This window comes from Pseudomonas citrullilanati (assembly GCF_030580855.1).
Lineage (GTDB): Bacteria > Pseudomonadota > Gammaproteobacteria > Pseudomonadales > Pseudomonadaceae > Aquipseudomonas > Aquipseudomonas citrulli.
This window is the reverse complement of sequence record NZ_JAUQOP010000002.1, coordinates 224,688-278,514: the sequence shown is the minus strand read 5'-3', so window position 1 is coordinate 278,514 and position 53,827 is coordinate 224,688. Positions and strand designations below refer to the sequence as shown.

Here is a 53,827-nt window from a genome sequence, read left to right as displayed (position 1 = left end):
CAGCGTCGAGTTCCAGGTGGAAAGCTACCTGCGTTACCAGGGCGAGGAGTTTTCCGGGCGCTTCGACGCCAACACCTACCTGCTGATGACCAAGGCCCTGGACTACTTCGATCCGGCGGCAAACTTCGACGATGACCTGGCGAAGACCTTCGCCGGCGCCACCGCCAAGTTCTGCGTGATGTCATTCACCACCGACTGGCGCTTTTCCCCGGCGCGCTCCCGTGAACTGGTGGACGCACTGATGGCCGCGCGCAAGGACGTCTGCTACCTGGAAATCGACGCCCCCCAGGGCCACGACGCCTTTTTGATCCCGATCCCGCGCTACCTGCAGGCGTTCGGCAACTACATGAACCGTATAACGCTGTGAGGACGCCATGAGAGCCGATCTGGAAATCATCCAGGAATGGATCCCCGCCGGCAGCCGCGTGCTCGACCTGGGCTGTGGCGACGGCGAACTGCTGACCTGGCTGCGTGACAACAAACAAGTCAGCGGCTATGGCCTGGAAAACGACCCGGACAACATCGCCGAATGCGTCGCCAAGGGCATCAACGTCATCGAGCAGGACCTGGACAAGGGCCTGGGCAACTTCGCCAGCAACAGCTTCGACATCGTGGTCATGACCCAGGCCCTGCAAGCGGTGCATTACCCGGACAAGATCCTCGACGAAATGCTCCGGGTCGGGCGCCAGTGCATCATCACCTTCCCCAACTTCGGTCACTGGCGCTGCCGCTGGTACCTGGCGAGCAAGGGCCGCATGCCGGTGTCGGAGTTCCTGCCGTACACGTGGTACAACACGCCGAACATCCACTTTTGCACCTTCGCGGATTTCGAGGCGTTGTGCCGCGAACGTGAAGCCAAGGTCATCGATCGCCTGGCCGTGGACCAGCAGCACCGCCACGGGTGGGCCAGCAAGCTATGGCCTAATCTGTTAGGTGAGATCGGCATCTATCGGGTCAGCAGCCCAGGCCTCTCCGACTACCAGGTCGCGGTGTGAACCCCGGCCCTGACAGGAGCACGACATGAAACGTCTCGCGTTGTTTCTCATCACCGCCTGCCTGAGCGCCGGCGTCATGGCCACCGACGTCATCAAGGCCGAGCGCAAGGAAGCGTTCGGTGACGTCACCGTGCACTACAACACCTTCAACTCCACCTTCCTGACGCCGGACATCGCCAAGGCCGCCGAGCTGGTGCGCAGCAAGAACCAGGGGGTGATCAATGTCTCGGTGATCAAGGACGGCAAGCCCTTGATGGCCCAGGTCAGCGGCACGATCAAGGACCTGACCGGCAAGACGGTCCCGCTGGCGTTCCGCCAGGTCATCGAGCAGCAAAGTGCGATCTACTACATCGCCCAATACCCGGTGGAGCAGCAGGAAACCCGCACCTTCGAGATCAAGGTGCAGACCGGCGACAAGATCAACACCCTCAACTTCAACCAGGAACTGTTCCCCGGCGAATGATGAACCTCACCCAACTCGTACTCGCCAGCCACAACGCCGGCAAACTCAAGGAACTCCAGGCCATGCTCGGCGGGTCGGTGCAATTGCGCTCGATCGGCGAGTTCAGCCAGGTGGAGCCTGAAGAAACCGGCCTGTCGTTCGTCGAGAACGCCATCCTCAAGGCCCGCAACGCCGCGCGCCTGTCCGGCCTGCCGGCCCTGGCCGACGACTCCGGGCTGGCGGTGGACTTCCTGGGCGGCGCGCCGGGCATCTATTCGGCCCGTTATGCCGACGGCCAGGGCGACGCGGCGAACAATGCCAAGCTGCTCGAGGCCCTCAGGGATGTGCCCGAAGCCCAGCGCGGCGCGCAGTTCGTCTGCGTCCTGGCCCTGGTGCGGCACGCCGACGACCCGCTGCCGATCCTCTGCGAAGGCCTGTGGCATGGGCGCATCCTCACCGAGGCCCGCGGCGCGCACGGCTTTGGCTACGACCCGCTGTTCTGGGTGCCGGAACGCAGTTGCTCCAGCGCCGAACTGGGCCCGCAGGAAAAGAACCAACTGAGCCACCGCGCCCGCGCCATGGTCCTGCTGCGCCAGCGCCTGGGCCTGCAATGAGCAATGACGTCCCCGCGCCGCTGATCCACGGCGGCGCACACACGCCCCGGGCGCCACTGCCGGTGTTGCCGCCCCTGGCGTTGTACATCCACATCCCGTGGTGCGTACGCAAATGCCCCTACTGCGACTTCAACTCCCACACCGCCAGCCCGCAGCTGCCGGAAGAGGAATACGTCGACGCCTTGCTGGCCGACCTCGACCAGGACCTGCACGGGGTGCATGGCCGGGCCCTGAGCTCGATCTTCTTCGGTGGCGGCACGCCCAGCCTGTTCAGCGCCCAGGCCCTGGGCCGGCTGCTCAAGGGCGTCGAGGCGCGCATTGCGTTCGCCCCCGACATCGAAATCACCCTGGAAGCCAACCCCGGCACGTTCGAGCAAGCCAAGTTCGTCGCCTACCGGGCGCTGGGCATCAATCGCCTGTCCATCGGCATCCAGAGCTTCCAGCAGGCCAAGCTCGAGGCCCTGGGACGTATCCACAACGGTGACGAAGCCGTGCGCGCCGCCGACATGGCCCGCCAGGCCGGGTTCGACAACTTCAACCTGGACCTGATGCACGGCCTGCCCGACCAGTCCCTGGAGGATGCCCTGGGCGACCTGCGCCAGGCCATCGCCTTGAAGCCGACGCATATCTCCTGGTACCAACTGACGCTGGAACCCAATACGGTGTTCTGGAACCAGCCGCCGACGCTGCCGGAAGACGACACCCTGTGGGACATCCAGGAAGCCGGCCAGGCCCTGCTCGCCGAACACGGCTACGCCCAGTACGAAGTCTCGGCCTACGCCCAGCCCGGCCGGGCGGCACGGCACAACCTCAATTACTGGAGCTTCGGCGACTTCATCGGCATCGGCGCCGGTGCCCACGGCAAGCTCAGCCATCCGGACGGGCGCATCGTGCGCACCTGGAAGACGCGCCTGCCCAAGGACTACCTCAACCCGGCCAAACGCTTCCTGGCCGGCGAGAAGGCTCTGGCCAACGAAGAATTGCCGTTCGAGTTCCTGATGAACGCCCTGCGCCTGACCCAGGGTGTGGATGCCCGGCTGTACCCGGAACGCACCGGCCTGCCCCTGCAAAGCCTGGCAGATGGCCGCCGCGAAGCCGAACAAAGCGGGTTGTTGCAGGTCGAACCGTCACGCCTGGCGGCCACCGCGCGCGGGCAACTGTTTCTCAATGACTTGCTGCAGACCTTTCTGAGCTGATCAACACTAAGGAAATCGAATGGATCTGGTACTCGACCTGCTGGCCACCGTGTCCCGCTGGAGCCGCAGCAACCTGTCGGACATCTCCCTGGCGCTGGTTGGCTGCTTGCTGGTGCTGTTCGGTGCGGACATCAAGGCCTGGGTCGAACAACGCCTGGGCAGCATCGCCGGCGCGTTGCGCGTGCCATTGATCGCCCTGCTGTGCATGATCGGCAGTGGCGCCGCCCTGATCTACGCCACGCCGTGGGTGGTGCGCGGGCTGAGCCAGTTCAACAACTACAGCCTGGCGCCGGTGTTGTTGGTGGTATTGGTGTTGATTGGGGTGGTGGCGGATCGGCGCTGAGCCGACAGGCACCCCAGAACACATGTGGGAGCGGGCTTTGTGGGAGCAAAGCTTGCTCGCGATGCAGGCAAACCCGGGGTTCAATTGGGTACCGAGGCGCTGCTATCGCGGGCAAGCCTTGCTCCCACAGTAGCTCTGCTCCCACAGTGGTATTGCGTATGGCCTACGCCAGCTTCTCGAACTTCAAATCCCAGACCCCATGCCCCAGCCGCTCGCCGCGGCGCTCGAACTTGGTGATCGGTCGTTCGGCCGGACGCGGGACGTACCGGCCGTCTTCGGCGAGGTTGCGGTAGCCCGGCGCGACGTTCATCACTTCCAGCATGTATTCGGCGTAGGGCTCCCAGTCGGTGGCCATGTGCAGCACGCCACCGACCTTCAACTTGCTGCGCACCAGCTCGGCGAACGAAGCCTGGACGATGCGGCGCTTGTGATGGCGGCTCTTGTGCCAAGGGTCCGGGAAGAACAGCATCAGCCGGTCGAGGCTGTTGTCGGCCACGCAACGGTTGAGCACTTCGATGGCGTCGCAATCGTAGACCCGCAGGTTGGTCAGCCCCTGGGTCAGCACGCCGTTGAGCAGCGCACCGACACCGGGACGGTGCACTTCCACGCCGATGAAATCCTGTTCCGGGGCCGCGGCGGCCATCTCCAGCAACGAGTGGCCCATGCCAAAACCGATTTCCAGCGAGCGCGGGGCCGAGCGGCCGAACACTTGGTCGAAGTCCACCGGCGCATCGGCAAGCGGCAGGACAAATAGCGGCGCGCCCTGCTCCAGGCCGCGTTGCTGGCCTTCAGTCATGCGCCCGGCGCGCATCACGAAACTCTTGATGCGGCGGTGTTGGCGCTCTTCGCCTTCGTCCGGCTGGACAGGCGTGTCGTTCGATTCAGTCATCAATGGCTCTTACTTGATCAGACCATCCAGCGGCGAGGAGGCGCTGGCGTAAAGTTTTTTCGGCATGCGGCCGGCCAGGTACGCCAGGCGCCCGGCCACGATGGCGTGCTTCATCGCTTCGGCCATCAGCACCGGTTGCTGGGCGTGGGCGATGGCCGAGTTCATCAGCACCGCTTCGCAACCCAGCTCCATGGCGATGGTGGCGTCGGAGGCGGTACCGACGCCGGCATCCACCAGCACCGGGATCTTGGCTTCTTCGAGGATGATCTGCAGGTTGTACGGGTTGCAGATTCCCAGGCCCGTACCGATCAGGCCGGCCAGCGGCATGACCGCGATGCAGCCGATTTCTGCCAGTTGACGGGCGATGATCGGGTCGTCGCTGGTGTAGACCATCACGTCGAAGCCTTCCTTGACCAGGGTTTCAGCGGCCTTGAGGGTTTCGATCACGTTGGGGAACAGGGTCTTCTGGTCGGCCAGCACTTCCAGCTTCACCAGGTTGTGTCCATCGAGCAGCTCACGGGCCAGGCGGCAGGTGCGCACGGCTTCGGTGGCGTCGAAGCAGCCAGCGGTGTTCGGCAGGATGGTGTAGCGATCCGGCGGCAGGATATCCAGCAGGTTCGGTTCGCCCGGGTTCTGGCCGATGTTGGTCCGGCGTACGGCGACGGTCACGATTTCGGCGCCCGAGGCTTCGATGGCCAGGCGGGTCTCTTCCATGTCGCGGTACTTGCCGGTGCCTACCAGCAAGCGCGACTGGTAGGTACGACCGGCCAGGACGAAGGGCTTGTCGCTACGAACGATGCTCATGGGAAATCCTCTGTTGGGGTGAGGTTCTTGCGAAAAACGATGGAACCGGAGCGACTAGCCGCCACCAATGGCGTGCACGACTTCAACCTGGTCACCCTCGTTGAGGGTGGTGTCGGCGTGCTGGCTGCGCGGGACGATATCCAGGTTGAGCTCCACCGCGACACGTCGCCCGGCGAGTTCCAGGCGGGTCAGCAGGGCCGCGACGGTTTCACCGTCGGGCAGGTCAAGGGGTTCGCCGTTCAACTGAATGCGCATGCCGGATGCCGCCATCATTTTTAGGGGCAGGCATTCTAGCCCGATCAGTCCGGGGGACCCAAGTCCCTTGGTCAGCTACAAGCTACAAGCTTCAAGCCGCAAGTTGCAGGCGCCAGGCGGCGATGCCCAGGCACAGCCAGCCGACCAGGAACGCCACGCCACCCAACGGGGTGATGATGCCCAGCTTGCTGATGCCTGTGAGCGTCAGCAGGTACAGGCTGCCGGAGAACAGCAGGATGCCGATGACGAAGGAAATCCCGGCCCAAGTGACGATGCGCCCGGGAATGTGCGTGGCCAGCAACGCAACGCCCAGCAATGCCAGGGTGTGCACCAGTTGGTAGGTGACGCCGGTATGGAAAATCGCCAAGTAATCGGCGCTCAGGCGGTTTTTCAGGCCGTGGGCGGCGAAGGCCCCGAGCGCCACGCCGGTGAAACCGAAAAAAGCGGCCAGCATCAGAAAGCTACGCAGCATGAGAACTCCAATCAGACGCGGGGGACAGGGTCTGTATAATGGCCCGCTCGACCGGTTCGGCCAAGCCATCTCTATGCTGCGTTCATTGTTTCGACGATTCCTCAAAGCCCTGCTCTGGTTCGCCGTCGGCAGCGTTGTCCTGGTGCTGCTGTTGCGCGTCGTGCCGCCACCGTTCACGGCGCTGATGATCGAGCGCAAGGTCCAATCCTGGTTCAACGGCGAGCCCATCGACCTGCAACGCACCTGGCAGCCCTGGGACCAGATCTCCGACAGCCTCAAGGTCGCCGTGATGGCCGGCGAAGACCAGAAGTTTCCCGAACACTGGGGCTTCGACATTGGCGCGATCCAGGCCGCGCTCGCCCACAATGAACGCGGCGGTTCGATTCGCGGTGCCAGCACCCTCAGCCAGCAAGTGTCCAAGAACCTGTTTTTGTGGTCGGGCCGCAGTTGGCTGCGCAAGGGCCTGGAAGCCTGGTTCACCGGGCTGATCGAAGTGTTCTGGCCCAAGCAGCGGATTCTCGAGGTGTACCTCAACAGCGTCGAATGGGACGACGGCGTGTTCGGGGCGGAGGCCGCTGCGCGCCATCACTTTCACACCGGCGCCAGCGCCTTGTCCCGGCAACAAGCCAGCCTGCTGGCGGCCGTCCTGCCAAACCCGCGCAAGTGGAGCGCCAGCCGGCCGAGCCCCTACGTGCTGCGACGGGCCAGTTGGATTCGCCAACAGATGAGCCAGCTGGGGGGCGACAGCTACCTGCTGGAACTCGATCATGCGCGGCGGGCGCCTTGGGCTCAGTAGGCGCTCGCTCCCCTGTGGGAGCGAGCTTGCTCGCGATGACGGTGGAACAGTCAGCCTCTCTGTTGAATGCTCAATTGCCATCGCGAGCAAGCTCGCTCCCACAGGAGCTGTGCCGGCTCTGACATTGAGTACAAACAAAAACGCCCCGATCATCACTGATCGAGGCGTTTTCTCATTGCGTTGCGCCGGTCAAGCCGCAATCGACATCTTGAGCTTGTTCATCGCGCTTTTCTCAAGCTGGCGAATCCGCTCGGCTGACACGTTGTACTTCTGCGCCAGGTCGTGCAGCGTGGCTTTTTCCTCGGCCAGCCAGCGCTGGTAGAGGATGTCGCGGCTGCGCTCGTCCAGCACTTCCAGCGCTTCGTGCAGGTTGGTGTTGGAGTTGTCGCTCCAGTCGGCGTCTTCCAGTTGCCGGGCCGGGTCGTACCGGTGGTCTTCCAGGTAGTTGGCCGGCGATTGGAAGGCGCTGTCGTCGTCCGCTTCGGCGGCCGGGTCGAAGGCCATGTCGTGGCCGGTCAGGCGGCTTTCCATCTCGCGGACTTCCCGCGGCTCCACGCCCAGGCTTTCGGCCACGCGGTGGACTTCTTCGTTGTTCAGCCAGGCCAGGCGTTTCTTCTGGCTGCGCAGGTTGAAGAACAGCTTGCGCTGGGCCTTGGTGGTGGCGACCTTCACGATGCGCCAGTTGCGCAGGATGAACTCGTGGATTTCTGCCTTGATCCAGTGCACCGCAAACGACACCAGGCGCACGCCCATTTCCGGGTTGAAACGCTTGACCGCCTTCATCAGGCCTACGTTGCCTTCCTGGATCAGGTCGGCCTGGGCCAGCCCGTAGCCGGAATAGCTGCGGGCGATATGTACGACAAAACGCAGGTGGGCGAGCACCATCTGCCGAGCCGCCTCAAGATCCTGCTCATAATAGAGACTCTCGGCCAGTTCACGCTCCTGCTCGGGCGTCAGCAAGGGAATGCTGTTCACCGTGTGCACATACGCCTCCAGGTTCGCACCTGGGACCAAGGCATAAGCAGGTTGCAAAGAAGTGGTCATACGAAAAAACCTCCGACTCACATAACTCGTGCAGTTCAGCACTGCGAAAATTGACCGGGAACCGTAGGACAAGTTCCCACAAAAACTGAAAGGTCAATACGCGCAAAATCACTATTTTGGTGCAAGCTCACGCAAGTGGCGTGCTACCGCAATCCATGCACCGATATAACCCAACAGCACGGCGCCAAGCAAGAGCGACAGACCGTCGGCGACTGGCACGCCGGCCAGTGCGAAGTCGCTGCCGTACAAGCCGGCCAGCCCCACCACCGCATCGTTCAGCCAATCCAGGCCGAACGCCAATACACCCCAGGACAGGATCCCGGCACCGAAGCCATACAGCGCGCCCATGTAGAGGAAGGGCCTGCGCACATAACTGTCCGTGCCGCCGACGAGTTTAATCACTTCTATCTCGGTGCGGCGGTTTTCAATATGAAGACGAATGGTATTGCCTATCACCAAAAGTAATGCAGAAACCAGCAGCACCGTCAGGCCGAAGACGAACCGGTCGCCGAGCTTGAGGATCGCCGCCAGACGCTCGACCCAGACTAGATCAAGCTGGGCCTGTTGTACCTTGGGCAATTCGGAAAGTTTTTGTCTCAATGCTTCAAGGGTCGGCTTGTCGACCTCCTTCGGCGTCACCAGCACCACGCCCGGCAGCGGGTTCTGCGGCAACTCCTTGAGGGCTTCGCCCAGGCCGGACTGTTGCTGGAACTCCTCGAGCGCCTGCTCGCGGCTGATGTATTCGGCATCGGCCACACCCGGCATGGCCATGATCTGCTCGCGCAGCGCCTGGCCTTCGCCCGGTGTCGCTTCCAGTTGCAGGTACAGGGAGATCTGCGCCGCACGCTGCCAGGAGCCACCGAGGCGCTCCACGTTGTTGAGCAGCAACGACAGCCCCATCGGCAAGCTCAAGGCGACCGCCATCACCATGCAGGTGAAGAAGCTGCCGATGGGCTGCTTGCCCAGGCGCCGCAGGCTGTCCAGCAGGCTGGCACGATGGCTTTCGATCCAGGCACGCAGCAGCGTCGGGAAGTCCGGGCCGTCATCATCGTCGCGCTTCTTCTTTTGCGGCTGCGGGTCGGAGGCCTTTGGCGCCACGCGCTCGGCCACTTTCGGGCTACGGGTTGCACTCATACACCAGCCTCCCCGTCACCGATCAGTCGGCCACGTTGCAAGGTGAGCATGCGGTGACGCATGCGGGCGATCAAGGCCAGGTCGTGACTGGCGATCAGCACGCTGGTACCCAGGCGGTTGATGTCTTCGAACACGCCCATGATTTCCGCCGCCAGGCGCGGGTCGAGGTTACCGGTGGGTTCGTCCGCCAGCAGCAAGGCCGGGCGATGGACGATGGCGCGGGCAATGCCGACGCGCTGTTGCTGGCCGGTGGACAGGTCGCCGGGGTACAGGTCGGTCTTGTCCGACAGGGCCACGCGCTCGAGGGCCGAATCGACGCGCTTGTTGATCTCGGCCTTGGACAGCCCGAGGATCTGCAGCGGCAGGGCCACGTTGTTGAACACGGTGCGATCGAACAGCAGCTGGTGATTCTGGAACACCACGCCGATCTGCCGGCGCAGGTAGGGAATCTGGGCGTTGCTGATGGTGCTCAGGTCCTGGCCGGCCAGCAGCAGCTTGCCGGTGGTGGGCCGCTCCATTGCCAGCAGCAGGCGCAACAAGGTGCTCTTACCGGCGCCGGAATGGCCGGTGACAAACAGAAACTCGCCGCGGCGGACCCGAAAGCTCAGCTCATGCAGGCCGACGTGCCCGTTCGGATAGCGCTTACCGACCTGTTCGAAACGAATCATGAATGCTCCCGCTCGGCAAACAGCGCCTGGACAAAGGGCTCGGCTTCAAAGGTGCGCAGGTCGTCGATGCCTTCACCCACGCCGATGTAGCGAATAGGCAGGCCGAACTGCTTGGCCAGGGCGAAGATCACCCCGCCCTTGGCGGTGCCATCGAGCTTGGTCAGGGCCAGCCCGGTCAATTCGACGGTCTGGTTGAATTGCTTGGCCTGGCTGATGGCGTTCTGGCCGGTGCCGGCGTCCAGCACCAGCAGCACTTCGTGAGGTGCCTCGGCGTCGAGCTTGCCGATGACCCGGCGGACCTTTTTCAGCTCCTCCATCAGGTTGTCCTTGGTGTGCAGGCGACCGGCGGTGTCGGCGATCAACACGTCGATGCCGCGGGCCTTGGCGGCCTGCACGGCGTCGAAGATCACCGAGGCCGAATCGGCACCGGTGTGCTGGGCGATCACCGCGATCTTGTTGCGCTCACCCCACACTTGCAGTTGCTCCACGGCGGCTGCGCGGAAGGTGTCGCCCGCGGCGAGCATGACTTTCTTGCCCTCCAGCTGCAGTTTCTTCGCCAACTTGCCGATGGTGGTGGTCTTGCCGGCGCCGTTGACGCCCACCACCAGGATCACGTACGGCTTGTCCCGGGACGCGATCACCAGGGGTTGTTCCACCGGCTTGAGCAGGTTGGTCAGCTCGTCCTGCAGGGACTTGTACAACGCGTCGGCGTCGGTCAACTGCTTGCGCGCGACTTTCTGGGTCAGGCTCTTGATGATCACCGACGTTGCCTCGACGCCAACATCGGCGGTCAACAGGCGGGTCTCGATGTCTTCCAGCAATTCGTCATCGATGACCTTCTTGCCCAGGAACAGGCTGGCCATGCCCTCGCCGATGCTGGCGCTGGTCTTCGACAGGCCTTGCTTGAGGCGGGCAAAGAAGCCGACCTTGGTCTCTTCGCTGGCGCGCACCGGTTGCGCCGGGGCCTCGGGCTCTGCGGGCACTGGCACGGGCCCGGCGGCAGGCACCGGGACGGCCGGCGTGGCGACCGCCGCCGGCACATCGGCAACTGGTGGTACCACCGGCGCGACGACAGGCTCGGTAGCTGCCGGGATCGGCGGGGCGACCTGCGAGGCCTGCGCCTCGTCGACCAGCGCCACCGGTTCTTCCGCCACCGGCAAGGTCAGCCAGGGCGCTTGCCCGGCGGGCGGGGCCAGCGGCTGTTCTACCAGCGGCTCGGCGGCGGGCTCGGGTTCGGCCTCGACCGGTTGCAGCACCGGCTCGGCAATCGGCAGGACGATGGGCGCGGCTTCCTCGGCCACCGGCTCGGCGGCGGGCTCAAGCGGCGCTTGCGGCTGCTCGACGACGGTTTCCTGCGGCTTCTTGCGCAGCCATCCGAACAGGCCTTTCTTCTCGCCAGCCGCAGCTGGGGTCTTCTTGTCGTCGTTGGAACCAAACATGGAGGACGGCTATCTCACGGTAGCGAAGCGCCACGAGGGCACCTCGGTGATAAATATTCGATGCTGAACAGACTGCGTTTCACCCAGCTTGTTCACGGGCAACAGATTGTCGAAATGTCCCGGGGACACCTCATGGCTGATTTTTTCAAAGGACTGGTACGGCATCATCGGCGAAAACGTCGGGATCGACACGCTAACCCGGTGTTTCTGCGCAGAACCCAAACAGCCCTGGACCGATAAAAGGCCCGATAGGCGTGGCCGCCAGTAAAACGGACCGTTATCCTAGCACCCTCTCGCCCGCCGACGCTAAGACCTAGCGGGCAGCCCAACAGGTTTAAACACGAATGAATGCCCTTGCCCGCCGCGTTGCAGGCCTGCTGTTCAGCACGGTTTGTCTGCCCCTTTCAGCCCTGGCCGCCGACCCACAACCCACCCACGAATTCACCCTCGACAATGGCCTGAAGGTCGTGGTGCGCGAAGACCATCGTGCGCCGGTGGTGGTCTCGCAGGTCTGGTACAAGGTCGGCTCCAGCTATGAGACCCCGGGCCAGACCGGCCTGTCCCACGCCCTGGAACACATGATGTTCAAGGGCAGTGAAAAGGTCGGCCCCGGCGAAGCCTCGCTGATCCTGCGCGACCTGGGCGCCGAAGAGAACGCCTTCACCAGCGACGACTTCACCGCCTATTACCAGGTACTGGCCCGCGATCGCTTGGCCGTGGCCTTCGAACTGGAAGCCGACCGCATGGCCAGCCTGCGCCTGCCGCCGGACGAGTTCAGCCGCGAGATCGAGGTCATCAAGGAAGAGCGCCGCATGCGCACTGACGACAAGCCCATGTCCAAGGCCTACGAACGCTTCAAGGCCATGGCCTATCCGGCCAGCGGCTACCACACGCCGACCATCGGCTGGATGGCCGACCTCGACCGCATGACCGTCGAGGAGCTGCGGCACTGGTACGAATCCTGGTACACCCCGAACAACGCGACCCTCGTGGTGGTGGGCGACGTGACGCCGGACGAGGTCAAGGCCCTGGCCCAGCGCTACTTCGGCCCGATTGCCCGGCGCGCCGTGCCGTCGGCGAAGATACCCCTGGAACTGGCCGAGCCCGGCGAACGCCAGATCACCCTGCATGTGCAGACCCAATTGCCCAGCGTGATGATGGCCTTCAACGTACCGAGCATCGCCACCGCGACGGACAAGCGTTCGGTCAACGCCTTGCGGCTGATCTCGGCGCTGCTGGACGGCGGCTACAGCGGGCGCATCCCGACCCAGCTGGAACGCGGCGAGGAGCTGGTCTCCGGCGGCTCGTCGAACTACGACGCCTACACCCGGGGCGACTCGCTGTTCACCTTGTCGGCGACGCCCAACACCCAGAAGAACAAGACCATCGCCGAGGCCGAAGCCGGGCTGTGGCGGTTGCTCGAACAATTGAAGACCACGGCCCCGACGGCGGACGAACTGGAGCGCGTGCGCGCCCAGGTCATTGCCGGCCTGGTCTACGAGCGCGATTCGATCACCAGCCAGGCCACCGCCATCGGCCAACTGGAAACCGTCGGCCTGACCTGGAGGCTGATGGACACGGAGCTCGCCGACCTGCAAAGCGTGACCCCGCAAGATATCCAGAAGGCAGCCCAGCTGTATTTCACCCGCGCACGCCTGAGCGTCGCGCATGTCCTGCCCGAGGAGAAAGCGCATGAGTGAGCGCACATCGTCGCGCCGGCTGTTGATCGGCCTGGTGTTCGTCGCCCTGGCCGGCGCCCTGGCGTTCTACCTGCTGCCCACCACGGGCGTCACCGCGAGCCAGGCCCTGGACAGCGCCAAGTCCGGCAACAAGCTGCAATCATTGGCGGAACTGGACGGCAAGGCGCCCAGCCATCGCCAGCTCGACGTGCAAACCTGGAAAACCGCCGAGGGCGCCAAGGTGCTGTTCGTCGAAGCCCGGGAATTACCCATGTTCGACCTGCGCCTGACCTTCGCCGCCGGCAGCAGCCAGGACGGCGATGCCCCCGGCGTCGCGATGCTGACCAACGCCATGCTCAACGAGGGCGTGGCCGGCAAGGACGTCGGCGCCATTGCCGAAGGCTTCGAAAGCCTCGGCGCGGACTTCGGCAACGGCGCCTACCGGGACATGGCCGTGGCGTCCCTGCGCAGCCTCAGCGCCGTGGACAAGCGCGAGCCGGCGCTGAAGTTGTTCGCCGACGTGGTCGGCAAGCCGACCTTTCCCGCCGACTCCTTCAGCCGCATCAAGAACCAGATGCTGGCCGGTTTCGAGTACCAGAAACAGAACCCCGGCAAACTCGCCGGGCTGGAATTGATGAAGCGCCTGTACGGCGATCATCCTTACGGTCACTCCAGCGATGGCACCGCCGAAAGTATCCCACCGATCACGCTGGCCCAACTGCGGGCTTTCCACGCCAAGGCCTATACCGCTGGCAACGCGGTGATCGCGCTGGTGGGCGACCTGTCCCGGGCCGAAGCCGAAGCGATGGCCAGCCAGGTGTCCGCGGCGCTGCCCAAAGGGCCGGCCCTGCCCAAGACCCCGGCACCCGTGGAGCCGAAGGCCAGCGTCAGCCACATCGAGTTTCCATCCAAGCAGACCAACCTGATGCTTGCGCAACTGGGCATCGACCGGGACGACCCGGACTTCGCCGCCGTGTCCCTGGGCAACCAGATCCTCGGCGGCGGCGGTTTCGGCACGCGCCTGATGACCGAGGTTCGGGAAAAACGCGGCCTGACCTACGGCGTGTACTCCGGCTTCACGCCGATGCAGGCCCGCGGCCCATTCATGATCAACCTGCAGACCCGCGCCGAAATGAGCGAAGGCACGCTGAAACTGGTGCAGGACGTGTTCGCAGAGTACCTGAAGAATGGCCCGACCCAGAAAGAACTGGACGACGCCAAGCGCGAACTGGCCGGCAGCTTCCCGCTGTCCACCGCCAGCAACGCCGACATCGTCGGCCAGCTCGGCGCCATGGGCTTCTATGACTTGCCGCTGAGCTACCTGGAAGACTTCATGCGCCAGTCCCAGGCGCTGACCGTCGACCAGGTCCGGGCCGCGCTGGGCAAACACCTGAGCACCGACAAGATGGTCATCGTCACCGCCGGCCCGACCGTGCCGCAGAAGCCGCTACCGGCCCCCACCGACAAACCTGCCGAGCAACCGCTCGGGGTCCCGGAGCACTAATGGCCCGTCCATCGAATTCCAGCAAGAAACCCGTCCATAACGGGGTGAACCAACTGCGCATCATCGGCGGCGAATGGCGCAGCCGGCGCTTGAGCTTCCCCGACGCGCCGGGCCTGCGCCCGACGCCGGACCGCGTGCGGGAAACCCTGTTCAACTGGTTGGCGCCGTATGTCGCCGGGGCACGGGTGCTCGACCCGTTCGCCGGCAGTGGCGCGTTGTTTCTCGAAGCGTTGTCCCGGGGCGCCGCCATGGGCCAGGCCCTGGACGCCAACAACGTGGCGGTGTCCCAGTTGAAAGAGCACCTGGGCACCCTGCGTTGCACGGTCGGCCAGGTGCAGACGGCCGACGCGCTGCGCTACCTCGACAGCCAGCCGGCGGTGGCCTTCGACTTGGTGTTCCTCGACCCACCGTTCCACCAGAACCTGCTGCCGACGGTGTGCGCCCTGCTGGAGGCGCGCCAGTGGTTGGCCGAGGACGCCTGGGTCTACACTGAAAGCGAGACCGCTCCATCGACCCTGGGCTTGCCGGGCAATTGGCGTTTGCATCGCGAGCAGAAATCCGGGCAGGTGTACTACGCGTTGTGGCAACGAATGGCGCAAGCCGTTGATTGAACGGCCTGCCGGTGCATCGAGAACAATAACAATGGCCGCTGCATCTGAACGATTCATCCCCGCCCGGGGCCTTGGCAACCCGCACTTGCAGACCTTGTGGGGGCCGCTGTGGCGCAAGACCACCCATATCGCCCGCCAACGCGAGCGCCTGTGGCTGGATGATGGCGATTTCCTCGACCTCGACTGGCATGGCCCGCACAACGCCGAGGCGCCGCTGGTGCTGGTGCTTCACGGGCTGACCGGCTCTTCCAATTCGCCCTACGTGGCCGGGCTGCAACACGCCCTCGATCGCCAGGGTTGGGCCAGCGTGGCGCTGAACTGGCGCGGCTGTTCGGGGGAGCCGAACCTGTTGGCCCGCAGCTATCACTCCGGGGTCAGCGAAGACCTGGCCGCCACCATTGCCCACCTGCGCGTCCGGCGACCGTTGGCGCCGCTGTTCGCGGTGGGCTATTCACTGGGCGGCAATGTGTTGCTCAAGCACCTGGGTGAAACCGGCAGCCAGAGCCAGTTGCAGGGCGCCGTGGCGGTTTCGGTGCCGTTTCGCCTCGACCAGTGCGCCGATCGCATCGGGCAGGGTTTCTCCCGGTTCTACCAGGCCCATTTCATGCGCCAGCTGGTGGCCTATGTGCGCAACAAGCAACGCCAATTCCAGCACGATGGACGCCACGAGGGGCTGGCGACCCTGGCGGCACTTGGCCCGCTGGAAAACATGCGCACCTTCTGGGACTTCGATGGCCGGGTAACCGCGCCGCTGCATGGTTTCTCGGACGCGGCGGACTACTACCGGCGCGCTTCCAGCCGCTATTTCATGGGCGAGATCAACACGCCCACCCTGCTGATCCAGGCGGCCGACGATCCTTTCGTGTTTCCCCACAGCTTGCCCGAGCCCGGCGAACTGTCCGCCTCGACCCAGCTTGAGCTGCACGCCCAGGGCGGGCATGTGGGGTTCGTCGAGGGGACCTTGCGCCACCCGAGTTATTACCTGGAGCGGCGCATTCCCCAATGGCTGGCCAGCCTGGGACGCGACTAGCCCCGGTAGGAGCCTGCTCGCGAAAGCGGTGGGTCAGCTTGCCTCGATATCGCTTGTGCCGACGCCTTCGCGGGCAGGCCCGCTCCCACAAGGGATTTGTGGTGGGCCGCAGTTTTGTGAGCTACCGAGATCCAGTGTGGGAGCGAGCCTGCTCGCGAAAGCGGTGGGTCAGCTTGCCTCGATGTCGCCTGTGCCGACACCTTCGCGGGCAAGCCCGCTCCCACAAGGGATTAGCGGTGGGCCGCAGGTTTGTGAGCAACCGAGATCCAGTGTGGGAGCGGGCTTGCTCGCGAAAGCGGTGGGTCAGCTTGCCTCGATATCGCTTGTGCCGACGCCTTCGCGGGCAGGCCCGCTCCCACAAGGGATTTGTGCTGGGCCGCAGGTTTGTGAGCCACCGGGAACCAGTGTGGGAGCGAGCCTGCTCGCGATGGCGGTGGGTCAGCTTGCATTGATGTCGTCTGTGCCGACGCCTTCGCGGGCAGGCCCGCTCCCACAGGGGATTGGCGGTGGGCCGCAGGTTTGTGAGCAACCGGGAACCAAGGTGGGAGCGAGCCTGCTCGCGAAAGCGGTGGGTCAGCTTGCGTCGATATCGCTTGCGCCGACGCCTTCGCGGGCAGGCCCGCTCCCACAAGGGATTAGCGGTGGGCCGCAGGTTTGTGAGCCACCGGGAACCAAGGTGGGAGCGAGCCTGCTCGCGAAGACGCTGCTCAGTCCAACCTCCCTGCGAGGGGGCACCCCCTTCACAAAGCGTTCCCCCCAGTGTGGTTGACGGCTACTCGCCAGTCGCCACGCCCCGTTGCGGATCCGTGATCCATTCACTCCACGAACCCGCGTACAACTGACCCAGTGGGTACCCGGCCAGGCACAAGGCAAACAGGTTATGGCACGCGGTCACGCCGGAGCCGCAATAGGCCACCAACCCGGCGGGTGAACGTTCGCCCAGTTGCTCGGCGAAGCGCTGCCTGAGCCGAGCGGCCGGCAAGAAACGTCCATCGCTGTCCAGGTTGTCCGTGAACGCGGCGCACTGGGCCCCGGGAATATGCCCGGCCACCGGGTCGATCGGCTCGACCTCGCCCTTGAAACGCGGTAACGCACGGGCATCCAGCAACGTCATGTCCGGTTGGCCGAGGCGCTGCTGCAAGGCCTGTGCAGTGAGCACCAGGGTGGCGTCCGGCGCGCCCTCGAAGGTCCCACGACGTGTCGCCGGTGGGTCCAGGCTCAAGGGCAAGCCGGCCGCATGCCAGGCCTTGAGCCCACCGTCGAGCAGGTACACGCCTTCTCGCTTGCCCAGCCAGGCCAGCAACCACCAGGCCCGCGCGGCATAGGCACCTGGGCCGTCGTCGTAGAGCACGATGTCGCTGTCCTGGTCGACCCCCCAGGCCCTGAACCGCTCCGCCAGCTCCTCGGGCTGCGGCAGCGGGTGGCGCCCGGTCACGCCCTTGGTCACCGGGCCACTGAGGTCGCGCTCAAGGTCCGCGAACGCCGCACCGGCGATATGTCCCTCGGCATAGCTGCGCTGGCCGTAATCCGGGTCGTCCAGGGCAAAGCGGCAATCGAGGATGACCAGCCCGGGCAGCACTCGTCGCTGTTCGAGGGCCTGGGGACTGATGAGTTGCGCAATGGGCATGGTGAGCTCCTGTGGCGGAAATCGTGGGGGCTGGTCCTACTGCCCTTCCTCCAGGGTCTGGGCCAGGGGGACATAAAACTCTTTGAACAACGCATCCACCGCTTCGCGGGCCTGATCGGTGACGAAACCGGCCTCCAGCACCAGGACCTGATACACGCCGCGCTTGATCGCCTGCTCACTCAAGTGGCTGAAGTTTTCCCGCGTGGTGCACAGGAACCGCACCCACGACGTGAGGATGATCCAGGCATTGAGGGTCAGGGATTCGATCTGCACCCGGTCCATCTTCAGGATGCCGGCCTCGACGAACCCCTCGTAGATGGCGGTGCCGTGGATCAGGCTACGCTGGGAAAAACGCCGGTAGCGCGCCGCGAGGTCCGGGTCGCTGTCGAGCAGATGCTCCAGGTCCCGATGCAGGAAGCGGTATCGCCACATGGCCGCCAGCAGTTCTTGCAGGTAGAAACGCTTGTCCTCCACGGTCGCCGCCCGGCCCTGGGGCGGACGCAGGAAACTGTCCACCAGGTTCTCGTACTCACTGAACAGCACGGCGATGATCGCCTGCTTGTTGGGGAAGTGGTAATAGAGATTGCCTGGCGACATGTCCATATGGGCGGCAATGTGGTTGGTGCTGACGCTGCGCTCGCCCTGCTGGTTGAACAGCTCCAGGCTGTTTTGCACGATGCGCTCGCTGGTTTTGATTCGTGGGGCCATGGTTTGGGCTTTAATTCGACGAAGGCATTGGGGGACATCTTACGACCTATTGGTCACTGGAAAAAACCCAAAGCCGTTTGCGGAGGCCATTGACTTTCTAGAGTATAAGCTCTAGAAAACACCCATTCTAATAATATCCGGTGCCCGACCATGCCTGCCGACGTTGCCTACCTGCATGAATCCCAACAGCAACTGGACGCGTTGCGGTCGCTCTTCGATGCCCAGCGCCAGGCCTATGCCGCCCACCCGATGCCACCGGCCGAACAGCGTCGGCAATGGCTCAAGGCGCTGGGCGAGGTATTGAACAACGAGCGTCAGGCCTTGATCGAGGCGATCAGCCAGGACTTCAGCCACCGCAGCGCCGACGAGACGCTGCTGGCCGAGTTGATGCCCAGCCTGCACGGCATCCATTACGCCCGCCGGCACCTGGCGGGCTGGATGAAGCCGTCCCGGCGCAAGGTGGGCGTGGCGTTCCAACCGGCGTCGGCCAAGGTCATCTACCAACCGCTGGGGGTGGTCGGGGTCATCGTGCCCTGGAACTACCCACTGTTCCTGGCCATCGGGCCCCTGGTGGGCGCCCTGGCGGCAGGCAACCGGGTGATGCTCAAGCTCAGCGAAGCGACCCCGGCGACTGGCCTGTTGCTCAAGCAACTGCTGGCCCGGGTATTCCCCCAGGACCTGGTCTGCGTGGTGCTTGGCGAAGCCGAGGTCGGCATGGCGTTTTCCAGGCTGCCTTTCGATCACCTGCTGTTCACCGGTGCCACCAGCGTCGGCCGGCATGTCATGCGGGCCGCCGCCGAGAACCTGACCCCGGTAACCCTTGAACTGGGTGGAAAATCACCGGCCATCGTTTCCGCCGACGTGCCCCTGCGCGACGCCGCCGAACGCATTGCCTTCGGCAAGACCTTGAACGCCGGGCAAACCTGTGTCGCCCCGGACTACGTGTTGGTGCCGCAGAGTCGCGTCGGCGAATTCGTCGAAGCCTATCGCGAAGCGGTTCGCCGGTTTTATCCGACCCTGGTGAACAACCCGGACTACACAGCGATCATCAACGAACGACACCTGGCCCGCCTCAACGGCTACATCAGTGACGCCACCAGCAAGGGCGCCTTGCTCATCGAGCTGTTCGACCAGGGCCAGGGGCGCCGCATGGCCCACAGCCTGTTGCTCAACGTCAGCGATGACATGACGGTCATGCAGGACGAAATCTTCGGCCCGCTGCTGCCCATCGTGCCGTACGAGCACCTCGACCAGGCATTCGCCTACATCAATCAGCGCCCGCGTCCGCTGGCGCTCTACTACTTCGGCTACAACAAGGCCGAACAGCAGCGTGTCCTGCACGAAACCCATTCCGGTGGCGCCTGCCTGAACGACACGCTGCTGCACGTCGCCCAGGACGACTTGCCTTTTGGCGGCGTCGGCCCTTCGGGCATGGGGCACTACCACGGGCACGAAGGCTTCCTGACGTTCAGCAAGGCCAAGGGCGTGCTGGCCAAGCAACGCTTCAACGCTGCCAGATTGATCTACCCGCCCTACGGCAAGCCGCTGCAGAAATTGATCCAGAAGCTGTTCGTCCGCTAGCTCTGCTTGAACAGTCTTGAGACGAAGGTGAGACAAGGCGAAAACCGGCAAAGAAGCGGAGTTTACTGGAGTAAACGAGCATGGCGAGCCGGTTTTCAACGCAGCATAACCGAGTATCAAGGCTTTTCAGACAGAGCCTAACGCAGGTCTACCCCGGGTAATAACAACATGAACCCCAGCCTCATCGATGCACCCGCCCTGTCGCGGCGCGGCCTGCTGAAATTCAGCCTCGGCGCCAGCGCCTTCCTGGCCACGGTCGGGTTGGGCACCAGCCTCAGCGGTTGCGCGCCCAGCCTGCCGGCCCAAGGCTTCGCTGCGCTGCGTGACAGCGACCTGCCTTTTTTGCGCGCCGTCATTGCGGTGATGCTGGATGGGGCGGTGACGGTCGGACGGATCCCCGCCGCCACCGACGCGACCCTGCAAAGCCTGGACGCAGAACTGGCACACCTGTCCCCAGCCATGCTCAAGCTCACGCGCCAGCTGTTCGACGTGCTCACCCTGGGCATCACCCGCGGGCCGCTGGCCGGCATCTGGGGCGCGTGGGAAAACGCCAGTGCCGATGACATCCGCCAGTTCCTCCACCGCTGGGAAAACAGCTCGCTGGACCTCCTGCGACAAGGCCATCACTCGTTGCTGCAAATGGTGATGATGGCCTGGTACAGCCGCGCCGAGGCCTGGGCGCATTGCGGGTATCCGGGGCCACCTTCCGTTTGACACCCCAGTCGAATCCCTTGGCGAGCCCCACACAAAGAGGGGCTCGCCCTCGGGGCCCGCCGTTAATCCAAGACAAACAGAGCATCCGACATGCCCGTACCCGATCTCTTCCGCGAAGGCCTGGCCCGTGGCTGGACCACCCACAACGGCGCGCGACTGGCCCAGGACCTGAGCCTGGAGGCCGACGTGGCGATCATCGGCAGCGGCGCGGGCGGTGGGACCACGGCGGAAATCCTCAGCGCCGCCGGCTACCGCGTGTTGCTGATCGAGGAAGGGCCACTCAAGACCAGCGACGACTTCAAGTTGCTCGAAGACCAGGCCTATTCCAGCCTGTACCAGGAAGGCCTGGGGCGCATGAGCAAGGACGGCGCCATCACCATTCTCCAGGGCCGGGCCGTGGGCGGGACGACGCTGATCAACTGGACGTCGAGCTTCCGCACCCCGGAGCAGACCCTTGATCATTGGGCCGCCGAACATGGCGTCAAGGGACACAGCCCGGCGGAGATGGCGCCCTGGTTCGAAAAAATGGAGCAACGCCTGGGCGTGACGCCCTGGTTGATTCCGCCCAATGCCAACAACGATGTGATCCGCAAGGGTTGCGAGCAGTTGGGCTACAGCTGGCACGTGATCCCGCGCAACGTCCGCGGCTGCTGGAACCTGGGCTATTGCGGCATGGGCTGTCCGACCAACGCCAAGCAATCGATGCTGGTCACCACCATTCCCGCGGCCCTGGACAAGGGCGGCGCACTGCTTTACCTGGCCCGGGCCGAACGCCTGGTGATCAGGCATGACGCGGTCGTCGGCCTGGAATGCGTGGGCATGGATGAGCGCTGCGTGGCCCCGACCGGGCGGCGCATCACGGTCAAGGCGCGGCACTACGTGCTGGCCGGCGGCGGCATCAACAGCCCGGGCCTGCTGCTGCGCTCCGCGGCGCCGGATCCCCATGACCGCCTGGGCAAGCGCACCTTCCTGCACCTGGTGAACATGTCCGCCGGGCAATTCGACGAGGTCATCAACCCGTTCTACGGCGCGCCGCAATCGATCTACTCGGACCATTTCCAATGGCAGGACGGTGCCACCGGCAAAATGTCCTACAAACTCGAAGTGCCGCCCCTGCACCCGGCGCTCGCCGCCACCTTGCTGGGCGGCTTCGGCGCCGAGAACGCCGCGCACATGGGCAACCTGCCCCACACCCACGCGATGCTGGCCCTGCTGCGCGACGGTTTTCATCCGGACAGCCCCGGCGGGCGTGTCGAGCTACGTGGCGACGGCACGCCGGTGCTCGACTACGCGGTGTCGCCGTATACCTGGGAAGGTTTGCGCCGTGCCTTCCACAGCATGGCCGAGATCCAGTTCGCTGGCGGCGCCAAGGCCGTGATGCCGGTGCACGGCGATGCCCGCTACGTGAGCACCCTGGCCGAAGCCCGGACGCAGATCGACGGCCTGGCGCTGGAGCTGTACCGCACGCGCCTGGGCAGCGCCCACGTGATGGGTGGCTGCGCCATGGGCGAAGACCCGAAAACCGCCGTCGCCGATAGCCTCGGCCGCCATCACCAACTGGCCAACCTGTCGATCCACGACGGCTCATTGTTCCCTACCAGCATTGGCGCCAACCCGCAGCTGTCGGTGTACGGGCTGACGGCGCAATTGGCGACGGCCCTGGCCGAGCGCTTGAAAAAACCATGAATATCCGGATTATTCGCACCGTCTATAGTGCTTTCTTATCCCACGGCCGACTTGGCCGACCGGGTCGGCTGCGATACCATCCGACTCCCCAACGGACTCCCGCCAGGACGACGCGATGAACCGAGTGTTGTACCCAGGTACCTTCGACCCTATTACCAAGGGCCATGGCGATCTGGTCGAACGCGCCGCGCGCCTGTTCGACCACGTGATCATTGCCGTCGCCGCCAGCCCGAAGAAAAACCCGCTGTTCCCGCTGGAACAACGCGTGGAGCTGGCCCGTGAAGTCACCAAGCACCTGCCCAATGTGGAAGTGGTCGGCTTCTCCACACTGCTGGCGCACTTTGCCAAGGAAAAGAACGCCAATGTGTTCCTGCGCGGCCTGCGTGCGGTCTCGGACTTCGAATACGAGTTCCAGCTGGCCAACATGAATCGCCAGTTGGCCCCGGACGTCGAGAGCCTGTTCCTGACGCCGTCGGAACGCTACTCCTTCATCTCCTCGACCCTGGTGCGGGAAATCGCGGCCCTGGGCGGTGATATCACCAAGTTCGTCCACCCGGCCGTGGCCGATGCGCTGACCCTGCGCTTCAAGAAGTAGCCCTGGCCGGCTGCGCTCCGCTCACGCTCCCACCCGTGCGGCCGAGCGCAGTCCATCGCACCCGCGTGCACTGCGCGCGCCAATGCGGCACAATTGCGCGCATACGTTTTCAGATGCCCGGGCCCGACGCCCCGGCAGGAGCCTGCATGTCCCTGATCATCACCGACGACTGCATCAATTGCGACGTCTGCGAACCTGAGTGCCCGAACGAAGCCATTTCCCAGGGCGAAGAAATCTACGTCATCGATCCGAACCTGTGCACCCAGTGCGTCGGCCATTACGACGAGCCCCAGTGCCAGCAGGTTTGCCCGGTGGACTGCATCCCCCTGGACGAAGCCCATCCGGAAACTGAAGAGCAGTTGATGGCGAAGTATCGCAGGATTACCGGCAAGGCTTGAGTTTCCGGGCGGCCTTGCACGCCCCATCGCGAGCAGGCTCGCTCCCACAAGGTTTCAGCGGCAGACACGGCACGCTCTGTGGGAGCGAGCCTGCTCGCGAAAGGGACCCGCCTCACTCCCCCTGCTCGAACCCCTCGCCGATACACCCCAGGCAACGCACGAACGTGGCTTTCGCCGGGTCCACCACCAGCGCTTTCCCTGCATCGCCCACCCCGCCGCCCAGTGCGGTGAAGGGCAACGACACCACGAACGCCCCCGTGCCGATCACGGTGGCGGCGAGCAGCAATGGCCGGGCAATCAACAGGTCGCCAAGCATGGCGTAGGCGGGTGGGTTCTGGATGGTGTAGCGCGGGTCACCGCTGCCGCCGTTCGCCAGGACGGGCGCAGCGAGACTCAACAGCAGCGTTGGAACGACAAGACGAAGCAGATTCATGGGGTGGTCCTTCGGCTAAGCAGTATGACAACTGACTATAGACCGTAGGACGGATCAGCCCAGGTCAGCGCTGGCAGCGTGGACACCAGACACTGGCACGCTGGCCGAGGCGGATTTCCCGCAGCCCCGTGCCACAGACCTTGCACAATTCGCCCCCGCGCCCGTAGACGAACAGCTCCTGCTGGAAATACCCCGGCTGGCCGTCGCCGCCGATGAAATCCCGCAGGGTGGTGCCGCCGCGCTCGATGGCATGGGCGAGGATGCGCTTGATCTCGATGGCCAGCTTCAGGTAACGCGCCCGGGAAATCCCCCCGGCCGGCCGGCGCGGGTCGATGCCGGCGGCAAACAGGGCCTCGGTCGCATAGATATTGCCCACGCCCACCACCACGGCGTTGTCCATGATGAACGGCTTGACCGCCATGGAGCGGCCCCGGGACAGCTGGAACAGGCGCTCGCCGTCAAACAGGTCGGTCAACGGCTCCGGCCCGAGTCGAACCAGCAACTCATGATTGAGCGGGTCGAGGCTCCAGAGCATCGCGCCGAAGCGGCGTGGATCGGTGTAGCGCAAGGCCAGGCCGGACTCCAGCTCGATGTCCACATGCTCGTGCTTGCCCGCCGGCATGCCGATCTCCACCAGCCGCAGGTTGCCGGACATGCCCAAGTGACTGATCAACGTGCCGACCTCGGCATTGATCAACAGGTACTTGGCCCGCCGCTCCACCTGCATGATGCGCTGGCCGGAGAGCCGCACATCGAGGTCTTCGGGGATCGGCCAGCGCAGGCGGTGATCGCGCACCAGTACGCGGCTGACCCGCTGTCCTTCGAGGTGCGGGGCAATGCCGCGACGGGTGGTTTCGACTTCAGGCAATTCTGGCATGGGGCTCTCGAGTCAGGCGAACCGGCACTCAGCGGCTGGAAAGGTCGCGGATTTCCTGTTTCTGGGTCTGGAAGTCGTATTCCGACAAACCGATGTAGTCGAGCACCAGCGCCCCGACGCTGTCCCACTCGTGGTCTTCGGGCTGGTTGCCCAGCACCCGGTGGGAAGCACAGATGTTCTCGGACATCTTCAGGATCGCCAGCAGGTTCTTCAACGCGGTGTTGTTGCGCGAGGACTCGTCGCTGAACACCGCCAGGGCATTGTGGTGGTTGGCGATGGCCTGGCTGACGTGATCCGGCAGGCGCCAGGACTTGGAAGTGTAGTAGCCGACCACCGCATGGTTGGTGTTGAACTCGCGGTTCTCGGTGTCCACCACCCGGCATTCGGCGCTGGCATTGGCGTAGGCCTGTTCCAGCACGCTCATGTAGTTGGGGAACTGCTTGAGCATCAACGGCACGCCGCAATCGTGGAACAGCCCCAGTGCGTAGGCTTCGTCGCCGTTCTCCAGGCCGACGCGCTTGGCCAGGGTCAGGCAGGTCATCGCCACGTCCTGGGCGGTGTCCCAGAAACGGTTCAGGGTGACGATGGCGTCATCGTGCAGCTCGCCCTTGATCGACTGCGCATTGATCAGGTTGATGATCGACCGACTGCCCAGCAGGTTCACCGCGCGCTGGATCGAGGTGATCTTGTTGCGCAAGCCGTAGTACGGCGAGTTGACGATCTTGAGCAAGGCCCCCGAAAGGCCCGGGTCCTGGGAGATCAGCTTGGCGATGGTGTCCAGGTCCGGGTCGGGCATGTACTGCTCCATTTGCAGATCCACCATGATCTGCGGCTGGGGCGGCACACTGATGCCTTGCAAGGATTGTTGGATCTGTTCGGCGGAAAGCTCTTGGGACATGAGTACACACTCTGGGTCGAGCGGGGATTCTAACCCCTAAAGATGGATCCGATACACCGTCGGGTAGATGCGCGGAACTTTCCGTCGGGCATCGGCTTCGGACTCTGTAGGGCCGACAGCAAGCCTGCGTCAAGGCTTAGGTCGGCAGCCCACCCACTCAGCTTGAGGAGATTTTCCATGCCCGGTTCGCTGAACAACAAGCGTGTCGCCATCCTGGTGACCGACGGTTTCGAACAGGCCGAACTGACCGGCCCGAAACAGGCGCTGGAACAGGCCGGCGCCAAGGTGGACATCATTTCCGCCGATGAAGGCCAGGTCAAAGGCTGGAACCATGACAAACCCGCCGACGACTTCAAGATCGACCTGACCTTCAAGGCCGCCAACGTCGAACAGTACGACGCCGTGGTGCTGCCCGGCGGCGTGCAGAACTCCGACACCATCCGCATCGACCCCGACGCGCAGGCACTGGTGAAGGGCTTCGAGGCCGCCAGCAAGCCCATCGCGGTGATCTGCCACGGTGGCTGGCTGCTGGTGTCGTCCGGGCTGGTCAAGGGCAAGACCATGACCAGCTACAAGACCCTCAAGGACGACCTGGTCAACGCCGGGGCGAACTGGGTCGACAAGGAAGTGGTCAAGGACGGGACGCTGATCAGCAGTCGCCAGCCGGATGACATCCCGGCGTTCAATCGCGAGCTGATCGGCGCGCTGTCCGCCTGACCGATCGGTAAGCCGGACACAAACCCGTGGCGAGGGGATTTATCCCCGCTGGAGCGCGAAGCGGTCCCAAAAACAGCTACCTCGGCCAGGCTGATGCACCGCGGGCTCAGGTTTCAGGGCTGCTTCGCACCCCAGCGGGGATAAATCCCCTCGCCACGGATTCCTCGTCCAGCTTATCCCCTGCGTTTCATCGCGCTTCAAACCCGCCAACACTGCAACACGCTATACTCCCGCTCTTTTTTCCGGAGCGACGTCATGTCCCTGCCTAGCCTGCGCCTCAAAGCCAACGCCGACCGTCGCCTGCGCGCCGGTCACTTGTGGGTCTACAGTAACGAAATCGATGTGGCCGCCACGCCACTGCACGGTTTCCAGGCCGGCGACCAGGCGGTCCTCGAAGCGGCCGGCGGCAAGCCGCTGGGCATCGTCGCGATGAGCCCCAACAACCTGATCTGCGCGCGCCTGCTGTCCCGTGACGTGAAGCTGCCGCTGGACAAATCCCTGCTGGTGCATCGCCTCAACGTGGCGCTGTCGCTGCGCGAGCGGTTGTTCGACAAGCCGTTCTATCGCCTGGTCTACGGTGACTCCGACCTGTTGCCGGGCCTGGTGGTCGACCGTTTCGGCGACATTCTGGTGGTGCAGATCGCCTCCGCCACCATGGAAGCCCACAAGGACAACGTGATCGCGGCCCTGACCCAGGTGCTCAAGCCCAGCGGCATCCTGTTCAAGAACGACTCCGCCGCCCGCGACGCCGAAGGCCTGAACCGCTACGTCGAGACCGTGTTCGGCCTCGTGCCGGAGTGGGTCGCCCTGGAAGAGAACGGCGTGAAGTTCGAAGCGCCGGTCATGGAAGGCCAGAAGACCGGCTGGTTCTACGACCACCGCATGAACCGCGCACGCCTGGCCCCTTACGCCAAGGGCAAGCGCGTGCTGGACCTGTTCAGCTACATCGGTGGCTGGGGCGTGCAAGCGGCGGCGTTCGGGGCCAGCGAAGTGTTCTGCGTCGACGCCTCGGCCTTCGCCCTCGACGGCGTCGAGCGCAACGCCGCGTTGAACGGCTTCGCCGAGAAACTGACCTGCATCGAAGGCGACGTCTTCGAAGCCCTGAAGGAGCTCAAGGCCAGCGAAGAGCGCTTCGACGTGATCGTCGCCGACCCACCGGCCTTCATCAAGCGCAAGAAAGACCTCAAGAACGGCGAAGGCGCCTACCGCCGCCTCAACGAACAAGCCATGCGCCTGCTCAGCAAGGACGGCATCCTGGTCAGCGCCTCGTGCTCGATGCACCTGCCCGAGGACGACCTGCAAAACATCCTGCTGACCAGCGCCCGCCACCTGGACCGCAACATCCAACTGCTCGAACGCGGCGGCCAGGGCCCCGACCACCCGGTACACCCGGCCATCGCCGAAACCCGCTATATCAAAAGCATCACTTGCCGGTTGTTGCCTAACAGCTGAGTGCCGTTGGCGGGGCCGGCGCCAAGCTCTGGGCCCCGCCTACCACCCTGTCGCTATGCCTGATCGCGCTCAGTCTCCTGGGATTGGCGCTCAATGGGCTGGTGCGGCATCGTCACAGGACGCTTCTCGTCGGTTGAAGCCGCCCGGTCATCGCCCCAAGCGCGACATTCGCGCCCGATCAGCGCTTTGCGTCATTTCATCCTGACGCCAGCGGTGTAGAATCGCGACATTCATCGCCATTCATCCCCGGCGGGTTTATGAGCCCATGCCCTGGCGCGCAGCGATCCTGCGCAGTCATCGGCCACTTCCGGACACTGCGCCATTCCCGGGTGTTCCAGAGGTCAACAGACGCTCACTTCCCCTTGATACCTGATTAGTACCTGATTAGCCGCCCGGAGTGTTCCATGCCCGATTACCGCTCGAAAACATCCACCCATGGCCGCAACATGGCCGGCGCCCGTGCCTTGTGGCGCGCCACGGGGATGAAGGATGACGACTTCAAGAAGCCGATCATCGCCGTCGCCAACTCCTTCACCCAGTTCGTACCGGGGCACGTGCACCTCAAGGACCTGGGTCAACTGGTTGCCCGGGAAATCGAACGCGCTGGCGGCGTGGCGAAGGAATTCAACACCATCGCCGTGGATGACGGCATCGCCATGGGCCACGACGGCATGCTCTATTCGCTGCCGAGCCGCGAGATCATCGCCGACTCCGTCGAGTACATGGTCAACGCCCATTGCGCCGACGCCATCGTGTGCATTTCCAACTGCGACAAGATCACCCCTGGCATGCTGATGGCCGCCCTGCGCCTGAATATCCCGGTGATCTTCGTCTCCGGTGGCCCGATGGAAGCCGGCAAGACCAAGCTGGCCAGCCACGGCCTCGACCTGGTGGATGCCATGGTGATCGCCGCCGACTCCAGCGCTTCCGACGAGAAGGTCGCCGAGTACGAGCGTAGCGCCTGTCCGACCTGCGGTTCGTGCTCCGGCATGTTCACCGCCAACTCGATGAACTGCCTCACCGAGGCGCTGGGCCTGGCCCTGCCGGGCAACGGTTCGACCCTGGCCACCCACAGCGACCGCGAACAGCTGTTCCTGCAGGCCGGCCGGACCATCGTCGAGCTGTGCAAGCGCTACTACGGCGAGAACGACGAGTCGGTGTTGCCGCGCAACATCGCCAACTTCAAGGCGTTCGAGAACGCCATGACCCTGGACATCGCCATGGGCGGTTCCACCAACACCATCCTGCACCTGCTGGCCGCCGCCCAGGAAGCCGAGATCGATTTCGACCTGCGCGACATCGACCGCCTGTCCCGCAACGTGCCGCAGCTGTGCAAGGTCGCGCCGAACATCCAGAAGTACCACATGGAAGACGTGCACCGCGCCGGCGGGATCATCAGCATCCTCGGTTCCCTGGCCCGTGGCGGGCTGTTGCACACCGACTTGCCGACCGTGCACAGCAAGACCATGGCCGACGCCATCGCCAAGTGGGACATCACCCAGACCAACGACGAAGCCGTGCATCATTTCTTCAAGGCTGGCCCGGCGGGCATTCCGACGCAAACCGCGTTCAGCCAGTCGACCCGCTGGGAAACCCTGGACGACGACCGTGAGAACGGCTGCATCCGCAGCGTCGAGCACGCCTACTCCAAGGAAGGCGGCCTGGCCGTGCTGTACGGCAACATCGCCCTGGACGGCTGCGTGGTGAAGACCGCGGGCGTCGACGAGTCGATCCATGTGTTCGAAGGCAACGCCAAGATCTTCGAAAGCCAGGACAGCGCGGTGCGTGGGATCCTCGCCGACGAGGTGAAGGAAGGCGACATCGTGATCATTCGCTACGAGGGCCCGAAAGGCGGCCCGGGCATGCAGGAAATGCTCTACCCCACGTCCTACCTGAAGTCCAAGGGCCTGGGCAAGGCGTGCGCCCTGCTGACCGACGGCCGTTTCTCCGGCGGCACTTCGGGCCTGTCCATCGGCCACGCCTCGCCTGAAGCGGCGGCGGGTGGCGCCATCGGCCTGGTGCAGGATGGCGACAAGGTGCTGATCGACATTCCGAACCGCTCGATCAACCTGTTGATCAGCGATGAAGAGCTGGCCGCACGTCGCGTCGTGCAGGACAAGAAAGGCTGGAAGCCGGTGGAAGCGCGTCCGCGCAAGGTCACCACGGCACTCAAGGCCTATGCCCTGCTCGCCACCAGCGCCGACAAGGGTGCGGTGCGCAACAAGGCGTTGCTGGACGGTCTGTAAGCGTCCGATGCCGGAATAAAAATGCCCCGCCAAGTGCGGGGCATTTTTATTGGCAATGGAATTTCATCCTGTGGGAGCGAGCCTGCTCGCGAAGGCGTCAGGTCAGCCAACATTCATGCGACTGAATGACCGCTATCGCGAGCAAGCTCGCTCCCACAGGGGATCTGCAATGCAGGCATAGGCTTACTGGATCTCCTCCGGCTTGACGATCACCCAGTTCTTGTCCGCCGTCACCGGCAGCCCTTCCTTGGCCTGGGCGGCAGCGTGCTTGGCCATCATGCCGTTGAGCTGGGTCATGTATTTATCCTTGCGGTTGACCCACAGGTGGATGCCGCCCTTGGCCACGTCCACATCGTGGAACAACATGTAGCCATCGCTGCTCGGCGTATCGCCGCCCACCAGGACCGGTTTCTTCCACTCGTCGATGTAGGTCAGGATTGCCGCGTGCTTGCCGGCCATCCAGGTCGCCGGCGTCCACAGGTAGGGCGTGTATTCCAGGTCCAGGTTGGCCTTCTCGTCATACTTGCCGGCAGTGATCTGCTTGCGGGCCGTGGTCAGCTCGCCCGTCTTGCGATCCTTGAGCAGCGTGGTCACGCCGATCACGTTCTGCGGCTTGAGGTTGTAGCCGTACTTCGGATCTGCGGCGACCATGCGCACCAGCTCTTCCGACGCCGCGGTCATGACATAGACCTCGATGCCATTTTCCATCAGCTTGTTGTACAGCTCGGCCTGGCCGGCGAAGACCTTGGGCGGGTTGACGTTGTAGTCGACCACCTTGTCGCCATCGTAATACGTGGTTGGCACCGGCTTGCCGGAGGCCATCAGCTCGTCGACGTAGCCCTTGAGCTCTTTCAGGGTGAAGCCGGAGAACACCTGGGCCACCCATGGGTAGCAAACCATGTCGTCCACTTCGCACAGGCGATAGTAGTAACTGAACAGGCTTTCCTTGTGATCGGCTGTGTCCTTGAACGGCATCAGCTTGAGGGACGGGTCCAGGGTTTCCCGGGTGATGAGGCCCTTGTTCTCCATGAACGGCAACAACGATTCCTCGAGGTCGTAGCGGTAACTGGTGTTGTCCATGTCGAACACCGCGTAGTTACCCTTGTTGGCGTTGGCCGCGATCATCGCGTCCAGGGCCTTGGCCTGTTCGGCCGGCCAGTGCTTGAGTTCGGTGGCGAGCGCCTGGCCGACCAGGCCCAGGCTCAGGGCGACAGCGAGAAAACGAGGTGCGAGCTTCATCGGCATTTCTCCCAGGGTCAAAGAACCCGACGCTAACAAATGCGTGTGACAGTCCTCGCCTGACCGCGACCGCTTGCGTCTTGAAAACGCCAGCGACGTACCTGCAAACGCCACGTCCTTATTCCATAAACGACATTCAACATGCCTTTTTAATATTAATTCATTAGTTATCAGGCTGTTAGGCTTCCCGGCTCGCAGTCGCAGCATCACGCGGCTGGCAAAGTCTTAACGGAGCTCTCTCGATGAATCTGCCGCTGATCCTCAATCTGCTGGTATTCCTCGCCTTGCTGTTCGGCCTGGCGCAAACCCGTCACCGAACCTGGAGCCTGGCGAAAAAAGTGTTGCTGGCCCTGGTGCTGGGCGTGGGCTTCGGGATCGCCCTGCACACGATCTACGGCGCCGGCAACCCGGTGCTCAAAGCCTCGATCGGCTGGTTCGACCTGGTCGGCAACGGCTACGTGCAACTGTTGCAGATGATCGTCATCCCACTGGTCTTCGCCTCGATTCTCAGCGCCGTGGCGCGCCTGCATAACGCCTCGTCCCTGGGCAAGATCAGCTTCCTGACCATCGGCACCTTGCTGTTCACCACGGCCATTGCCGCGCTGATCGGCATTGGCCTGACCAACCTGTTCGGCCTCACCGCCGAAGGGCTGGTCGCCGGCACCCAGGAACTGGCGCGCCTGCAAGTGATCCAGAGCGATTACGCCGGCAAGGTCGCCGACCTGAACATCCCGCAACTGCTGCTTTCGTTCATTCCGCAAAACCCCGTTGCCGACCTGGCCCGGGCCAAGCCGACCTCGATCATCAGCGTGGTGATCTTCGCCGCGTTCCTCGGCGTGGCCGCCCTGCAGTTGCTCAAGGATGACGCGGAAAAAGGCCAGAAAGTGGTCGACGCCATCGACACGCTGCAAAGCTGGGTCACGCGCCTGGTGCGATTGGTGATGAAGCTGACGCCCTACGGCGTGCTGGCACTGATGACCAAGGTGGTGGCCGGCTCCAACTTGCAGGACATCATCAAGCTCGGCAGTTTCGTGGTGGTGTCGTACCTGGGCCTGGGCCTGATGTTTGTCGTCCATGGCCTGCTGGTCAGCGCGGCGGGCATCAACCCGCTGCGGTTCTTCCGCAAGATCTGGCCGGTGCTGACCTTCGCCTTCACCAGCCGCTCCAGCGCGGCGACCATCCCGCTGAGCATCGAAGCCCAGACCAGCCGCCTCGGCATTCCGCGCGCCATCGCCAGCTTCGGCGCATCGTTCGGCGCCACCATCGGCCAGAACGGTTGCGCCGGCCTCTACCCGGCCATGCTGGCGGTCATGGTGGCGCCAACGGTGGGCATCAACCCGCTGGACCCGGTGTGGATCGCGACGCTGGTGGCGATCGTCACCCTGAGTTCGGCGGGCGTCGCCGGGGTCGGTGGCGGGGCGACATTCGCCGCGTTGATCGTGCTACCGGCCATGGGCCTGCCGGTTTCACTGGTGGCGCTGCTGATTTCCGTCGAACCGCTGATCGACATGGGTCGCACGGCGCTGAACGTCAGCGGCTCGATCACCGCCGGGGCGATCACCAGCCAGGTGATGCAGCAGACCGACAAGACCCTGCTCGACGCCGATGAACATGGGGAGTTGGTGCACGCTTGATCGCCTGATACCTGTGGGAGCAAAGCTTGCTCCCACAGGTATAGCTCCCACATGGCTTACAACTTCTCCCACACCTCGAAGCTGTAGGCCGGCTTGTCCCCTTCGGCCGGGTTTGGCTGGTTCGACACCAGCGTCCACTGGCTCGCATCGAAAGGCGGAAACCACGCATCCCCCTCCGGGCTCAGCGCCACGCGGGTCAGGTACAACCGATCGGCGTGTTCCAGCGCCTGGGCGTACAGCTGCGCACCGCCGATCAACATCAGTTCATCGACCCCCTGTTCCTGGGCCCAGGCCTCGGCCCGCTCCACCGCGGCGTCGAGGCTGGAGAAGACTTCCGCGCCCTCGAGCAACAGGCCCGGTTGGCGGCTGACCACGATGTTCAGGCGCCCCGGCAGCGGGCGACCAAGGGAATCCCAGGTCTTGCGCCCCATGATGATCGGCTTGCCCAGGGTGGTGGCCTTGAAGTATTTGAAATCCCCCGGCAAGTGCCAGGGCATGCTGTTGTCGACGCCGATCACGCGGTTTTCACCGAGGGCCGCGATCAGGCTTAAGGGGAGTGATTTTTTCATGCCGCCGAGGATACCAGAGGCTCGCCATACCCCGACAGGCGCCACAGCGGTTATGCTCAAGCCTCATCCAAGCAACGGAAGCGCCCGTGACGAAACTGCAAGAACTCTGGTTGACCGAGGCCATTCGCCTGCGTGAAGAGCACGCCGGCCCGCTCGAAGACCAGGAAGCCAATCGCCTGGCCCGCGCGGCAGGCGGTGAGTTGTCCACCCGTATCCGCTACCGTGCGCGCTGGCTGGCCGAGCGCGATGGCCTCGTCCTGGCCCTGCGCCACTGGTTGCAAGGGGCGCGCCTGGCGTTGGTGGTGCTGGCGGTGCTGGCCGTGGTCAGCGGCGCCGGCCTGGGCTTGGCCGCGCTTGGCGACGGACAGACGCCGGTCAATGTGTTCTGGGCCGTGGGCAGTCTCCTGGGGCTCAACCTTGTCCTGCTGATCGGCTGGGCCCTCGGCCTGGCCTTCGCTGGCGGCCAGGATGCCGTGCTGGGCCGCGTGTGGTTGTGGCTCAGCGAGAAGCTCGCCCGCGATGCCCGGGCGGTCCAATTGGCGCCGGCCCTGTTGCTGTTGTTGCAGCGCAAGCGGCTCAACCGCTGGGTCCTCGGTGCGCTGGTCAATGGCGCCTGGCTGGTGGCGATGGCCAGCGCGCTGGTCATCGTGTTGATGCTGCTGGCGACCCGGCGCTATGGCTTTGTCTGGGAAACCACCCTGCTGGGCAGCGAGACCTTTATCGCCCTGACCCGTGGCCTTGGCGCACTGCCTGCCCTGCTGGGTTTCAACGTGCCGACCGTGGAGATGATCCGCGCCAGTGGCAACGGCGCCCTGGACTTCGACAGCGCCCGCCAGGCCTGGGCCACCTGGCTGGTGGGCGTGGTGCTGGTCTACGGCGTGCTGCCGCGCCTGGGCCTGGCGCTGCTGTGCCTGTGGCGCTGGCGACGCGGACGTGCGGGCCTGGACCTGGACTTGAACCTGCCGGGCTATGCCCAATTGCGCGAACGCCTGATGCCCAGCAGCGAGCGATTGGGGATCAACGACGCCGCGCCCGCGCAGTTGCACCGGGTTGAAAGCCCTGTCAGCACAATGGAAAGCGACGGTGCGCTGCTGGTGGCGATCGAGCTGGACGAGCGGCCCTGGCCGCCGAAGTTGCCTGACTCGGTGAAAAACGCCGGCATCCTCGACAGCCGTGAATCCCGCCACAAACTCCTCGAACAGCTGTCGCGCTTTCCACCGGCGCGACTGGCGATTGCCTGTGATCCGCGCCGCTCGCCGGACCGCGGCAGCCTGGCGTTGATCGCCGAACTGGCCCGCAGCGCCAGCGCTACACGCGTCTGGCTGTTGCAGGCGCCGCCCGGCGAAGCGCTGGACGCCGAGCGCCTGGGCGACTGGCACAGCGCGCTGCAACAGCTGCAATTGCCCTTCGCCGACTGCGCGCCCATGAGCTGGCTGGAGAGCGGCCATGACTGATCCCATCAAGCCGTTGAAGCTGGCCGTGGTCGGCCACACCAACGTCGGCAAGACCTCGCTGCTGCGGACCCTGACCCGGGACGTCGGCTTCGGCGAAGTGTCCCATCGCCCGAGCACCACCCGCCACGTCGAAGGCGCACGCCTGTCGGTGGACGGTGAAGCCCTGCTGGAGCTCTACGACACCCCCGGCCTGGAAGACGCCATCGCCCTGCTCGACTACCTCGAGCGCCTGGAGCGCCCCGGCGAACGCCTGGACGGCCCGGCACGCCTGGCCCGTTTCCTCGAAGGCAGCGAGGCACGGCAACGCTTCGAACAGGAAGCCAAGGTGCTGCGGCAACTGCTCGCCAGCGATGCCGGCCTCTATGTCATCGATGCCCGTGAGCCGGTGCTGGCCAAGTACCGGGATGAACTGGAAGTCCTCGCCAGTTGCGGCAAACCGTTGCTGCCGGTGCTCAATTTCGTCAGCAGCGCCCAGCACCGCGAGCCCGACTGGCGCGAAGCCTTGGCGCGCCTGGGGCTGCATGCCCTGGTGCGCTTCGACAGCGTCGCGCCGCCCGAGGATGGCGAACGACGCTTGTATGAAAGCCTCGCGCTGTTGCTGGAAAGCGCCCGCGGGCCATTGGAGCGGTTGGTTGCCGACCAACAGGCGCAACGCCTGGCCCGCCAGCAGAGCGCCGCGCGCTTGATCGCCGAGCTGTTGGTCGATTGCGCCGCTTGCCGTCGCAGCGTGGCCAGCGACCCCGAGCGGGAGCGCCAGGCCATCGACGAGTTGCGCAATGCCGTACGCCAGCGCGAACAGCGTTGCGTCGAGGCGCTGCTCAAGCTCTTTGCCTTTCGCCCCCAGGACGCCGCCGCCAGTGACCTGCCACTGCTCGACGGACGCTGGGGCGATGACCTGTTCAATCCCGAGACCCTCAAGCAATTGGGCGTGCGGGTGGGCGGTGGCATTGCCGCTGGCGCGGCGGCCGGTGCCGGGGTGGACTTGCTGGTGGGCGGCCTGACCCTCGGTGCCGCCGCCCTCGCCGGAGCCATCGCCGGCGGTGCGCTGCAAACCGCCCGCAGCTATGGCAATCGGCTGATGGGCAAACTCAAGGGCCAGCGTGAACTGACGGTGGACGACAGCGTGCTGCGCTTGCTGGCCCTGCGCCAACGACAACTGCTGCAAGCCCTCAACCAGCGCGGGCACGCGGCCCTGGACAGCATCCGCATCGCCACGCCCCAAGGGGACAAGACCTGGCGCGAAGGCAAGCTGCCCGACGCGCTGGCCAAGGCTCGCGCCCATCCCCAATGGTCGTCTCTCAACCCCCAGGCGCGATTGAGCCAGGCCGAACGGCAGGAACAGATCGAGCGGTTGGCCGAGCAGCTCTAGATGACACAACTTGCTAGGGAACATGATGCCCCCTGTGGCGAGGGGATTTATCCCCGCTGGGGTGCGAAGCAGCCCCCGAATGGTTGACCACGATTAACCTGACACACCGAGGTGACGGGTTTTGGGGCTGCTGCGCACCCCAGCGGGGATAAATCCCCTCGCCACAAGAGAGCAGCGTTGCCCCGTAGTTACTCGTCGATCAAGGCTTTGAGGGCCGCCGCCGCTTCAGCCAACTCCAGCTCACTGAACACCTTCACGCCATGGCGCTTGAGCAAGGCCGCCGTCACGCCTTCGCCACGGACTTTCACCCCACTGAACGTCCCGTCGTAGGTCAACAGGTTTCCACAGGAGGGGCTGTTGGCCTTGAGCACAGCGACCCGGATGCCGTGTTCGCGGACCAGCGCCAATGCCTGGTGGGCGCCCGACAGGAACTGCGCGCTCACGTCCTCGCCCTGCGTGGTGATCACCACCGCCTGGCCGTCGAGCACCTGCCCGCCTTGTCCACCGGGAATCTCCGCGGCGGCCCGGGGCGTGGGCAGGCCACCGGCGACTTCCGGGCACAGCGGCACGACCCGGCCCTGGTCGAGCCAGTGCTGGAGTTGATCGAACGGCCCGCTGGCGCCACCGTCATAGCGCACGCGGTGGCCGAGCAGGCAGCGGCTGACCAGGATCTTTTCCATGGCTCAGAACAACTCGTTGCCGCGCCGGCGGAACCAACCGGTCAAGGACAGGCGATCGCGCGTGGCCGGCAGGACTTCATGGGGGATCTCGCCGGAAAGGAACACCACCAGGCATCCACCGACGGGCGTCACGTCATGCGCCACGCCTTCGTCCAGGTACATGCGCAGCTGGCCACCCTGTTCCGCCGACCAGGCGTCATTGAGGTAGAGCACCGCCGAGACCATGCGCCGGTCGTCGTCGCGGAAGCGGTCGACGTGCTTGAGGTAGAACGCCCCGGGCGGGTACAGCGCGAAATGGCTCTCGAAATCCTCCAGGCCCAGGAACAGCCCGCGATTCATCGCCTCGCGCAGGCTGTCCATCAAGCCCAGGTAGTGGTCGCAGGCCTGTGCCTGGCCGGGCTCGATCCACTGGATACGATCGCCCCGGATGCCTTCGCGGATTTCCGAGAACGGTCCCCGCCCGACCGCTGCCGGGGCCAATTCGCCTTCGGCGGCCCGCTGGCGACACTCGGCCGCCAGGGCACGGGTCAGCGCGTCCGGCAGGAACAGGTTCTGCTGCGACCAGCCGCGTTCGGCCAGGTCGTCGACGATGCGTAACAGCAGTGGGTGATCAGAAGGTATGGGCATGGCGCGCATAGTATGCCTGTGCCCGCAAAACCGACAGCGCCGCGCAGCGACTTTACGGCGTCAAGTAGCACTGGCGTACGAACTCGATACGAATTCTCGACAAGTCCCCATGCCCCACGGAGAATAGTCGGCTGCTGACAGGAGTCCCTATGCGCCGTTTGCTTTTCTCACTGTTGATGTTCTGCGTATTGCCCGCCTGGGCAGACAGCTATGACCAGTTGTACAAGGTCGCCGGCTGGCCGGAACAACGGGCGCATTTCACTGACGCCCTGGGCGCGGCCCAGCAGCGCTACCAGAACAGCCTGCCGCCAGCGGTGTTCCAGGCCCTGGTGAACAACAGCAACCAGCGCTTCGCCCCCCAGGCCATGGACCAGCGGGCCGAGGCGCAGATGCGCAAGAACCTCCGCGACCCGGACCCAGCGCTGAATTTTTTCCAGACGCCCCTGGGGCGCAAGGTCGTGGCGGCCGAGTTGCTGGCGACCCGTCGCGACCAATTGGCAAAGAACGCCAAGGGCCTGCCGAAGATGCAAGCCAGTGACAACCGCCTGCTGATCATCGGCCACCTGGCCCAGGCGCTGCCCGCCCGCGAGGCCGGCGCCGAGGTCAGCCTGGCGATCGCCGGCGTCGCGGCCGACAGCCTGAGCTCGATGATCCCCGGCCTGCTGGGCGCCGGCCAGGCCCAGGGCATGCTGAACGGCCAGCGCCAGCGGCTGATGGAGCAGATCGGCGCGGACCTGAACAACACCCTGCTGTATGTCTACCGTGACCTGAGCGATACCGAACTGGAAGAATTCGCCACCTTCGCCGAATCAGCCGAGGGCCAGGCGTACTATCAAGCCGCGCTGGCGGCGATTCGGGCGGGGTTGGCGGTGGGGCAGAATCTCGGGCAGTAGTTTTGCAGCGCCGGTACTGGCGCTATCGCGAGCAGGCTCGCTCCCACTGGGCCGGACTCATTGACCCCCTGTGGGAGCGAGCCCGCTCGCGACAGCCATCGATACTTCAGCGCCGCATCCGGCTCATCCTTTTTTCCAGAAACCCGAACATCTCCTGGCGCATCGCCAGGGTCTCGTTCGCCAGGTGATGCCGGCCCTCGGGCAGCATCAGCACCTGGGGCCGGTCGAACTTGCTGCGCAACACGTCCAGGTTGTGCTTCCAATCCACTGTCATGTCCGCCTGCCCCTGCACGATCAATGGCTGGCGCGGGCTGCCCGGGGCGGCCTCGATACGCTTGATCCACTGGCCCAGCGCCCCGACCCACGCCGTGGGCAGGCGCAGCGGTTGCAGCGGGTCGGCTTGCAGGAACGGCAGGAACTGCGGATCGCTGGAGTTCTCGCTGAAGCGCCGGGCGATGCCGGTCACGAACGGCTTGAGCAGGTAATAACTCAGCCGCGACCAGCCCCACGCCCGCGGGCGCACCAACGGCGACAATAGGATGACCTGGCCCTGGGCCGGGCTGTGGGCGCCCTGGTTGAGCACATGATCGACCACGATGGCGCCGCCCGTGCTCTGGCCGCACAGGTGCCAGGGCTGGGGCAGCGCCAGCGCGCCGGCCTCGCCCAACAGGCCCTGCAAGGTCGCCTGGTACTCGGCGAAATCATCGATGCTGGCGCGCTCGCCGCTGGACAGCCCGTGGCCCGGCAGGTCGCAGGCGATCACCGCGAAGCCTTGTTCCAGGCCCCACTCGATCAGGTGCCGGTACAGCCCCATGTGGTCGTAGTAGCCGTGGAACACAAACAGCGTCGCCACGGCTTTTTCCGGCCACCAGACCTGGCTGACCAGCGTGTACCCCGGCACCTCGAAGCACCCCAGCCCCGAGCGCACCTTGCGCCCGGGAAAGTCCAGGCCATAGAAGCGCTGGTACGCCTGGGCTTGCTCCGACAAGGGTTGCCACCGGGCCAGGGGTTGCAGGCTGGCACGCAGGAGATCGGGATCGAAAGGAGCAGGCATCAATAGGTCCAGGCAGAAGCGCATCGCGCGAAACAGACTTTGTAGGCCTGCGATATTCATCTGTCGCGGCGGGCATGGCAAGCTACGCGGCCCCGGAGGATCGATACCATGCGCCCGTCCCACCGCACGACCTTGCTTGCCAGCCTGCTCGCCCTCGCATGCGCCGCCCTGCTGTGGGTGGCCTACGACTGGTTCCAGGGACGCTTCCTGCGGGCTTTCAGCCAGCATACGGCGGTGTTCTCCGGCGAACCGCTGCGCCTGCCCTCCGAGCTGGCCGGCCCTGGCGCGATCCGCCTGGTGCATTTCTGGGACCCGGCCTGCCCCTGCAACGTCGGCAACCAGCAACATCTGGCCGAGCTGATCGATCAATACACGGCCCGAGGCGTGGAATTCTATGCGGTGCAGAAAGCCGGCAGTCACGGCCAGCTGCCGACGACGCTGAGCCGCCTCAGAGCCCTGGACACCCTCCCCGGCTCCAGCCAGATTCCCGCAAGCCCCGCGGTGGCGATCTGGGACCGCAGCGGTCAGCTGGCGTACTTCGGCCCCTACAGTGAAGGACTCACTTGCAACTCGAGCAACAGCTTTATCGAACCGATCCTCGAAGCGCTTAGTGCAGGGCGCAAAGTTGATGCCACTAACACATTGGCAGTCGGTTGTTATTGTCCCTGGTCAACTCCAAAGTGACTAAGCCGAACTACGAAGCGTATTGCCTGAATCTTCTTGCGCAGTACTAAACGATCGAACATTTGTTTGATAGTAGAGCGTTTGCTCCAAACGCTCGCTGGCGCTGAACCGTTTGTCGGATCCAATTTCCCAAGGGCCGCGCAGGACACTCATTTTTTCGGCCAAACCCCATGCCAGACGGGTCGCCAAGGGGTATTCGGGCAATCCTGCCGTTGAGCTGAAACGATTAACATCTGCCGTGCCAGCATGAACTTTTTTTTAATCGGTTCTCTAAACCTCCGTAGCAAACAGAACGTTGGTCTCAAGTCGGTCGTGACGCGGTGCGGGAAATATCCACGTGCCTTTGATCTTTAACTTGTCGGCCTCCTACCAAAACAAGAATGGAATCGTCAGTGATGCAAAAGATGCTTTGCGCTGCACTTTCCACTACCCATAAAGAGGATGTTCTCAACCTCGAGGCGTTCGCCCAAAGTGTCGCGCCGCTCATGGTCGACGTGCTGTTGCGCGGCGAAACCGGCACCGGCAAGGACACCCTGGCGGAGAAGATCCACCGCATGTCCGGGCGCTCCGGCAAGTTCGTCGCCATCAACTGCGCGGCCATTCCCGAGAGCCTCGCCGAGAGCCAGCTGTTCGGGGCCAACACCGGTGCGTTTACCGGCGTCAGCCAGAGTCGCGCGGGGTTCGTCGAGGCGGCGCACAATGGAACGCTGTACCTGGACGAGGTCGACAGCATGCCCCTGGCACTGCAAGCCAAGCTGCTGCGCGTGCTGGAATCCAGGACCGTCCAACGGTTGGGCTCGACCCAGAACATCCCGGTGAACATGCGGGTGATCGCCTCCGCCCAGTGTCCCTTGGCGGAGATGGTCGAACGGGGCGAGTTTCGCCGCGACCTGTATTTCCGCCTGAACATCGTCAGCCTCAAGCTGCCGCCCCTGCGCAGCCGCAAAGAGCGCATCGTGCCGCTGTTCCAGTCACTGGTGCGGCGGGAAGCCAAGGCCCTGGACCGGCCCTACATCGCCCCGTCGCCGGAGCTGCTGTGCCAGCTGATCGGCTATGCATGGCCCGGCAACATCCGCGAGCTGCAGTCCGCCGCCAAACGCTACGTGCTGGGCCTGCCGGCGCTGCCTCGCGCCGAACAATCGGAGCGCTGCAACACCACCCTCAACCTGAAAGAGCAACTGCAGCAGTTCGAGAAAGTGCTCATCGAAGACTGCATGCGTCGCCACCATCGTCATATCGACAAGGTCATCGCCGAACTCGGCATCGCCCGTCGCACGCTCTACTACCGGATGAAGTGCCTGGAAATATCGATGAGTTGAGTGCCGGGGGTGGAACCGTTTCCACCTGCGCCGCCACCTAACCATCGAGACCCTCACAAGCGTCTCGCCATTCCACAATCCGGAGATACGACTATGAGTTTTGGTGGAGCTTCCCTTGCGGCCTCCATGGCGGCCATGCAGCAGATGGACGCTACCTCGGCTGCGATGACGACCATGAAATCCGAATTCGACCAAAAGAAACTGATCGCCGACACCATGAACGCCATCTCGGCCGAGTCCATGGACAGTGCCACCAAGGCCATCACGGCCATGGGGGAGGCGTCCAAGAACATACGATTCTGACGACTCGCTTCAAGCCCCGCCGCGGCGGGGTCTCTTCAAGCGCGATGAGATCAGGCCCATGCACATCGACCGGCTGAACAGCCTTCGTCCCCCCGCCGTCCTTTCACACGATGACCCCACGCAGCGCCGCAGCCCGATTTCCCAGGGCGTGGCGGACGCGGTGATCGAGCACCTGGCGCAGCATGCGACCGGCGGCCGATTGAAGGAATCGCTCGTGCGATGGGGCGGTGAACACGACTCGGGCTCCGGGCGGTCGCCCTTCGGCTGGCAGCCCCCGCAACAGGGCTTGGCCGTGGAAACGGAGGCCCCCCTGAACCTGGTGCTGGCGGACATCCTGGAAGAGATCAACGGCGGGACCGGCCAGAACCTGGAGGTCGACATCGACGATGCGTACTCGGACGAAGACCTGTTTGGCGACCTGGCGCAGATGTTCGCCCATCGCCGGCCGCCCATCGGCGACAACGACGTCGGCAGCCAGAGTGATTTCGGCAGCGCGAACAACCCCTTCTGCGGTGCGCTGTTCAGTGCCTGGGAAACCGGAGGGCCGCTCGACCGGCACAACGCCAGCCTGCGCCTGCTGCTCAAGCTCATCGCCATGCTGGGCCGGCGCAAGCTGCTGACCCTGCTGGACATCGACGACCGCGCAGGCCAGGCGCGCTATGAGCCGGACGACCAGGACCTGTTGTTCGAGGTCGCCAGCTTCATGGATCAACACCCGCTGCGCTACCCACCGCCCGCGAGCCACGACGGCGAAGCCGGGACATGGACCGAGCGCATCGCCCTTGGCACGCCCCTGGAGGCCCGCGAGACCCGGCTGTTCCAACTGGCCCTCGAACAACTGGACCTGGCCTTGGGCCGCCTGGCCGGCCAATACCCGGTCGCGCATCGACGCGCCAGGCGCAGCCGCGAGGAAATCGAATTTCACCTGAGCGTCACCGGCAGTGCCCGCAATGTCCTGCGGCTGATGTGCGCCTGACGGCATCGGCCCTGTTTGTTTCATCCCCGTAGATTGGAGAAGCCCATGGAAATACAAGCCATCGATGCCAGCCAACTGGCCTCTTCCCCGGCCAAGACAAGCGCCAGGCCGCCGGCCAGCGCCGAAGCCAGCGACGTCAGTTGGTTCAATGCGCAGATGCAAGAAAAAACCCCGGCGCCGGACCGTGAAAACAACGTCGCGGCGCGGATCATCGACTCATTGTCGAGCCGCTCCGGCGAGCTGCAGCGACTGGACGAACGCGCCAATCGCGACATGCTCAAGGCCATCCGCACCGCCGACCCGCAGGACATGCTGCAGTCGAACCGATCGTTATCGTCATTTCACCTGGAAAGCCTGATGACCGCAAAATTGGTCAGCAAGGGTTCCCAGGCGATCGAGAAGCTCACCAACCTCCAGTAAAGGAAACACCGGCCATGTTCATGCGCGCCTGCTCAACGCTGTTACTGTGCCTGCTGCTCACGGCCTGCGAGGAGCGGTCGGCGCTGCACAGCCGCCTCTCCGAGCAGGATGCCAACGAAGTGATCGCGGAGTTGGCGGACAAGGACATCGAGGCGAGCAAGCAGGTCGACAAGGACGGCATGACCGTCCTGGTCGAGACCGCCGACATGAACAGCGCCGTCCACGTCCTGGAAGCCGCCGGCCTGCCGCGGCGCTCCCGCTCCAGCCTGGGGGATATCTTTCGCAAGGAAGGGGTCATTTCCACGCCGCTGGAAGAGCGCGCCCGGTACATCTACGCATTGTCCCAGGAACTCGAATCGACCCTGTCGCAGATCGACGGCGTGGTGCTCGCCCGGGTCCATGTGGTCCTGCCGGAACGGGTCGCGCCGGGGGAGCCGGTGCAACCGGCGTCGGCGTCGGTGTTCATCAAGCACACCGGGGCCCTGGACCCCGACAGCATCACGCCACGGGTGCGCAACCTGATCGCCAGCGGGATCCCCGGCATGGCCGACGCGGCCCACAATGCGAGCAAGTTGTCGGTGGTATTCGTACCCACCACGCCGTACCAGGAGCGGCGCAAGATGGCGCACTTCGGGCCGTTCGTCATGCAGGCCGAGGAAGTCGCCTACTGGCGGACCGTCACCGTGGTGGCCGGCATCACCTTGCTCGGCATCCTGCTGGGCGCCTGCTACGGCCTCTACCGGTTGTGGCGCAAGGGGGCCCTGACGCTGCCGCGCTTTCTCGAAGGCAAGCTCGCCCGGCCGAGCACACCCGGCGCACCGCCGGGCCACCCGGCGGCCACCTTGTTCGCGGTCAAGAAGCCGGGGGCCGGGGCCGCTGACAAAGGGTCCGCCGCATGAACGCCGCGCTGGAATGGGTCCATTGGTGGCACCACGCCTGGCGCCAGGCCGCCCCCGAATGGCAGCCGCCCGGCCTTGACCGGCTGGCCGCGCCACACCTCGACGCCCTGGCCCGTGGCCAACACGCCGCATTGGCCAGGCGCTTCGGCATGACGCCCTGCCAGCCTCCCAGGCCGAGCCCGGCGGTGCAGGCGCTGCTGTGCGCGCCGGCCGCGCTGGCCCTGGCTTGTGAATTGGTGGCGGCCACGTGTACACCGTTGACGGCAGCCCCGGCCCTGTCGGCCCAGGACCGCGCCTGGTGCGAACGCACCGCCAAGGCGTTGCGCCCCGGGCATTGGCTCGAACCGGGCCAGGATCCGCTGGCGTTACTGCGCGCCTGGCTCGGCGAGGCGACCTGGCAACGGGCGCGCCTGGCGTTCCCCCGGGCACGAATCCTCACCGTCGAAAGCGGCGCGGCGCCCACCGCGCCCGCGGCCAGGCTCGACACGCTCTGGCAATCCGCTTGCTGGAAAGCCGGGCAAAGCCTGGCGCCCCCTGCCCCCACCGCCAACGACACGGAGATGCACGATGCTCGCCCGGCGCACCCTTGAACTACGCCCCGAAGGCCAGGGCCTGCTACAGCCCTACATCGCCCGCGAAACCCTGGTGGATTGCGCCCGTGCGCAACGCGTCATCGAACACGCCCGGGAGCAGGCCGCGCAGTTGCTCGAACAGGCCAGCGAAGTGGCCGAGGCGAAGGTACTCAAGGCCCAGGCGCAGTTCTGGGCCAAGGCCGACGCCCTGCTCGCCACATGGGAAGCGCAACGCCAGGCGATGTGGGAACAGATCGAAGCCAGCGCCGCACGCCTGGTCAACGAGGCCTTGCAGACCCTGCTGGACGAGGTGCCTGAAGCGGCGCGCATCGACGCCCTGGTACGCCAGCTGGCGCATCGGCAACGTGACCCGGCCGATGCCACCCTGCGCTGTCATCCCGACGACCTGGCGAGCCTGACCCGCAGCCTCGACGGCGCCGACCCCCGGCCCTGGACGCCGGTGGCTGATGCCGGCATGGACCGCCACCAAGTGAAGCTGCAAACCCCCGGCGGCACGTTCCTGCTCGATTGGCCAAGCGCCGTCGAGGCCTTGCGCCTGCCCGAAGCGTAACCCTGCCCCACCGGCGTCTTTTCTCTTTTCCTCGCGGAACCGTCACGGGCGTAACCACCACTCACCCGGTGAACACGCCCAAGTCCGGAGGAACCGTTTATGTCTTCTATCGATGCCCTGCAACGCCGCCTCGACACCTACTTCCAGCGCGCCACCGACAACGTCAACAACGCGGCGATGAACGCCGCAGAGAGCCAGTCCCTCGACGACATGCACACCTTCCTCACCAGCATGAACGGCATGTCGGTGGCGGTGACGGCGGCCACCCAACAGACCACGGCCCACCACAACCTCGCCAAGGCGATCATCGATGCAATGCCATGAGCTGCGCGCACAACTGATCCGCTGGCGCGCCGGGGCCGAGGAGCCTGCGCCTTTCGTCCTGGTCATCGACGACGGCGAGGTCATCTTCGACAAACTCGAAGACGTGCTGTTGCTGTCGGTCGAGCTGTCCGCTTCGGTGTCCAGCGAGTCGGCCCTGGAAGAGGTGCTCCGGCTGGCCCACCCGAGCCTGTCGCGATTTCCCGGTGCGCTGGCGCGTTCGCCCCACGACGCCCGGTTATGGCTGGTGGCGCAGTTGGCGGCGCACGGGCATGTCGACGACCTGATGGAGTTGCTCGAAGCCCTGCTCAACCAACGCGACACCTGGCAATCGATCCTTCACAAAGCCCCGCGTGGCGCAGCGGCGCCCGTGGCGCGACGGCCCTCGCCCACCTATTTTTCCGGAACAGGACTGCGCCATGCCTAACCCGTGGTTTACGCCGTACCGCTTGATGACCGAAGGCAACGCTCGCCTCCGCCAATTGATCGCCTCGCGCTGGGCGAGCCCCTCGCTGGTCGCGCTGATGCTGGCCGGCACCCTCGGCCTGGCGACGCCGGCCCTGGCAGCCGTGCCCACCGACTGGAAAAACACCCCCTATGCCTATGACGCCCAGGCCACGCCGCTGACCAAGGTGCTCGACGATTTCGCCAACACCTTCGGCGTGCAGTTGGTGATCGACGGCACCGTCAAGGGCACGGTGGAAGGCCGGATGCGCGCGGAAAGCCCCCAGGCGTTCCTCGACCGGCTCGGGCTGGAGAATCGCTTCCAGTGGTTCGTGTACGGCAACAGCCTGTACGTCAGCCCGTTGCAGAACCAGCGCTCCAAGCGCCTGGAAGTGTCCGCCGATGCCGGGCCGGACATGAAACAGGCGCTGACCGATATCGGCCTGCTGGACCCGCGGTTCGGCTGGGGCGAGTTGCCCGACGAGGGCGTGGTGCTGATCACCGGTCCCGAGCGCTACGTGCGCCTGGTGACGCAGTTCGCCAAGGCACGCAAGACGCCCGAAGAGAAGCAGGAAGTCATCAGCTTCCCGCTGCGCTACGCCACAGCGGCCGACCGCAACATAAAGTACCGGGGCGAAACCCTGGTCATTCCCGGGGTCGCCAGCATCCTGCGGGGCCTGCTGGAAAACCGCGGTTCGACCTCGGGCGCCGCGCCCACGGCCCTGCCACAGGCGTCCTTCCAGAACATGCAGGCCAACCAGTCGATGGCCATGGGCAACATCGAACAACTGGCGTTCAACGGCATGGGCCGGCCGAACACCACGCGCGTGCAGCCCGGCGAAAGCAGCGGGGGAAGCCGCGGCAAGATCCGCGTCGAAGCCGACGTGCGTAACAACGCCGTGCTGATCTACGACGCGCCCAAGCGACGGGAGATCTATACCCCGCTGATTCGCGACGTGGACGTGCCGCGCAAGCTGGTGGAAATCGACGCGATCATCCTGGACATCGACCGCACCCAACTGGCCGAACTGGCCTCCAACTGGAACGTCGAGAGTGGCGACCTGATCGGCGGCGCCTCGATGCTGCGCCCCGGGGCCAGCTCGACGGTATTCATCCAGGACTACGGTGACTTCTCCGCGCAATTGCGCGCGCTGGAGGGGCGCGGCCTGGCCACGGTGGTCGCCAATCCCTCGGTACTGACCCTGGAGAACCAGCCGGCGGTCATCGATTTCAGCCGTACCGAATACCTCTCCGCCATCGGCGAGCGCGTCGCCAACATCGAACCCATCACCGCCGGCACCAGCCTGCAGGTGGTGCCGCATGCCATCGAGACCGGCGGGCACAAGCAGATCCAGATGGCCCTGGACATCGAAGACGGCCGCATCGAACCCTCGGAAGTGGGCCAGCAGACGCCCAGCGTGCGGCGCGGCGTGGTCAGCACCCAGGCGGTCATGAGTGAAAGCCGCTCGCTGGTGGTGGGCGGTTTCCACACCGAGGAAACCGGCGACAACCTGGAACGGGTGCCCTGGCTGGGACGCATTCCGCTGCTGGGGCCGTTGCTGTTCTCCTCGACCACCCGCGAGACCAATCGCCGGGAGCGGGTGTTCATCCTGACGCCACGCCTGATAGGCGACCAGGTCGACCCGGCCCGCTACATCTCGACCCTCGACCGCGCACAGGTCGACAGCGCGATGGCGCGTGTGGAAGAGCGGCGCAACGGCAAGCGCCCGGTGGGTCGCCTGGAGGTCAGCGACGTGCTTGCCCGACTGGCCGACGGCAACATCCCGGCCACGTTCAAGCAGGCCGATTCGATTCCCTATTCCCCCGAGACACTGTGCGCCTTGCAGCCCGGCTTGACGCTGGATGCCGCCCGGGCCCAATGGTTCGCCGGTCCCGACTACGGCATCGCCGTGGGCGTGGTGCGCAACGATGGCCAGCGGCGGCTGCGCTTCGACGAAGCGAGTTGCGGCAGCCGCTGGACCCTGGCCGCGACCGCCTGGCCGAAAGTGTGGCTCGAACCCGGCGAAGAAACCGAAGTGTTCGTGGTCATGAACCAGCCCACCCGGGTGCCGGGCGGCGAGCGCCCTTCCCTGTTGCAAACCACCGCGAGGATGACCCCATGAGTCGCACACCGCTGCTGCTCGCCGTACTCCTGAGCCTGCCGGTATTCGCCGGCTGTGCCAGCCGCTCGGGCTGCCAGGCCGAATCCTGCGAGCGTGCCGAACCCGACCACGCGCGCATCGTCGTATGGTGGTCGCCCGGCATGCGTGGCGGCCTCGGCTCCCCCGAACACCCCCTCGACCATACCGTCGTCCCTTTGGAGAACTGAATCGGCATGTCTTTCTCGGTGCACAACGCAAGCACTCGCCAAGCTTTTCAAAAGAACATCATCGCCGGCATCGCGACGTATTGGGAGATCGCCCCCGGCATCGAGTTCGGCTTGAGACGCGAGCCTCACAGCGTGGGGCTCGCGCTGCAAGTACAAAGCCAGGTGCTACGCGCCAACCAGATCCAGCAAGCGCTCGAACGACGCTTCGCCAACCCGTTGGAATACGCCCAGCTGTTCGTGTTCCTCGACCCGCAGCGCGCGCTGGTGGTATGGCAGGCGCTGCCGGACTCATCGATCACCCCTGGATTGCTCGACGAGATCCAGTCCCGACAGCTGTCGCTGCTGGGCCTGGAAGACCTTGACGACCGTCCGGCCACCTACTGAGGCCCGCCATGACCGCCGCCCCGCTCGCCCAACGTTTGATCTCGGCCCTCGCCGACCACCTGCACGCGGACTTGCAACTGGAGGACGGCGTGTGCGCGCTCTATGACAAGGCCGACCGTGAAGCGGTGGTCATCGAATTGCCCGAGCACAGCGACATGGCCATCCTGCATTGCGCGATCGAGGTGACGGCCCACGCACCCGGCCTGCACAAGCGCCTGCTGGAACTCAACTTTCGCCTGGACCTGCTCGGCGGCAGCTGGCTGGCCCTGGACGACAAGGCCTGCGTGCGCCTGTGTGCCCACAGCGCGTTGTCGACGCTCGACGAGACGCGCTTCTGCCACTGGGTCGTGGGGTTCGTCGCCCAGGTCAACGAAGTGCGTCCACGCATCCTCGACCTGGCCAAGCCCGGCGAGCCGCGTCCGGCGTCCCTCGCGATAAACCGCACCCGTCTGGGCTGAACGGCCCTCGCGCCCCACCGGGCAAGCCGGGCGGGGCGCGGGGCCGCGCTGGGCCTCAACGCAGCTTCATCGCTTCGCCCCCTTCCTGCATGACCTTCCGGGCGCTGTCCAGGAAGCCCTTGGTGACCTCGCTCACCGTATCGGCCATCAGCTTGCTCATGTCCGCGGCGGTCTTGACTTGCAGCATCGCCGCCTGGCGTTCCTCCATGCCCATCTGCAGTTCGAACTGGCGCTCCATCAACTGTTTCTGGCGGGCCTCCATGTCACTCATGAGCGTTTGCGCAGAGGCGGGTGCCGCTGGCGGTGTCGGTGCATCGGTGTCGCTGGACGGTCTCGGCTCGGGGGTATGGGACCTGGCGCGGGCCTGGCGGTCGGCCTCCCGCGTGCGGGTTCGGCCGCGCTGATGCAACGTCGGCGGCGTCGAGGACGATCGTCCCCGCGCCTGCAAGCTCTGGCTGGTGCGGCGTTGTTGTGCTTCGAGGGGCTGCTGGCTCAATGAAGACGAGCTGGACGACTGGGCGCTGTCGACCCCGTGCAGGGCACCTGTGCGCCCGATAGGGCTTGGGTCATGGGGCATGGGAGATTCTCCGGTGGGTTCATCACGGACGATTCGCCGGGCTTGTCGGGCGAATCCGGCTCATCCCCTGAGTGGCGGCCGAGTGGCGATCGGTTCCATCCCGTGATCTCAGCGCCGGTTCAACTCCGGAATTTCGATGACCTCGTCCTTGGCCTCGTCGTCCAGCTCCCGCAGCACCCGGTAGATGTGCGCCACCGCCTGGAGCGTCTCGCGGGGGATGAAGCCGCCGACGTCTTCGCGGTAGATCGTGCGCGCCAGCCAGATGCACTGGATCACCGGGATCCGCGCGGCCTTGGCCCGCTCGATCAGCGCACGGGCCTCGGCATCGACGCCTTTGACGATGAGCTGCGGCAGCGCGGTTTCCTCGGGCCGGTAACGCAGCGCGACGGCGAAGTGGGTGGGGTTGACCACCAGCATGTCGGCGTCTTCCACCGGCTTGGCTTCCTTCTCGGCGGGCTGCCCGGCCAACTGCTTGGCCAGGTTGCGACGGTGCATCTTGACGTGCGGGTCGCCCTCCATTTCCTTGAACTCCTTGCGCACCTCTTCCTCGCTCATGCGCAGGCGTTTGGCAAAAAAGTACTTCTGCAGGCCGAAGTCGACGATCGCCAGCACCAGCAACACCCCCAGGCAGGTGTGCATGATGTGCCGGAACAGGCTGGCCAAGCCGCGCCAATAGGTCTGCAGGTCGCTGTTGACCAGGCTGATCAGCGCCCCGAGCGCCGGCATCGTGACCAGGTACAGCACGGCTGCGATGAACGCGGCCTTGACCAACCCCATGAACAGGTTGATCAACGCTTGCCCGGAAAACATCTGCTGGGCCTGGTTCATCGGGTTCAGGCGATTCGGGTCGGGGCGCAGGGCCTCGGGGGAGAACAGGAAGCCGAACTGTATCCAGCCGGCCACCAGCCGCGTGGCGATCGCCAGCCCCACGGTCATCAGGGTGAAACCGAGCAGCACGCTGCCGGCGTGGGCCAGGGTTTCCTCGAAGGCCCGCACGAAGTCGACATCCAGTCGATGCAGCGGAAAGGCCACCAGGTCTTGCAGCGCCTGCATGCTGTCGTCGGCCAGCGTCAACGCCACCTCGGTGATGGCCGCGAGCACCAGCAGGCTGCTGAGGTCCTGGCTCTGGCCGACCTGGCCTTTGTTGCGGGCGTCGCGGATCTTCTTCGGCGTCGCGCTCTTGGTCTTTTCGCCACTGTCTTCGCTCATTGGCGACCTCCTTCCTCAGGGCGCCTGCAACAGCAGGTCGAGCAGGTGCCGGATTTCCCCGTAGCGCAGGAGGCGGCCGGTCATCGCGTCCCACAGCGTGGGCAGGTAGAACAGCAGGAAGCCCAGGCCGATCAGGCTCTTGGCCGGCATGGCCAGGACAAACACCTGCAGTTGCGGGCTGTACAGGCTGAGCAGCGCCAGGCTGAACTCCACCAGCAGCAACAAGCCAATGAACGGCGCGGCGTAGAGCAGCATGTGCATGAACATCTCGGCGAGCAACCCGAGGAACACGCCGAAGCCATCCGCCCCGGGCAACGGAAACCAGACCGTGGGCGACCAGACCAGGTAGCTGTCCCAGATCACCTGGGTCAGGGTGCCGATGCCCAGGGTGGCGACCAACAGCAGGATGATCATCTCCTTGAACAGGTGGCCCAACGGCGTGGTGTCGGTGCCCAGCGCCGGGTTCAACTGGCCGCCGATGAGCGCGCCGCGCTGGTTGTCGAGCAAGGCCCCCACCGACTCGTAGAGCCAGAACGGCATCGCCAGCAGCACCCCCAGCAGGAGGCCCAGTATCAGCTCCTTGACCATCAGCCCGCCCAGGGTCAGCCAGTTGACCTGGGCGTCGATCAACGCCTGGCGGATCCCCGGGGCCGGCAACAGGCTCAAGGCGAACACGATGGCGTGGCGTGGCAAGCCGCGCAGGTGCTGGAAGCAGAACACCGGCACCAGGTAGGCCACCGGGTAGATACGCGCCATGGCGAGCGCCACCGACAGCAGCAGGTCGAAGTAAGGCAGGAACGCCGAGGCCGCCATCAGGTGTTGGCCATCATTTCAAAGGCCCGGCGCAGCAACCCCATCAATTCCCCACCCACCCAGCGCCCGGTCACCAGCAGGGTCAGCCCGACCGCCACCAGCTTGATGCCGAACGGCAGCGTCTGGTCCTGGATCTGCATCAGGGCCTGCACCAGCGAGGTCAGCACCCCCACCAGCACCGCCACGATCAGTGGCGGCGCGGAGAGCAGGACCACCAGCAACATGCCTTCCTTGAACAGCGTCATCGCGTCCATCGCAGGTCCTCACAGGTAGGAATAGAAGAGGCTGTCCAGGAGCTGCGTCCACCCTTGGGCAAGCACGAAGACCAGCAACTTGAGCGGCAACGAAATGGTCATGGGCGCGACCATCTGCATGCCGAGCGCCAGCAGCAGGTTGGACACGATCAGGTCGATGACGATGAACGGGATGTAGATCAAGAACCCCATCTGGAAGCCAGCCTCCAGCTCCGACAGCATGAACGCCGGGATCAGCAGCATCAGGTCGTCGCGACTGGCCTGCTCGGCACGTTCCTTCGGCCACATCCGCTGGGTGTTCTCCAGCAGGTGGGTGAGGATGTCCGGGTTGGTGTTGCGCGACATGAAGGCTTGCAGCGGCTTGATCGCGTTCAGGGCCGAATCCTGCAACGCCTCGGTGTTGCTGAAATCCAGCGGCCGTTCCTTGAGCGCTTCGGCGACGTTGTGGCCGACCGGCGCCATGATGAACAGCGTCGCGGCCAGGGCGATGGCATACAGCGCCATGTTCGGCGGCACCTGCTGCACGCCGATGGCGTTCCGGGTGATGGTCAGCACGATGGCGATCTTGAGGAACGCGCTGCAGATGATCAGCAACAGCGGGACCAGGGAGATCCCGCCGATGAACAGCGCCAGCAGGAAGGGGTCGACCCCCTGGAAGCTCATCCAGCCACATCCACGCGGACGATCTGCAGGCCCAGCCGGCCGTCGACCTCCACCAGCTCGCCATGGGCCAGGGGCCGTTCGCCATGGAACAGGGACCCGGCCCCCGCCGCCACGCCCTGTACTTGTAGCACCGCACCGGGGGCCAGGTTACGCAGTTCGCCCAAGGTCAGGCTCAAGTGACCACAACGCACCGTGAGCGCCAGCGGCAGATCGTCGAAGCGCTCGCGGAGGTCGGCGGCCAGCGGCGGGGCCGTCGCTGCGTCTTCGGCTTCGGCATCGATGCCGGCCTGGACCGGGTCCAGGCCGGCCGGGTCGAACGCCTCGGGAGCCTGGTCGTCGGGGGTGTAGCGAGCGGTGTCATCCCATTCGGGCGTCAGGATGTCGGTGTCGGCGGTGGTGCTCATGTCGGTCTCCTCGAGCGCGAGTACGGTCAGGTGCAACGGCGCGGCGTGGCTGTGCACCCGCACCTGCAAGCAATGCCGGCCCAGGCGCACCAGGCCCTGGCCGGATGAATCGAATAGGTGTGTCTCGGGTATCACCACGTCACCGGGGCGCAAGGCAGCGAGCTGGCCGGCGGCCAGCGCCAGGTGCCCGACCAGCAGCGGCACCCGCAGGACGACGTGTTCGGCCCACGGTGCGACCCGCCGCTGCCAAGGCGCGGCGTCGAGCAGGCCGAGCAGGGTCTGGCCGGGTATGTCCAGGTGGCTGACCACGCAAGCCACCCCCAGGCGAACTTCGAGCCGACAGGCAATGCCACCGCCCCCGGCCGCGGTCAGCGGCTTGAGAAAACCGAAGGCCTGGCGCAAGGCTTCACTCAGGGTCTGGTGAAACAGCGACCAGAACCATTCGTCATCCGCTCCCGGCTCGGCGGGCAAGACCACCGGGCACTCGCCGAACAGGCTCAGCACCGCGCCGGGCTCGCCCAGGGTAAAAGCACCGTGGGCACACTCGATCGCACACGGTGTTGCGCCGGTGGGGCCATTGCCCAGGGTCAACGCCAACCGCCCGGCCTGCCCCGCCACGTCGAACGGCAATTCGACGCCCGCCCCCAGCCGTTGGCGGGCGACGGCCTCTTCGGCGCCGATCGATGGCAGCGCCAATGCACATGCGCTCATGTCAGTCATCTCCCTCTAGGCGCGTCACGCGCACAGTGACCGGTTGGCCCAGGCTCTGCGCCAAGGCGTCTTCGAGATGTCCGCTTCGGCTCGACAACCGCGCCTGTGCTTCCTCGCTTTCGCCACTCAGGCCGATGTCCCAGGCGCAGC

62 protein-coding genes (2 of these 62 only partly in view) are annotated in these 53,827 nt (G+C 65.0%); 37 read left to right on the top strand and 25 right to left on the bottom strand.

Translation table 11 applies throughout. The annotated features are described in order from the left end of the window. The 6 genes in view from metX to Q6A48_RS02815 are tightly spaced (at most 25 nt apart) and all read left to right on the top strand, a layout consistent with a single transcriptional unit that may run on beyond the window. Positions 1-367: the end of a homoserine O-succinyltransferase MetX gene (gene metX / locus Q6A48_RS02840; protein WP_304551821.1), read on the top strand. It extends 773 nt beyond the left edge of the window; the window shows 367 of its 1,140 coding nt (coding positions 774-1,140); its start codon lies off the left edge, out of view; its stop codon occupies positions 365-367. Positions 368-374: 7 nt separating this feature from the next. Continuing rightward, positions 375-995 carry a methionine biosynthesis protein MetW gene (metW, locus tag Q6A48_RS02835; protein ID WP_304551820.1) on the top strand — a complete coding sequence of 207 codons (621 nt, stop codon included), beginning with the start codon at positions 375-377 and terminating at the stop codon, positions 993-995. A 25-nt stretch (positions 996-1,020) separates the two neighbouring features. Then, the gene (locus Q6A48_RS02830; protein WP_304551819.1) at positions 1,021-1,458 is read left to right on the top strand and encodes a DUF4426 domain-containing protein; all 438 of its coding nucleotides are present in this window, start codon (positions 1,021-1,023) and stop codon (positions 1,456-1,458) included. Beyond that, the gene (gene rdgB / locus Q6A48_RS02825; protein WP_304551818.1) at positions 1,455-2,051 is read left to right on the top strand and encodes an RdgB/HAM1 family non-canonical purine NTP pyrophosphatase; all 597 of its coding nucleotides are present in this window, start codon (positions 1,455-1,457) and stop codon (positions 2,049-2,051) included. Before Q6A48_RS02830 ends, rdgB begins: the two co-directional genes overlap by 4 nt. Beyond that, positions 2,048-3,247 carry a radical SAM family heme chaperone HemW gene (gene hemW / locus Q6A48_RS02820; RefSeq protein WP_304551817.1) on the top strand — a complete coding sequence of 400 codons (1,200 nt, stop codon included), beginning with the start codon at positions 2,048-2,050 and terminating at the stop codon, positions 3,245-3,247. The genes rdgB and hemW overlap by 4 nt, the downstream gene beginning before the upstream one ends. Before the next feature lie 19 nt (positions 3,248-3,266). Further along, positions 3,267-3,590: a DUF3392 domain-containing protein gene (locus tag Q6A48_RS02815; protein ID WP_304551816.1), complete on the top strand. Its 324-nt coding sequence runs from the start codon at positions 3,267-3,269 to the stop codon at positions 3,588-3,590. A 163-nt stretch (positions 3,591-3,753) separates the two neighbouring features. Here Q6A48_RS02815 and trmB read toward each other — a convergent pair whose 3' ends face one another. The 4 genes from trmB to Q6A48_RS02795 all read right to left on the bottom strand — a co-directional run bounded on the left by trmB (position 3,754) and on the right by Q6A48_RS02795 (position 6,010). After that, positions 3,754-4,479 (bottom strand): tRNA (guanosine(46)-N7)-methyltransferase TrmB, encoded by a 726-nt coding sequence (gene trmB, locus Q6A48_RS02810; RefSeq protein WP_304551815.1) that lies wholly within the window; start codon positions 4,477-4,479, stop codon positions 3,754-3,756. Positions 4,480-4,488: 9 nt separating this feature from the next. After that, positions 4,489-5,283 carry a thiazole synthase gene (locus Q6A48_RS02805; protein WP_304551814.1) on the bottom strand — a complete coding sequence of 265 codons (795 nt, stop codon included), beginning with the start codon at positions 5,281-5,283 and terminating at the stop codon, positions 4,489-4,491. Positions 5,284-5,337: 54 nt separating this feature from the next. Beyond that, on the bottom strand, positions 5,338-5,538 hold the full coding sequence (gene thiS / locus Q6A48_RS02800; protein ID WP_215003732.1) for a sulfur carrier protein ThiS: 201 nt from the start codon (positions 5,536-5,538) through the stop codon (positions 5,338-5,340). 91 nt (positions 5,539-5,629) lie between these two features. After that, on the bottom strand, positions 5,630-6,010 hold the full coding sequence (locus Q6A48_RS02795) for a DUF423 domain-containing protein (protein WP_304551808.1): 381 nt from the start codon (positions 6,008-6,010) through the stop codon (positions 5,630-5,632). 73 nt (positions 6,011-6,083) lie between these two features. Here Q6A48_RS02795 and mtgA point away from each other — a divergent pair, with 73 nt between their 5' ends. Next, positions 6,084-6,806: a monofunctional biosynthetic peptidoglycan transglycosylase gene (gene mtgA / locus Q6A48_RS02790; protein ID WP_304551806.1), complete on the top strand. Its 723-nt coding sequence runs from the start codon at positions 6,084-6,086 to the stop codon at positions 6,804-6,806. 189 nt (positions 6,807-6,995) lie between these two features. On the opposite strand, the gene rpoH is transcribed toward mtgA, so the two are convergent. From rpoH to ftsY, 4 genes are all read right to left on the bottom strand, one after another. Beyond that, positions 6,996-7,850, bottom strand: a complete 855-nt coding sequence (gene rpoH, locus Q6A48_RS02785) for an RNA polymerase sigma factor RpoH (protein ID WP_304551805.1) — start codon at positions 7,848-7,850, stop codon at positions 6,996-6,998. Positions 7,851-7,961: 111 nt separating this feature from the next. Then, a complete protein-coding gene (gene ftsX, locus Q6A48_RS02780) occupies positions 7,962-8,984 on the bottom strand; it encodes a permease-like cell division protein FtsX (RefSeq protein ID WP_304551804.1) in 1,023 nt (340 codons plus the stop codon). After that, entirely contained in the window at positions 8,981-9,652 is a 672-nt protein-coding gene (ftsE, locus tag Q6A48_RS02775; RefSeq protein WP_024778908.1) for a cell division ATP-binding protein FtsE, read from the bottom strand. Before ftsE ends, ftsX begins: the two co-directional genes overlap by 4 nt. Beyond that, positions 9,649-11,091 carry a signal recognition particle-docking protein FtsY gene (ftsY, locus tag Q6A48_RS02770; protein ID WP_304551798.1) on the bottom strand — a complete coding sequence of 481 codons (1,443 nt, stop codon included), beginning with the start codon at positions 11,089-11,091 and terminating at the stop codon, positions 9,649-9,651. The genes ftsE and ftsY overlap by 4 nt, the downstream gene beginning before the upstream one ends. 344 nt (positions 11,092-11,435) lie before the next feature. Here ftsY and Q6A48_RS02765 point away from each other — a divergent pair, with 344 nt between their 5' ends. The 4 genes from Q6A48_RS02765 to Q6A48_RS02750 are packed head-to-tail and all read left to right on the top strand — an operon-like array spanning position 11,436 to position 15,915. Then, the gene (locus tag Q6A48_RS02765; protein ID WP_304551797.1) at positions 11,436-12,791 is read left to right on the top strand and encodes a M16 family metallopeptidase; all 1,356 of its coding nucleotides are present in this window, start codon (positions 11,436-11,438) and stop codon (positions 12,789-12,791) included. Next, complete coding sequence (locus Q6A48_RS02760) at positions 12,784-14,274, top strand: M16 family metallopeptidase (protein ID WP_304551795.1); 1,491 nt, start codon at positions 12,784-12,786, stop codon at positions 14,272-14,274. Before Q6A48_RS02765 ends, Q6A48_RS02760 begins: the two co-directional genes overlap by 8 nt. Beyond that, positions 14,274-14,885: a 16S rRNA (guanine(966)-N(2))-methyltransferase RsmD gene (rsmD, locus tag Q6A48_RS02755; RefSeq protein ID WP_304551793.1), complete on the top strand. Its 612-nt coding sequence runs from the start codon at positions 14,274-14,276 to the stop codon at positions 14,883-14,885. Before Q6A48_RS02760 ends, rsmD begins: the two co-directional genes overlap by 1 nt. A gap of 31 nt (positions 14,886-14,916) precedes the next feature. Then, on the top strand, positions 14,917-15,915 hold the full coding sequence (locus Q6A48_RS02750) for a hydrolase (RefSeq protein WP_304551792.1): 999 nt from the start codon (positions 14,917-14,919) through the stop codon (positions 15,913-15,915). A 772-nt stretch (positions 15,916-16,687) separates the two neighbouring features. Here the strand turns inward: Q6A48_RS02750 and Q6A48_RS02745 are convergent. Next, entirely contained in the window at positions 16,688-17,542 is an 855-nt protein-coding gene (locus tag Q6A48_RS02745; RefSeq protein WP_304551791.1) for a sulfurtransferase, read from the bottom strand. A 36-nt stretch (positions 17,543-17,578) separates the two neighbouring features. After that, entirely contained in the window at positions 17,579-18,250 is a 672-nt protein-coding gene (locus Q6A48_RS02740; RefSeq protein ID WP_304551789.1) for a TetR/AcrR family transcriptional regulator, read from the bottom strand. 150 nt (positions 18,251-18,400) lie between these two features. On the opposite strand from Q6A48_RS02740, the gene Q6A48_RS02735 reads away from it, so the two are divergent. The 5 genes from Q6A48_RS02735 (at position 18,401) to Q6A48_RS02715 (ending at position 23,224) form a co-directional block, all read left to right on the top strand. Beyond that, positions 18,401-19,831, top strand: coding sequence for a coniferyl aldehyde dehydrogenase (locus Q6A48_RS02735; protein ID WP_304551787.1), 1,431 nt, complete (start codon positions 18,401-18,403; stop codon positions 19,829-19,831). A gap of 168 nt (positions 19,832-19,999) precedes the next feature. Further along, entirely contained in the window at positions 20,000-20,545 is a 546-nt protein-coding gene (locus tag Q6A48_RS02730) for a twin-arginine translocation pathway signal protein (RefSeq protein WP_304551785.1), read from the top strand. 90 nt (positions 20,546-20,635) lie between these two features. Next, a complete protein-coding gene (locus Q6A48_RS02725; RefSeq protein ID WP_304551783.1) occupies positions 20,636-22,231 on the top strand; it encodes a GMC family oxidoreductase in 1,596 nt (531 codons plus the stop codon). Positions 22,232-22,346: 115 nt separating this feature from the next. Further along, positions 22,347-22,826, top strand: coding sequence for a pantetheine-phosphate adenylyltransferase (coaD, locus tag Q6A48_RS02720; protein WP_003177462.1), 480 nt, complete (start codon positions 22,347-22,349; stop codon positions 22,824-22,826). 146 nt (positions 22,827-22,972) lie between these two features. Then, positions 22,973-23,224 carry a YfhL family 4Fe-4S dicluster ferredoxin gene (locus Q6A48_RS02715; RefSeq protein ID WP_009683359.1) on the top strand — a complete coding sequence of 84 codons (252 nt, stop codon included), beginning with the start codon at positions 22,973-22,975 and terminating at the stop codon, positions 23,222-23,224. A gap of 112 nt (positions 23,225-23,336) precedes the next feature. Here Q6A48_RS02715 and Q6A48_RS02710 read toward each other — a convergent pair whose 3' ends face one another. From Q6A48_RS02710 to Q6A48_RS02700, 3 genes are all read right to left on the bottom strand, one after another. Further along, positions 23,337-23,657: a multidrug transporter gene (locus Q6A48_RS02710; RefSeq protein ID WP_304551767.1), complete on the bottom strand. Its 321-nt coding sequence runs from the start codon at positions 23,655-23,657 to the stop codon at positions 23,337-23,339. Positions 23,658-23,721: 64 nt separating this feature from the next. After that, positions 23,722-24,534 carry a bifunctional DNA-formamidopyrimidine glycosylase/DNA-(apurinic or apyrimidinic site) lyase gene (mutM, locus tag Q6A48_RS02705; RefSeq protein WP_304551766.1) on the bottom strand — a complete coding sequence of 271 codons (813 nt, stop codon included), beginning with the start codon at positions 24,532-24,534 and terminating at the stop codon, positions 23,722-23,724. A 28-nt stretch (positions 24,535-24,562) separates the two neighbouring features. Continuing rightward, positions 24,563-25,378, bottom strand: coding sequence for an HDOD domain-containing protein (locus Q6A48_RS02700; protein WP_304551877.1), 816 nt, complete (start codon positions 25,376-25,378; stop codon positions 24,563-24,565). Between the two features lie 231 nt (positions 25,379-25,609). Here Q6A48_RS02700 and Q6A48_RS02695 point away from each other — a divergent pair, with 231 nt between their 5' ends. The 3 genes from Q6A48_RS02695 to ilvD all read left to right on the top strand — a co-directional run bounded on the left by Q6A48_RS02695 (position 25,610) and on the right by ilvD (position 29,847). Continuing rightward, entirely contained in the window at positions 25,610-26,149 is a 540-nt protein-coding gene (locus tag Q6A48_RS02695) for a type 1 glutamine amidotransferase domain-containing protein (protein ID WP_304551765.1), read from the top strand. A 255-nt stretch (positions 26,150-26,404) separates the two neighbouring features. Next, complete coding sequence (locus Q6A48_RS02690) at positions 26,405-27,601, top strand: class I SAM-dependent rRNA methyltransferase (RefSeq protein WP_304551764.1); 1,197 nt, start codon at positions 26,405-26,407, stop codon at positions 27,599-27,601. A gap of 404 nt (positions 27,602-28,005) precedes the next feature. Further along, positions 28,006-29,847 (top strand): dihydroxy-acid dehydratase, encoded by a 1,842-nt coding sequence (ilvD, locus tag Q6A48_RS02685; RefSeq protein ID WP_304551763.1) that lies wholly within the window; start codon positions 28,006-28,008, stop codon positions 29,845-29,847. A 183-nt stretch (positions 29,848-30,030) separates the two neighbouring features. Here ilvD and Q6A48_RS02680 read toward each other — a convergent pair whose 3' ends face one another. Beyond that, positions 30,031-31,086, bottom strand: coding sequence for an HAD family hydrolase (locus tag Q6A48_RS02680; RefSeq protein WP_304551762.1), 1,056 nt, complete (start codon positions 31,084-31,086; stop codon positions 30,031-30,033). Positions 31,087-31,328: 242 nt separating this feature from the next. Here Q6A48_RS02680 and Q6A48_RS02675 point away from each other — a divergent pair, with 242 nt between their 5' ends. Continuing rightward, on the top strand, positions 31,329-32,720 hold the full coding sequence (locus tag Q6A48_RS02675; RefSeq protein ID WP_304551761.1) for an L-cystine transporter: 1,392 nt from the start codon (positions 31,329-31,331) through the stop codon (positions 32,718-32,720). A gap of 56 nt (positions 32,721-32,776) precedes the next feature. On the opposite strand, the gene Q6A48_RS02670 is transcribed toward Q6A48_RS02675, so the two are convergent. After that, positions 32,777-33,289 carry a dihydrofolate reductase gene (locus Q6A48_RS02670; protein ID WP_304551760.1) on the bottom strand — a complete coding sequence of 171 codons (513 nt, stop codon included), beginning with the start codon at positions 33,287-33,289 and terminating at the stop codon, positions 32,777-32,779. A gap of 86 nt (positions 33,290-33,375) precedes the next feature. Between Q6A48_RS02670 and Q6A48_RS02665 the strand changes: the two genes are divergently transcribed. Both Q6A48_RS02665 and Q6A48_RS02660 read left to right on the top strand, forming a co-directional pair. Next, positions 33,376-34,743 carry a DUF2868 domain-containing protein gene (locus Q6A48_RS02665; RefSeq protein WP_304551759.1) on the top strand — a complete coding sequence of 456 codons (1,368 nt, stop codon included), beginning with the start codon at positions 33,376-33,378 and terminating at the stop codon, positions 34,741-34,743. After that, positions 34,736-36,112 (top strand): GTPase/DUF3482 domain-containing protein, encoded by a 1,377-nt coding sequence (locus tag Q6A48_RS02660; RefSeq protein WP_304551757.1) that lies wholly within the window; start codon positions 34,736-34,738, stop codon positions 36,110-36,112. Before Q6A48_RS02665 ends, Q6A48_RS02660 begins: the two co-directional genes overlap by 8 nt. 188 nt (positions 36,113-36,300) lie before the next feature. Here Q6A48_RS02660 and Q6A48_RS02655 read toward each other — a convergent pair whose 3' ends face one another. Together Q6A48_RS02655 and Q6A48_RS02650 are read right to left on the bottom strand one after the other, a co-directional pair. Then, positions 36,301-36,792 (bottom strand): 2-thiouracil desulfurase family protein, encoded by a 492-nt coding sequence (locus tag Q6A48_RS02655; protein WP_304551756.1) that lies wholly within the window; start codon positions 36,790-36,792, stop codon positions 36,301-36,303. 3 nt (positions 36,793-36,795) lie between these two features. After that, a complete protein-coding gene (locus Q6A48_RS02650) occupies positions 36,796-37,428 on the bottom strand; it encodes a 2OG-Fe(II) oxygenase (protein WP_304551754.1) in 633 nt (210 codons plus the stop codon). A gap of 140 nt (positions 37,429-37,568) precedes the next feature. Between Q6A48_RS02650 and Q6A48_RS02645 the strand changes: the two genes are divergently transcribed. Beyond that, positions 37,569-38,312 (top strand): hypothetical protein, encoded by a 744-nt coding sequence (locus Q6A48_RS02645; RefSeq protein WP_304551752.1) that lies wholly within the window; start codon positions 37,569-37,571, stop codon positions 38,310-38,312. Between the two features lie 106 nt (positions 38,313-38,418). Here Q6A48_RS02645 and bipL read toward each other — a convergent pair whose 3' ends face one another. Continuing rightward, positions 38,419-39,366 carry a phospholipase BipL gene (gene bipL / locus Q6A48_RS02640; protein ID WP_304551751.1) on the bottom strand — a complete coding sequence of 316 codons (948 nt, stop codon included), beginning with the start codon at positions 39,364-39,366 and terminating at the stop codon, positions 38,419-38,421. A 108-nt stretch (positions 39,367-39,474) separates the two neighbouring features. Between bipL and Q6A48_RS02635 the strand changes: the two genes are divergently transcribed. From Q6A48_RS02635 to Q6A48_RS02570, 14 genes are all read left to right on the top strand, one after another. Continuing rightward, positions 39,475-40,050, top strand: a complete 576-nt coding sequence (locus Q6A48_RS02635) for a DUF6436 domain-containing protein (protein WP_304551750.1) — start codon at positions 39,475-39,477, stop codon at positions 40,048-40,050. Positions 40,051-40,445: 395 nt separating this feature from the next. Beyond that, the gene (locus Q6A48_RS02630) at positions 40,446-41,369 is read left to right on the top strand and encodes a sigma 54-interacting transcriptional regulator (protein ID WP_304551748.1); all 924 of its coding nucleotides are present in this window, start codon (positions 40,446-40,448) and stop codon (positions 41,367-41,369) included. Then, on the top strand, positions 41,370-41,672 hold the full coding sequence (locus tag Q6A48_RS02625; protein ID WP_501991671.1) for a type III secretion system major pilin HrpA: 303 nt from the start codon (positions 41,370-41,372) through the stop codon (positions 41,670-41,672). It begins immediately after the preceding gene. A 58-nt stretch (positions 41,673-41,730) separates the two neighbouring features. Further along, entirely contained in the window at positions 41,731-42,648 is a 918-nt protein-coding gene (locus Q6A48_RS02620) for a type III secretion protein (protein WP_304551745.1), read from the top strand. A 45-nt stretch (positions 42,649-42,693) separates the two neighbouring features. After that, complete coding sequence (gene sctI, locus Q6A48_RS02615) at positions 42,694-43,068, top strand: type III secretion system inner rod subunit SctI (protein WP_304551743.1); 375 nt, start codon at positions 42,694-42,696, stop codon at positions 43,066-43,068. Positions 43,069-43,082: 14 nt separating this feature from the next. Next, positions 43,083-43,967 carry a type III secretion system inner membrane ring lipoprotein SctJ gene (sctJ, locus tag Q6A48_RS02610; protein WP_304551742.1) on the top strand — a complete coding sequence of 295 codons (885 nt, stop codon included), beginning with the start codon at positions 43,083-43,085 and terminating at the stop codon, positions 43,965-43,967. After that, complete coding sequence (locus tag Q6A48_RS02605; protein WP_304551740.1) at positions 43,964-44,557, top strand: type III secretion protein; 594 nt, start codon at positions 43,964-43,966, stop codon at positions 44,555-44,557. Before sctJ ends, Q6A48_RS02605 begins: the two co-directional genes overlap by 4 nt. After that, positions 44,535-45,110, top strand: coding sequence for a type III secretion system stator protein SctL (gene sctL / locus Q6A48_RS02600; protein ID WP_304551739.1), 576 nt, complete (start codon positions 44,535-44,537; stop codon positions 45,108-45,110). Before Q6A48_RS02605 ends, sctL begins: the two co-directional genes overlap by 23 nt. A 99-nt stretch (positions 45,111-45,209) precedes the next feature. Beyond that, positions 45,210-45,434 (top strand): serine kinase, encoded by a 225-nt coding sequence (locus tag Q6A48_RS02595; RefSeq protein WP_304551738.1) that lies wholly within the window; start codon positions 45,210-45,212, stop codon positions 45,432-45,434. Next, positions 45,421-45,858: a type III secretion system chaperone gene (locus tag Q6A48_RS02590; protein WP_304551737.1), complete on the top strand. Its 438-nt coding sequence runs from the start codon at positions 45,421-45,423 to the stop codon at positions 45,856-45,858. The genes Q6A48_RS02595 and Q6A48_RS02590 overlap by 14 nt, the downstream gene beginning before the upstream one ends. After that, positions 45,851-47,998 (top strand): type III secretion system outer membrane ring subunit SctC, encoded by a 2,148-nt coding sequence (gene sctC, locus Q6A48_RS02585; RefSeq protein WP_304551736.1) that lies wholly within the window; start codon positions 45,851-45,853, stop codon positions 47,996-47,998. Before Q6A48_RS02590 ends, sctC begins: the two co-directional genes overlap by 8 nt. Beyond that, positions 47,995-48,204, top strand: coding sequence for an HrpT family type III secretion system protein (gene hrpT, locus Q6A48_RS02580; RefSeq protein ID WP_304551734.1), 210 nt, complete (start codon positions 47,995-47,997; stop codon positions 48,202-48,204). Before sctC ends, hrpT begins: the two co-directional genes overlap by 4 nt. 6 nt (positions 48,205-48,210) lie before the next feature. Then, entirely contained in the window at positions 48,211-48,588 is a 378-nt protein-coding gene (locus Q6A48_RS02575; protein WP_304551732.1) for a hypothetical protein, read from the top strand. Positions 48,589-48,596: 8 nt separating this feature from the next. Then, entirely contained in the window at positions 48,597-49,046 is a 450-nt protein-coding gene (locus Q6A48_RS02570; RefSeq protein ID WP_304551731.1) for a type III secretion system chaperone, read from the top strand. A gap of 55 nt (positions 49,047-49,101) precedes the next feature. Here the strand turns inward: Q6A48_RS02570 and Q6A48_RS02565 are convergent, their stop codons facing one another. The 7 genes from Q6A48_RS02565 to Q6A48_RS02535 form a co-directional block, all read right to left on the bottom strand. Next, positions 49,102-49,623: a type III secretion system major pilin HrpA gene (locus tag Q6A48_RS02565; protein ID WP_304551728.1), complete on the bottom strand. Its 522-nt coding sequence runs from the start codon at positions 49,621-49,623 to the stop codon at positions 49,102-49,104. A gap of 108 nt (positions 49,624-49,731) precedes the next feature. Further along, entirely contained in the window at positions 49,732-50,832 is a 1,101-nt protein-coding gene (gene sctU / locus Q6A48_RS02560) for a type III secretion system export apparatus subunit SctU (protein ID WP_304551727.1), read from the bottom strand. A gap of 15 nt (positions 50,833-50,847) precedes the next feature. Next, positions 50,848-51,645: a type III secretion system export apparatus subunit SctT gene (gene sctT, locus Q6A48_RS02555; protein WP_304551726.1), complete on the bottom strand. Its 798-nt coding sequence runs from the start codon at positions 51,643-51,645 to the stop codon at positions 50,848-50,850. Next, positions 51,645-51,899, bottom strand: a complete 255-nt coding sequence (gene sctS / locus Q6A48_RS02550) for a type III secretion system export apparatus subunit SctS (protein ID WP_042731017.1) — start codon at positions 51,897-51,899, stop codon at positions 51,645-51,647. The genes sctT and sctS overlap by 1 nt, the downstream gene beginning before the upstream one ends. A 9-nt stretch (positions 51,900-51,908) precedes the next feature. Further along, positions 51,909-52,562 (bottom strand): type III secretion system export apparatus subunit SctR, encoded by a 654-nt coding sequence (sctR, locus tag Q6A48_RS02545; protein ID WP_304551723.1) that lies wholly within the window; start codon positions 52,560-52,562, stop codon positions 51,909-51,911. Next, positions 52,559-53,677: a FliM/FliN family flagellar motor switch protein gene (locus tag Q6A48_RS02540; RefSeq protein WP_304551721.1), complete on the bottom strand. Its 1,119-nt coding sequence runs from the start codon at positions 53,675-53,677 to the stop codon at positions 52,559-52,561. The genes sctR and Q6A48_RS02540 overlap by 4 nt, the downstream gene beginning before the upstream one ends. A gap of 1 nt (position 53,678) precedes the next feature. Beyond that, a protein-coding gene (locus tag Q6A48_RS02535) for a type III secretion protein (protein ID WP_304551720.1) crosses the window boundary here: on the bottom strand, positions 53,679-53,827 show its 3' portion. The gene runs 412 nt beyond the window's last position; the window shows 149 of its 561 coding nt (coding positions 413-561); its start codon lies beyond the right edge, outside the window — the gene reads right to left on this strand; its stop codon occupies positions 53,679-53,681.

Bases quoted from the DNA above. Each gene is read 5' to 3' on its own strand.
- hrpT (WP_304551734.1), top strand. From the start codon at position 47,995: ATGAGTCGCACACCGCTGCTGCTCGCCGTACTCCTGAGCCTGCCGGTA.
- Q6A48_RS02730 (WP_304551785.1), top strand. From the start codon at position 20,000: ATGAACCCCAGCCTCATCGATGCACCCGCCCTGTCGCGGCGCGGCCTG.
- Q6A48_RS02675 (WP_304551761.1), top strand. From the start codon at position 31,329: ATGAATCTGCCGCTGATCCTCAATCTGCTGGTATTCCTCGCCTTGCTG.
- Q6A48_RS02575 (WP_304551732.1), top strand. From the start codon at position 48,211: ATGTCTTTCTCGGTGCACAACGCAAGCACTCGCCAAGCTTTTCAAAAG.
- Q6A48_RS02590 (WP_304551737.1), top strand. From the start codon at position 45,421: ATGCAATGCCATGAGCTGCGCGCACAACTGATCCGCTGGCGCGCCGGG.
- sctS (WP_042731017.1), bottom strand. From the start codon at position 51,899: ATGGACGCGATGACGCTGTTCAAGGAAGGCATGTTGCTGGTGGTCCTG.
- Q6A48_RS02805 (WP_304551814.1), bottom strand. From the start codon at position 5,283: ATGAGCATCGTTCGTAGCGACAAGCCCTTCGTCCTGGCCGGTCGTACC.
- sctC (WP_304551736.1), top strand. From the start codon at position 45,851: ATGCCTAACCCGTGGTTTACGCCGTACCGCTTGATGACCGAAGGCAAC.
- ilvD (WP_304551763.1), top strand. From the start codon at position 28,006: ATGCCCGATTACCGCTCGAAAACATCCACCCATGGCCGCAACATGGCC.
- trmB (WP_304551815.1), bottom strand. From the start codon at position 4,479: ATGACTGAATCGAACGACACGCCTGTCCAGCCGGACGAAGGCGAAGAG.
- sctU (WP_304551727.1), bottom strand. From the start codon at position 50,832: ATGAGCGAAGACAGTGGCGAAAAGACCAAGAGCGCGACGCCGAAGAAG.
- ftsE (WP_024778908.1), bottom strand. From the start codon at position 9,652: ATGATTCGTTTCGAACAGGTCGGTAAGCGCTATCCGAACGGGCACGTC.
- Q6A48_RS02605 (WP_304551740.1), top strand. From the start codon at position 43,964: ATGAACGCCGCGCTGGAATGGGTCCATTGGTGGCACCACGCCTGGCGC.
- metW (WP_304551820.1), top strand. From the start codon at position 375: ATGAGAGCCGATCTGGAAATCATCCAGGAATGGATCCCCGCCGGCAGC.
- sctT (WP_304551726.1), bottom strand. From the start codon at position 51,645: ATGGCGGCCTCGGCGTTCCTGCCTTACTTCGACCTGCTGCTGTCGGTG.
- sctJ (WP_304551742.1), top strand. From the start codon at position 43,083: ATGTTCATGCGCGCCTGCTCAACGCTGTTACTGTGCCTGCTGCTCACG.
- Q6A48_RS02745 (WP_304551791.1), bottom strand. From the start codon at position 17,542: ATGCCCATTGCGCAACTCATCAGTCCCCAGGCCCTCGAACAGCGACGA.
- mtgA (WP_304551806.1), top strand. From the start codon at position 6,084: ATGCTGCGTTCATTGTTTCGACGATTCCTCAAAGCCCTGCTCTGGTTC.
- Q6A48_RS02795 (WP_304551808.1), bottom strand. From the start codon at position 6,010: ATGCTGCGTAGCTTTCTGATGCTGGCCGCTTTTTTCGGTTTCACCGGC.
- Q6A48_RS02715 (WP_009683359.1), top strand. From the start codon at position 22,973: ATGTCCCTGATCATCACCGACGACTGCATCAATTGCGACGTCTGCGAA.
- ftsX (WP_304551804.1), bottom strand. From the start codon at position 8,984: ATGAGTGCAACCCGTAGCCCGAAAGTGGCCGAGCGCGTGGCGCCAAAG.
- Q6A48_RS02650 (WP_304551754.1), bottom strand. From the start codon at position 37,428: ATGCGCGCCATGCCCATACCTTCTGATCACCCACTGCTGTTACGCATC.
- Q6A48_RS02645 (WP_304551752.1), top strand. From the start codon at position 37,569: ATGCGCCGTTTGCTTTTCTCACTGTTGATGTTCTGCGTATTGCCCGCC.
- Q6A48_RS02540 (WP_304551721.1), bottom strand. From the start codon at position 53,677: ATGAGCGCATGTGCATTGGCGCTGCCATCGATCGGCGCCGAAGAGGCC.
- rpoH (WP_304551805.1), bottom strand. From the start codon at position 7,850: ATGACCACTTCTTTGCAACCTGCTTATGCCTTGGTCCCAGGTGCGAAC.
- Q6A48_RS02695 (WP_304551765.1), top strand. From the start codon at position 25,610: ATGCCCGGTTCGCTGAACAACAAGCGTGTCGCCATCCTGGTGACCGAC.
- rdgB (WP_304551818.1), top strand. From the start codon at position 1,455: ATGATGAACCTCACCCAACTCGTACTCGCCAGCCACAACGCCGGCAAA.
- sctL (WP_304551739.1), top strand. From the start codon at position 44,535: ATGCTCGCCCGGCGCACCCTTGAACTACGCCCCGAAGGCCAGGGCCTG.
- Q6A48_RS02760 (WP_304551795.1), top strand. From the start codon at position 12,784: ATGAGTGAGCGCACATCGTCGCGCCGGCTGTTGATCGGCCTGGTGTTC.
- mutM (WP_304551766.1), bottom strand. From the start codon at position 24,534: ATGCCAGAATTGCCTGAAGTCGAAACCACCCGTCGCGGCATTGCCCCG.
- sctR (WP_304551723.1), bottom strand. From the start codon at position 52,562: ATGAGCTTCCAGGGGGTCGACCCCTTCCTGCTGGCGCTGTTCATCGGC.
- Q6A48_RS02680 (WP_304551762.1), bottom strand. From the start codon at position 31,086: ATGAAGCTCGCACCTCGTTTTCTCGCTGTCGCCCTGAGCCTGGGCCTG.
- Q6A48_RS02655 (WP_304551756.1), bottom strand. From the start codon at position 36,792: ATGGAAAAGATCCTGGTCAGCCGCTGCCTGCTCGGCCACCGCGTGCGC.
- Q6A48_RS02660 (WP_304551757.1), top strand. From the start codon at position 34,736: ATGACTGATCCCATCAAGCCGTTGAAGCTGGCCGTGGTCGGCCACACC.
- Q6A48_RS02735 (WP_304551787.1), top strand. From the start codon at position 18,401: ATGCCTGCCGACGTTGCCTACCTGCATGAATCCCAACAGCAACTGGAC.
- Q6A48_RS02750 (WP_304551792.1), top strand. From the start codon at position 14,917: ATGGCCGCTGCATCTGAACGATTCATCCCCGCCCGGGGCCTTGGCAAC.
- Q6A48_RS02815 (WP_304551816.1), top strand. From the start codon at position 3,267: ATGGATCTGGTACTCGACCTGCTGGCCACCGTGTCCCGCTGGAGCCGC.
- Q6A48_RS02595 (WP_304551738.1), top strand. From the start codon at position 45,210: ATGTCTTCTATCGATGCCCTGCAACGCCGCCTCGACACCTACTTCCAG.
- Q6A48_RS02630 (WP_304551748.1), top strand. From the start codon at position 40,446: ATGCAAAAGATGCTTTGCGCTGCACTTTCCACTACCCATAAAGAGGAT.
- sctI (WP_304551743.1), top strand. From the start codon at position 42,694: ATGGAAATACAAGCCATCGATGCCAGCCAACTGGCCTCTTCCCCGGCC.
- thiS (WP_215003732.1), bottom strand. From the start codon at position 5,538: ATGCGCATTCAGTTGAACGGCGAACCCCTTGACCTGCCCGACGGTGAA.
- Q6A48_RS02635 (WP_304551750.1), top strand. From the start codon at position 39,475: ATGCGCCCGTCCCACCGCACGACCTTGCTTGCCAGCCTGCTCGCCCTC.
- hemW (WP_304551817.1), top strand. From the start codon at position 2,048: ATGAGCAATGACGTCCCCGCGCCGCTGATCCACGGCGGCGCACACACG.
- Q6A48_RS02765 (WP_304551797.1), top strand. From the start codon at position 11,436: ATGAATGCCCTTGCCCGCCGCGTTGCAGGCCTGCTGTTCAGCACGGTT.
- Q6A48_RS02620 (WP_304551745.1), top strand. From the start codon at position 41,731: ATGCACATCGACCGGCTGAACAGCCTTCGTCCCCCCGCCGTCCTTTCA.
- Q6A48_RS02740 (WP_304551789.1), bottom strand. From the start codon at position 18,250: ATGGCCCCACGAATCAAAACCAGCGAGCGCATCGTGCAAAACAGCCTG.
- Q6A48_RS02725 (WP_304551783.1), top strand. From the start codon at position 20,636: ATGCCCGTACCCGATCTCTTCCGCGAAGGCCTGGCCCGTGGCTGGACC.
- rsmD (WP_304551793.1), top strand. From the start codon at position 14,274: ATGGCCCGTCCATCGAATTCCAGCAAGAAACCCGTCCATAACGGGGTG.
- Q6A48_RS02670 (WP_304551760.1), bottom strand. From the start codon at position 33,289: ATGAAAAAATCACTCCCCTTAAGCCTGATCGCGGCCCTCGGTGAAAAC.
- ftsY (WP_304551798.1), bottom strand. From the start codon at position 11,091: ATGTTTGGTTCCAACGACGACAAGAAGACCCCAGCTGCGGCTGGCGAG.
- Q6A48_RS02710 (WP_304551767.1), bottom strand. From the start codon at position 23,657: ATGAATCTGCTTCGTCTTGTCGTTCCAACGCTGCTGTTGAGTCTCGCT.
- bipL (WP_304551751.1), bottom strand. From the start codon at position 39,366: ATGCCTGCTCCTTTCGATCCCGATCTCCTGCGTGCCAGCCTGCAACCC.
- coaD (WP_003177462.1), top strand. From the start codon at position 22,347: ATGAACCGAGTGTTGTACCCAGGTACCTTCGACCCTATTACCAAGGGC.
- Q6A48_RS02690 (WP_304551764.1), top strand. From the start codon at position 26,405: ATGTCCCTGCCTAGCCTGCGCCTCAAAGCCAACGCCGACCGTCGCCTG.
- Q6A48_RS02570 (WP_304551731.1), top strand. From the start codon at position 48,597: ATGACCGCCGCCCCGCTCGCCCAACGTTTGATCTCGGCCCTCGCCGAC.
- Q6A48_RS02830 (WP_304551819.1), top strand. From the start codon at position 1,021: ATGAAACGTCTCGCGTTGTTTCTCATCACCGCCTGCCTGAGCGCCGGC.
- Q6A48_RS02565 (WP_304551728.1), bottom strand. From the start codon at position 49,623: ATGCCCCATGACCCAAGCCCTATCGGGCGCACAGGTGCCCTGCACGGG.